Genomic DNA, 57,671 nt, shown 5'->3' on the forward strand with positions numbered 1-57,671 from the left:
ACAAATTTAGAAAATGTTCTAAGTCACGCAGATGAAATCAAGCCTTATGAAACAGATGCTTTAGCAGTTTATACTCAAACACCCTTAGCTGTTGTATTACCTGAGAATACAAATGAGGTGAGTGAAATTTTAAAATATTGTTATCAGGAAAATATAAAAGTTATTCCAAGAGGTGCTGGAACAGGATTGTCAGGTGGTGCACTACCTTTACAAGATGCAATTGTTTTAGGTTTAGGAAAGTTTAATAAAATTTTAAAAATTGATTTTGAAAATAGATGTGTAGTTACTCAACCAGGTGTAACTAATTTAGGAATTACCCATGCAGTTCAGCATAAAGGGTTTTACTATGCTCCAGATCCATCAAGTCAATTAGCGTGTTCAATTGGTGGAAATGTTGCAGAAAATTCAGGTGGAGTTCATTCTTTAAAATACGGAACAACCACGAATAATATCCTAGGTGTTGAAATGGTTATGATGGATGGAACTATAACTAGAATTGGTGGAAAATCATTTGACCAAGAGGGTTATGATTTGATGGGATTAATTTGTGGATCTGAAGGGTTGTTAGGAGTTGTAACAGAAGTAACAGTTAAAATTTTAAAAAAACCAGAAGTAGTTAAAGCAGCCTTGATAGGATTTCCCTCAATCCAAGAAGGAGGAGATGCAGCATCAGAAATAATTTCAAGTGGGATAGTTCCAGCCGGTATGGAAATTATGGACAAAGCATTAATTGAAGCAACAGACAATTTTAGTAAAGCAGGATATCCAAGAGATGCAGAATTATTAGTAATTGTTGAACTTGATGGAACTGAGTCAGAGGTAAACGAATTACTAAAAAAAGTTAGTGAAATTGCAAAGAAGAATAATTGCTCAAGCTTAAAGTTAAGCAAAAATGAAAAAGAAAGATTATCGTTTTGGGCAGGACGTAAAGCTGCATTCCCAGCATGTGGAGCAATGGCACCAGACTACTATTGCATGGATGGTGTTATACCTAGAGGGAAACTTTCACAAACATTACTTGAAATACAAAAATTATCTAAGAAATATAATTTACCTGTTGCAAATTGCTTTCATGCAGGTGATGGAAATTTACATCCACTAATTATGTTCGATGGAAGTGATAAAGAACAGTTACGTAAAACAGAGGAGTTTGGTGCTGAGATTTTAAAAACATGTGTGAGACTTGGAGGTGTAATATCTGGAGAGCATGGTATTGGAATCGAAAAAAGAGAATTAATGTGTGAAATGTTCAATGATAATGACATCCAACAGCAATTAGATATTAAAAAATCTTTAGATGAGAAAAACTTATTAAATCCAGGTAAAGTTTATCCAATTTTAAAGAAATGTGTTGAGGAAGGAAGGGTACGTGTCCACAAAACAGAAAACAAATTCCCAGATCTTCCAAGATTCTAACGATATTTTTTATCCTAAAGATGAACTTGAGGTTTCAGATTTAGTTAAGGATTTTTATAAAAAAAATTCATCTATCGAGTTAACAGGATCTAATTCTAAAAATTTTATTGGTAATAAAACTCAAGCTGCGAATAAAGTTTCATTATCAAAACTATCAGGAATTATAGAATATTTTCCTGAGGAGCTTTATATCAAAGTTATAGCTTGTACGCCTTTGCAAGAAATAGAGGATGCTTTAGAAAAAAATGATCAAGAATTAGCATTTGAACCATTAGATTTTGGTTACATAAAAAACGGCAAACCAAATAAGGGAACAATTGGTGGATATTTGTCTTGTAATTATGCAGGTTCAAGAAGATTTAAAGTCGGAAGTGTTAGAGACCATGTGCTAGGATTTAGAGGAGTAAATGGTAAAGGTGATATCATAAAATCTGGGGGGACTGTTGTTAAAAATGTAACTGGCTATGATCTTTCAAAACTCATATCTGGAGCTTTTGGAACGCTTGTAGCTTTAACAGAAATAACTCTAAAGGTTTTACCCAAAAAACAATTAACAAATACTATTGTCATTAAAGTTGATGATAAGAAAAAAATCTATGATTTATTTGATAAAATTGCTTCATCGAGCAGCGAAATAACTGGAGCAGTTTTTTTACCAGATGAACCAGACGACAGTATGTTTATTAGAAATAAAGAAACTATTTTTAAATTCAATGATTTAGATTTTACAGGACCTTACCTAGCTCTTAGACTTGAGGGAGATAAAGTTTCAATTAATGAAAAAACAAAAAAAATTACAAAAGAACTAGATTTAAAGAAATTCAAAATAGCTACACTTGATAATTATCAATCATCTCCTTTTTGGAAAAAAATAAATAATTTGGAATTGTTTCAAAATACGCAAAACAACTTACTTAGAATTGTAATTGAACCTGCAAATGGTTCTGAAATGATGAGCTATCTAGGAAATAAATTTAAATATTATATTGATTGGTGTGGTTCATTATTTTGGGTCGAAGTTCCTCCTAAAAAGAATAATAAAGTTGGTGAAATTAAAAAGAAATCTATTGAACTTGGTGGATACATGACAATTATTAAAACTTCTGAGGAGTATGATTATGAGGAAACAATATTTACAGTAGACCCTGTACGATTAATGATTTCAGAAAAAATTAAAAAAAGTTTTGACCCAAAAAGAATATTTAACCCTGGTAAAATGTATAGGGGAATTTAATGCAAACTCATTTTTCAGATAAACAATTAGAAAATAGTGATAACAAAGCGACTGAAAAAATTTTTAAAAAATGCGTTCACTGCGGAATGTGTAATGCCACATGCCCAACACACCAAATTCTAGGTGATGAACTTGATGGGCCAAGAGGTAGAATTTATTTGATTAAAGATATGTTGGAAAATAATAAAAAACCAACAGAAAAAGTAGTTAAACATATTGATCGATGCTTATCTTGTTACAGCTGTATGACCACATGCCCATCAGGTGTAAATTATATGCACATCATTGACCACGGAAAAAAATATATCGAAAAAAATTATGAGAGAGGTTTTTTTGATAAACTAATAAGATATTTTTTATCAATTACTCTTCCTAACCCAAAAGTTTTTAAATTTTCAAGTTGGCTTGTAAAATTAGCAAAACCAATAAAATTTTTAATGCCATCAAAAGTAAAAGATATGATGGACCTAATGCCGACTAGTTTTCCAAAAAAATCTTTACCCATTAAAGAGATATATAAAGTAACTGGTAAAAAGAAAATCGCACGAGTGGCACTGTTAACTGGGTGTGTACAAAAAGAAATTTCACCTCAAATTAATGAAGCAACCATTCGATTGTTGAATAGACATGGTGTTGAGGTAGTTGTGCCAAAAAAAATTAGATGTTGTGGTTCTCTTAATCATCATCTTGGTAAAGAAGAGGATGCACATCAAGACTTTAAAAATAATATCAATGTTTGGTATGAAGAACATAAAAAAGGAAATTTAGATGCCATTTTATCTAACACATCTGGTTGTGGAACAACTATGAAAGATTATGGTTTTATATTTAGAGATGATAAGGAACTTAGCAAGAAAGCAAAAGTAATCTCTGAATTAACTAAGGATATTTCAGAATATATATTTGAAAGTTTAAAATTAAATATTAAATCTAAGAATAAAAAATATAAAGTTGCCTATCATTCAGCTTGTTCTATGCAGCATGGTCAAAAAGTTCACAACCAGCCTATCTCATTGCTTGAAAAAACAAAAAATGAAATTTTAGAAATACCAGAAGGCCATATATGCTGTGGCTCTGCTGGAACTTATAATATTCTTCAGTCTAAAATTGCAAAGCAACTTTTAACAAAAAAAGTAAATAATATTGAGAGTTTAGAACCAGATTTTATTTCAACAGGAAATATTGGTTGTATTACCCAAATTTCTCATGGTACTAAGGTGCCGATACTTCATACGATCGAAGTATTAGATTGGTATACAGGTGGACCTAAACCAACTGCGTTAACTTAAAAATTTATGAAAAAAATTTTAATTACTAGAAGATTATTAAAAGAGAGTGAAGACAAAGCATCTAAGATGTTTGATGCTAATTTAAATTCAAATGATGAATTGTATTCTCAATCAAAATTAATTGAATTAACGCAAGGATGTGATGCAGTATTAACTTCTCTTACTGATAAAATGGATGAGGAGACCATTAATAAATTGCCAGACAGCATCAAAGTAATCTCAAATTTTGCAGTTGGTTTTGGAAATATTGATCTTGAGGCTGCAAAAAAAAGGGGAATAGCAGTTACAAATACTCCTGAGGTATTATCTGATGCAACAGCCGAGATTGGAATTTTATTAATATTAGGTGCTTGCAGAAGAGCTTCAGAAGGAATTGAAGCTGCAAGAGAAAGTAATTGGAAATGGTCTGCTGATTATTTAATTGGTAAACAATTAACAGGAACAAGACTTGGAATTTTAGGAATGGGTCGAATAGGTCAAAAAATTGCTAATATAGCAAGGTCACTTGGGATGATAATTCATTATCATAATCGATCAAAACTTTCTGAAGATAAAGAACAAGGTGCTATTTATCATGACAGCTTAAAAAGTCTTTTTTCAGTTTCAGATGTTTTGTCTATTTGTTGTCCTGCAACAAAAGAAACTGAGAACATGATTAATAAAGAAACAGTTGAATATTTTCCAAAAGGAGCAGTAATTACAAATGTTGCAAGAGGAGATATTGTCGACGATGAAGCTTTAATTGATGCTTTGAATAGAAGAAAGATTTATGCAGCAGGATTAGATGTCTATAAAAATGAGCCTAATTTAAATCCTGGATATTTAAAAAATAAATCGGTTTTTATTTTGCCTCATCTTGGTAGTGCAACTAAAGATACCAGAATTGCTATGGCTAACTTAGCGATAGATAATATCAATGAGTTTTTTGAAACTGGTAACTGCAAAAATAAAGTAAATTAATTTTTACAAAAATCTTAATGAACAAACCCATTTTAGCACAATCAAAAGCTGTAAGTATTTTTCTTATTTTTGCTTTAGGTTATTTTATTTCAACATTATTAAGAGCTATTAACGCAACTATATCTCCAGAATTAGTTTCAGAATTTGATCTAAGTGCTGCAGAACTTGGTCTGCTGGGAGGAGGATATTTTTTAGGTTTTGCAACTGTTCAAATTCCCCTTGGATATTTGCTAGACTCTAAAGGACCAAGAAAAATAGTTTCATATTTTTTATCAATAACAATAGTTGGATTAATTTTATTTGCTTACGCACAAAATTTTATAATGCTTTTAGTTTCAAGAATATTAATTGGTATTGGAGTTGGTGCCTGTTTAATGGGTCCATTAACAGCTTATAGAGTCTGGTATCTAGATGAAACTCAACAAAGAGCAAATTCGTGGATGCTTATGGTTGGTGCAATAGGAATGCTGTCTTCTAGTTTACCAGTACAATATTTTATTCCCACTATTGGATGGAGAGGAGTTTTTATTTTTTTAACTGTACTTACATTGATTTGTATAATTTTAATTATTCTTTTTATTCCTAAATGGCAAACTGAAGAAAAATTAAATAAAATAAAATATGCTGAACTGAAAAATGTTTGGCAAAATTCATTTTTTAGAAGCCTAGTGCCTGTGGGCTTTTTTAATTATGGCGGCCTTTTTGCTATCCAAACACTTTGGGCAGGTCCATGGATGACTAGAGTGTCCGGTTATACTGCGGAAGAAAGTGCGAAAGGATTGTTTTTAATTTATTTTTGTTTGCTTTTTTCTTTTTTGTTATGGGGATATTTTGTTCCGAAATTTTCTAAAAATATTAAAGATGCAGTCAAACTATTAAGGTGGGGTGCTCCTTTAAATTTAATAGTGTTACTTTTAATTATTTATTTAGGCTCAAGCGCGGGCGCATCTTACTGGGCCTTATTTGCAGTAAGTTCAATTTTTTTATCATTAACTCAGCCTGCTGTGGGAATGGCTTTCTCTACTTCAAATGCTGGTAAAGCACTAACATCTTTTAATTTATTATTATTTGTTGGTGCATTTTTTATCCAATGGATTATTGGTATAATTATTGATTTTGGAATTAATCTTGGAATGAATGAAATTTATTCATTTAGATTATCGATGTCTTTTGTATTTTTAACATCACTATTTTCTTATTTTTATTTTTTGAAAAAAAGTAATAGTTTTAATTATTAATGTGTTTGTAGATTGTTGTTCTGGATATTCCGAGTTTTCTAGCAGTTGCTGCGATATTTTTTGTTTTTAAAAAAGTCGCTCTAATTAAAGTACATCTCTGTTTTTTTATTTTAGTATCTTTGCAATTATTACATGCATAAGACTTATCTAAATTTAAAAAATCTTTATTTTGATTGAAATTTTTATTTTGAGTTAAGAAAACTGATGAACCCAAATAATCACTAATTTTAATTACCTTCCCATTAAGTAAATCTTGAACAATTAATGAAAATGAATTCGTAAATATGTTGTTAAAATTTTGATTTTTTAAATCTACTAAACCATGCAGCATAATTTTTGCATTAGAGTTAGAGCCCACAATATTTCCATCACCATTGATAGCTAACAAGCCTACACTTGTTGTCGATAAATATTCTTGTCTTGGATGAAAAGATAATATTAATTCATTCGAGAATTGATTAATAAATAGTTTAGTTTCTATACTTCTTGTAGCTAAATTTACTAAAGCAAGGGTGTGTTGTTCTCGAGATCTTGCATCTGTTGATGCATCTATTATTCCAACTGTATTTCCATCGTAATCAATAATTGGGCTTGCAAAACAAGATAATTTTTCATGATTTACAAAAAAATGTTCTTTGCCTGAAACAATAGTTGATTTCTTTAATTTCGTAGCTAACCCTAGACCATTAGTTCCACAAATCTTTTCAGACCAAATAGATCCAGGTATTACAGATTTACCAACATCTTCTTTTAAACAAGACTTATCAAAAATAGTATCCAGCACTAATCCTTCCTCATTAGAAAAAGCTACCATAAAATTAGTACCAGCAACCTGTGAATATAAAAGTTCAAGTTCAGGAATAATTATTCTTCTTAAAGCCTCTTTTTTCTGTCTTGCTTCTTTTAATTCTTGAGATGAGATGACAATTTTTTTTGGATTAGAAAAAGGATTAAGACCAGAGGAGACACATCTTGCCCAACTGTCAGAGACTTCATCACTCATTTTCTCTGATAGCATATCTCTTTTTTTGAGAATAAATTTAATCTCATTATTTACGTTTAGAGGAGTGCTCATAAGAAATTATATTAATTATATAGATATGTGATGACAACCAACCCCAGGTTGAATATGTAAATAAACTGGACAGTTTTGATTTAAAAAGACTCCCAACAAAACTTAGTTTTTAATAAGCTAATTTAATAATTAATGGGAGAATAATAAATGAAAGCACAAGTTTTACATAAATACGATCCTGAAATGAAAGAAAAAGTATGGGTCACAGGCGAAGAGATGCCAAATCCAAAATTAGAAAAATCATCAGATGTAATAGTTAAGATCGGAGCAGCGGGTGTTTGCAGAACTGACCTTCATATCATTGAAGGTGTTTGGAAACATATTCAAGATCCAGATGGAAAGTTATTACCATGTGTTATGGGACATGAAAATGCAGGATGGGTTGAGGAAGTTGGAAAAGATGTAACAACTTTTAAAAAAGGTGATCCTGTAATCTTACACCCTTTAATCTCAGGAACAGATGGAACATGTTTAGATTGTAGAAGGGGAAATGATATGCATGCTGAGGCAGGTGCTTTTCCAGGGCTAAGTATTAAAGAAGGTGGGTATGCAGAGTTATTAAAAACAAGTGTTAGAAATTTAATTAAATTACCAACGGTACTTACACCTAAAGATGTTGCACCGTTCTCAGACGCAGGACTTACAGCTTATAGAGTTGTAAAAAAAGCATCTAGGCATTTATTACCTGGACAAAATTGTGTGATAATTGGCGCTGGAGGTTTGGGTCATATTGCAATTCAATGTTTAAGAGCAATGTGTGCAGCAAATATTATTATTGTTGAAAAATCCAAAACAGCTTTAGATCATGCTATGCCACTTGGTGGTGATGAGGGTGTTCTGATTGATGGTAATGAAGTTGAAAGAGTACTGGAGCTAACAAAAGGTAAAGGTGCTGAGGCTGTAATAGATTTTGTTGGAGAAAAAGGATCAACATCAATGGGATTAAAAATGACTGGAGGCGGAGGAAGTTATTACATCGTCGGTTATGGTGAAGAAATAAAAAGCCTTGCAGTTGATTTAATCATTGCTGAAAAAAGTATAATTGGAAATTTAGTGGGAACGTGGTCTGAACTATATGAGTTAATGGAATTGGCTAACAAAGGTTTAGTCAAATTATCCATGCAAGAATATAAATTAGACGATGCTAATAAAGCACTCCATGATCTTAACGAGGGTAAAGTTAAGGGCCGAGCTGTTTTAGTTCCATAATTAAAAAGAGGAGAGGAAAAAATGCAAATAATAAAAACTTGCTTAACGGCCGTAATATCAAGCATGATGATATTTAGCCCGATGGCATATGCAGATAAGTGGAGTGATCAATTCCCGCATATCAAAGCAACAGGAGATATTCCAGGTGATTGTTCTTATGAAGAAATGTCTAAGAAAAATTATAAAGGAAAAACTCTAAAAATAAATACTCACGCAATTCCAGTAATGGGAGAGCCAACAGCTCTTCATGCTGAACAGTTTGAAAAATTAACTGGAGCTAAAGTTGAAGTAACACATACACCAGCAGGTGATTTGTATTCTAAAGCGATGGTTCCTTTCCAAGCTGGACAAGCACCTTACGATATTGTGTTTGGATTTTCTAACTTTATCAATGACTGGAAAAGATATTTAGCACCAGTTCCTAAGAAGTATATGAACTCAACAGAGATGAAAGACGTAACTAAATCTCATATGGGCGTATCTTCATGGGATGGAACTATGTACCAGTACCCAGTTGATGGTGATAGACATTATCTAAAATATAGAAAAGACGTCATTGATAATCCTGAAATGCAAAAAAAATATAAAGCAGAGACAGGAAAAGATCTAAAAGTTCCAACAACTTGGAAAGAGTATGCTGAAATGGCTAAATTCTTTAATGGTTGGGACTGGGATGGAGACGGTGAGTTAGAATATGGTTCAGCTGAAGTTATGAAAAAAGACGACCTAATGTTCGCAGCTTTTTTCAGCAGATCAGTTGCATATGCTAAAAATCCAAGAACTCCAGGTGGTTTCTTTTTTGATTTAGAAACTATGAAACCAAACATTAATAATCCAGGTTTCGTTGAAGCTTTAACTGATTGGGTTGAGGCTACTAAATATGTTCCTCCAGGAGGAATTAACTTTGGTCTAGGTGATGAAATTGGATCTTTTGGTGGTGGACAAACTTTATTTAGTTTTTCATGGGATGATGCATTTATTGCTGCGATGCAAGATGATAGTCCTATTAAAAACAAAGTAGGTACAGCTCCACTTCCAGGTGCTAATAGAGTTTGGAACAGAGTTACAAATAGCTGGGAAAACCAATACAACCAAGCTCCTTACATTGTTTGGGGTTGGGCAGTTGGTGTTGCTAAGAAAAGTAAAGTAAAAGATATGGCGTTTGATTATCTTTGCTTCTTCTCAAACGGAGCAAACCACCAAGCTGACTTAGCAATAGGTAGATTTGGTGTAAACCCATTCAAAAACTCTGACTTCGACCCTAATATTTATATTAATAGTATGGGTTGGGATCCAGAGATCGCTAACAGTTATACACAAACACTTTTAGATATGGAGAAAAGTCAAAACAGAGTTTTCCCACTAAGAGTTCCAGGTGTATTTGAGTTTACAAGTGCTGTCGCTACAGGAACTTCTAAAGCTTTAGCAGGACAATTATCTCCTCAGGAAGCACTAGATGAAGTTGCTAAAGAGTGGGAAGCAATTGTAAGCAGAGTAGGTAAAAAAGCAGTAAGAGATGCCTACGCTGTTGGTGTCAAAATGGAAGACAACCAACTATAATAATACTTAATTTATGTGGCCATTTATTAAAATGGCCACATATAAAAAAAATAATATAATCCAATTTATAAATGAACTTTAAGCATAAATATTTCTTTTTGTTTCCAGGTCTATTTGTGCTTATTGGAATTTTAATCTTTCCAATTATTTTTGTGGTAAGGTTAAGTTTATCTGGATGGAATAGTTATAATCCGGGCTTAGATTTTATAGGTATAGAAAACTATATACGTCTTTTTACTGACGACCCAAGATTTTGGGAATCTTTTTTTAGATTAAGTTTTTTGTCAGTTACAACAGTAATTCTACAGTATGTGATTGGATTTGCTCTCGCACACATGGTTTGGAAAGACATCAAATTTAAAAGATTTTTTAGAGTTTTGTTTTTAGTACCTATGATGACAACACCGGTTATCATGACGGTTATTTGGCGTACATTTTTTCATGAGTCTTTAGGACCTGTAAATGATATTTTATCTAATTTTGGTTTATCTCCCAAATGGTTAACCGACCCAGCTCTTGCAAAATTTACAGTTATTATAGTCGAGGTTTGGCAGTGGACACCTTTTATGTTTCTACTTTTATTAGCGGGATTATTATCATTACCTAAAGAACCATTTTTGGCAGCTGCAATTGATGGAGCTAGTCCTGTTAGAAAATTTATTTATGTAACTTTTCCACTTATGGCTCCCATATCAATTGGGGCAATAATTATAAGATTAATTGAGGCATCTAAAATTATGGATACGGTGTATGTTTTAACCTCAGGTGGTCCTGGAACTGCAACTGAAACATCAAGTTTTTATATTTTTATTAAAGGATTAAGAGAGTTTCAAATGGGATATGCGGCCTCGATGTCTTTTACTTACTTAATTATCATGATCATAAGTTTAACAATTATTGCAAAAGTTTTAACTAAATTACTTTTAAAAGAATAAATTATGAGCAAACTTTATACATTTTTAAAATATTTTTTTATTATTTTTTGGGCAGTATTTGTTGTTGCTCCTTTTCTTTGGGCTCTAACTACGTCATTTAAAGATTTTCAATCTGTAAATGGAGGGGTTACTTACCTACCATGGGTAGACTTTGAACCTAATTTAGAAGGCTGGAAAGTTTTGATAAAATCTCCTGCTCAAGGTGGAGTTGATATTGTAGAACCTTATTTCAATAGTTTATTTGTTACGTGCACAGCGAGTTTAATCAGTATAATTCTTGGTACACTGTCAGCTTATGCGTTATCCAGATATACATTTAAAGCAGGTTTCGTAAAAAATAATGACATTACATTTTTCTTTATTTCTCAAAGAATTATGCCACCAATTGTTTTATCAATTCCGTTTTTCTTATTTTTAAGTTCAATTAATCTATTGGATAGTCTTTTAGGGTTAATTGTAGTTTATATTGTTTTACTGATGCCTATTGCCGTTTGGATTATGGTTGATTTCTTTAACAAAGTTCCAAGAGAAATTGATGAGACAGCCTTGATTGATGGATGTAATCCTTATCAAGCTTTCTTAAAAGTGGTGCTACCAAATTCTATACCAGGATTAATTGTTGCTGGTATGTTTTGTATTATTTTTGGATGGATAGATTTTTTCTTTGCGTTCATTTTAACTTTTACAGAAGTGCAGTTATTACCAGTTAAAATAGTTGCGCTGAATTCATCAGTTACTCCATGGTGGAGTTTGTCAGCGTCTGCATTAGTTTCAGTTGCACCTTTAATTATAGTAGCGTTCATAGTTGAGAGATATCTATCTAAAGGAAATCTGTCAGGAGCAATTAAATAATGAATTTAATTGCTAACAACTTAACTTTTAAGCCAAGTGAAGAGTATCACTTAAACGAAGTATCATTTAATTTTAAAGAGGGGAATTTGTATACGATCCTTGGACGAACTTTATCAGGCAAAACAACTTTATTAAAAACTATAGCTGGTCTTTTAACACCAGATAGTGGTGCTATTGAATTTGATGGTAAAGATTTTTTAAAAGTCCCAGTTTGGCAAAGAAATGTAGCTATGGTGTATCAACAATTTATTAATTATCCTCACTTAAATGTATTTGAAAATATTGCGTTTCCTTTGAGACAAAGGAAAATTGATAATGAGGAAATCAAAAATAAAGTATTGGATTCTTTAAAATCAGTTGGGTTAGTTGGTTATGAAAACAGAAAAATCCAAGAATTATCTGGTGGCCAACAACAACGTGTTTCTCTAGCAAGATCATTAGTTAAAAATGCTAAAATATTACTGTTAGATGAACCTTTAGTTAATTTAGATTACAAATTAAGAGAACAGCTTAGGGAGGAATTTAAGAGTTTATTTTCAAGGGGTTTGGCTGATGAAACTATTTTAATTTATTCTACTACAGATCCAAGAGAAACCATGGAATTAAATGGAGAAGTAATTGTTTTAGATGAAGGTAAAGTACTACAAGTAGGTCCAGCAAAAGAAATATTTGAGAATCCAAACTCTTTAAAAGTTGCTGAAATTTCTAATGATCCACCAATGAATATCATTGAAGCAGATCTATCTAATAATAAAATTAGATTTGAAGGTATTGAAATAAAAGCACCTAGCCATCTATCAAATCTAAAAGATAGTGGATTAAAGGTTGGTTTAAGATCATCAGATATTGAGCTTAATGAAAATGGCTATGAATTTGAAGTTGAGCTTGCTGAAATTAGTGGTTCTGAAACTTTACTCCATTTAAAAAGAGGAAGTATAAAAATTATTATTTCTATAGAAGAGGTTTTGAATTTTAAAATTCATGACAAGATTAAAATAGATTTTAAAATAGATAGAGCATATGCATTTGGTGCAGATGGCAAATTAGTATCCTCACCATTTGGAGGGAATAATGGCTAAAATTGATTTAAGCAACATCTCACATTCTTATAACCCTAATGATCCAAATCCAGTTTATGCATTAAATCCATTTTCGATGACTTGGGAGAATGGAAATAGATATGCAATCTTAGGTCCCTCTGGATGTGGAAAAACGACAATGTTAAATATTGTATCTGGATTAGTAAGGCCATCAGCTGGAAAAATATTGTTCGATGACAAGGATGTTACAGACTTAAAAACAGAAGAAAGAAATATCGCTCAAGTTTTTCAATTTCCAGTAATTTATAACACCATGACAGTTTTTGAAAATCTTGCTTTTCCATTAAAGTGTAGAGATTTTTCAAACGCAAAAATTGATGAAAGAGTCAACTCTGTTGCAGAAACCTTAAATTTAAAGTCTTTTTTAAATTCTCCTGCAAGAAAATTAACAGCAGATCAAAAACAATTAATATCTTTAGGAAGAGGTTTAGTTAGAGAAGATGTTGCAGCAGTTTTAATGGATGAGCCATTGACAGTTATCGATCCTGATTTGAAATTTAGATTGAGAAGAAATCTGAAAGAAATTAATGAACAATATAAAACAACTTTGGTTTATGTAACGCATGATCAAAATGAAGCCATGACATTTGCAGATAATATAATTGTGATGAGTGAAGGGGAAGTTGTACAGACAGGTTCGCCCAAAGAATTATTTGAAAGACCAAATACGACGTTTGTTGGATATTTTATTGGTTCACCAGCTATGAATTTATTTGAAAGTGAAGTGACCTCTGAAAATAGTGTTAAGATAAATAACTTAACAATTAAGACGAATACAGATTTATCTAATTTAAAAAATAAGAATATTAAATTAGGCATTAGATCTGAATTTATTAAAATTGCAAATGACCAGAAAGAAAATCTTGTTGAAGTAAATGTTCAAAAAGTTGAGGATTTTGGTAATTATAAGTTGATTACTGCTAGTATGGATAATTTTGAAATTAAATCTAAAGTTAATAGAGAAATTGAAATTCCTGGTGAAAAAATCAAACTTCATATACCAGCAGAAAAATGCTGTATTTATGAAAATGATAAGTTGATTTAGTTTATAATTTTTTTTGTTTTTTATATTTATTAAAAAAATTAGATAGTTCTTTCTATAAACCAATATAAACCAACACAAGCTATAACAAGTGACATAGGTTTTGTTATTCTTGTGTCATACCATTTTTGTTTACCAAAAGGTAATGCTAGCAATAGATATGCAATTAGAATTACTGCAATTTGTCCAAGCTCTACACCAACATTAAAGGAAACAAGACTTGTTATAAATAAATCATCTGGGATACCAATCTGGGTTAGAACCCCTGCAAAGCCTAATCCATGAAGAAGACCAAATATAAATATTACAAATGGCCTTGCTCTATTAAGCTTATTTGTGAATAAATTTTCAAAAGCCACATAAGCAATTGAAATAGCAATTATAGGTTCAACAATGTTGGGTGAAATATTTACAATATTTAATACACCAAGAAACAATGTAATTGAGTGAGCGATTGTAAAATAGGTAACCTGAAAGAATAATGGTTTAAATTTTGTAGATAATAAAAACAAAGCTAAAACAAAAAGTATGTGGTCTAAACCTTTTGGTAGAATGTGCTCAAATCCAATAACAATATAGTCAGTTATTGTCTTGAATATGTTTGATTGATCTTCATTAATATTAAAAGTTGATGACAGACTTTCTTTTGTAATTATTTCAGTATGAAGTTCACTTTGATCTTTTGAATTAACACGTAATATTACTGATCCAAAATTTTCATCCCAATAAAATTGGTAAGTGTCCTCTTGTAAATTTTTAAAGCTTAATTCAATGGTACTATCTCGTATAACCTCTATATCTCCGATTTCAGGAATTGTAATTTGTTCTATAATTCCGAAATATTTATTCGAAGAATTAGTTAGATAAATTTTGTCATCTAAACTATCAAATTTTGCATAAAACTTTTTCAATAACTTTTCAGGGCTTAATTTTCTATACTCATCATACAAATCAGACTGATCAGATTCTTTAGTATTTGAGTGATTAGGATCAATTCCAACGATGATGGCTTCTAGATTAATTCTTAAATCAAGTTTTGCATTAGTTTTTTTTTCATTTTTAGTTATATCTAAATTTGCTATGTTTGGTCTAAGTTCATGTGCAAAAACAAAACTTATAAAAGATAAATAAATGATGATTGCTTTTAAAAATATATTTTTGAAAAACCACATAGTATTTTTTTTCTTACTTTTTTTTTTAAATAAAGGTGTATTAGCACATGAATTGTGGCTCGAAAAGAATTCAAATGTAGAAGATAAAACATTGATAGACATTATGATAGGTCAAAACTTTAAAGGCACCCCCTTTGGCTATTCCAATGATGAAAAAGAAAAATTATTTTTAGATAATAATAATATTACAAAAGATATTGAACAACGAGATGGAAATTTCCCAGCGATACAGATAAAACTTAATAATAACTACTTTAATGTAATTAATTATGAGTCAAAATATAGTTTCTTAGAATATGATGACATAAAAGCATTTGAAGATTTTGTTAAAGAACAAAACTTTTTAGATATTTTATTAAGTTACAAACCAAACAAGTTACCAACTGAAAATTATAAAAGATTTTCAAAAATTTTAATTTCAAATTCTGATGATTTTTTTCAACAACAATCAAAATTAAATTTTGAGTTTATTGCTTTGAATTCACCCTTTGATAAAAGAAATGAGTTCTTTGAATTTAAGCTGATGGATAAAGGAAAGCCACTTGGTAATTTTCAGGTAACAATTTTCAGTAAAACTGAGGAAAATTTTATTAAAGAAATTATTGAAACAAAGCCAAATGGAGAGGGAAAAATAAGGGTTTTTGATGATAGAGTTTATTTGTTGAGTGCTGTTAAAATTTTTAAACCAAATTTTATCCAAAATTTAAAATCAAAATCTGATTGGATAAGTCATTGGGCTAGTATGACTTTTTAATTTAATTACAATTAATAGTTGTACGTTTATTCATAAAATTAAAGTATTTATGTGACTTTTTTCTTTCGTATTACTTTAGACTCTTAGGTCTGTTTATGATTATATGCCCGCTGGTTAATTAACTAAATATAAATAGGAGAAATAATGATTAAAGAAAAAAAATCATTGAAGAATACAACTTCTTCAAGACGTAAGTTCTTTAAGACTGCTGCTAAAGCTGGTGCTGTAGCTGCAGCTACAGTTGCAATGCCAAACATCGCAACTGCAGGTTCTCACGCTAAAACATTAAAGATGCAAGCAGCTTGGCCAAGTGGAGCTAACATCTTTTTTGAAATGGCTGGGGACTACTGCAAAATGGTAGAGGAAATGTCTGGTGGTTCACTTAAGATTGACCTTCAACCAGTTGGTGCAGTTGTAAAAACTTCAGAAATCGGACAAGCGGTAAGTTCTGGTGTAGTAGATATGGGTCACTGGGTGACTGCATATTGGTATGGTAAAAACCCTGCTGCATCTTTATTTGGAACTGGTCCTTCATACGGTATGTCATCTCAAGAAGTTATGGGATGGATGGAATACGGCGGAGGTAGAAAACTATATGACGAAACTCTTGCAAAAGTTGGTTTCGATTACATTGGTTTCTTCCATATGCCTATGCCTGCACAGCCTTTTGGTTGGTTCAAAAAGAACGTAACTAAAGTATCTGATGTAAAAGGTATGAAGTACAGAACAGTTGGTCTTGCAACTAACGTTCTTACTGCAATGGGAATGGTCGTTAGACAATTACCAGGTGGTGAAATTCAACCAGCTATGAAAACTGGTTTGATTGAAGCTGCTGAGTTTAACAACCCAACTTCAGACTCTCAGTTTGGTATGCAAGATGTTTCTAAGCATTATCACTTAGGAAGCTTCCACCAATCTCAAGAGATGTTTGAGATTCCAGTTAACAAAAAAACATACAATAGCTTATCACCAGCGCATCAAGCAATTTTGAAAAATGCTGCTTATGCTGCAAACAGTGATAACTACTTTAAAGCTCTAGTAAGATACTCAAACGATCTTGCGAAATTAATGAATGAGCATAAAGTAAATGTATACCAAACTTCAGACGCGATCCTAGCTGAGCAACTAAAAGGTTGGGATAAAGTGATCGGTGACTTCACTAAGAAAGATGCTTTCTTTAAGAAGATCGTAGACTCACAAAAAGCGTATGCTAAGAAAGTAATGAAGTACTTGCTGATGAATCAGCCGAATTACAAATTAGCTTATGAAAATGAGTTTGGACCTATTGGAAAAGTAAAAATCTAATAGATTTTAACGTTTTTTGAAAGGGGGCTTCGGCCCCCTTTTAGTTTGAATATTTTAAGCAATCCACTATTAATTAGAGCCTATGATGAGATCCTTTATTAAATTTGCTGATAATCTCAGTACGTCAATGGGAAAAGCCTTTTCATGGTGCATCGTAATTTTAATGGGTGGAACTTGTTATGAAGTTTTTATGGCTTACGCCCTAAATGCTCCAACACTATGGAATTTTGATTTTAGTTTGCAGATGTATGGAGCTATTTTTATGATGGCTGGTGCATACACTTTATCGACAGAAGCGCATGTTAGAGGAGATGTAATTTACAGATTGTTCAAACCAAGAACACAAGGTTGGATTGATTTAGTATTATATTTTATTTTCTTTTTCCCAGGTGTATTAGCTTTAGCATTTTATGGTTGGGATTATGCAGCTCTAGCGTGGAAGATTAAAGAGACTAGCTGGAACAGCCCAGCGCAAATTCAAATTTATATGGCAAAATCATTAATACCCTTGTCAGGTATTTTATTAACTATCCAGGGTATAAGCGAAGTATTTAGATCAATAATATGTATTCAAACTGGTCAATGGCCAGCGAGAATGGTTGTAGCAGAAGAAACTGAAAAAATTTTAATGAGAGCAGCAGAAGAGGGAGGAGAAACAAAAGATGTTATTTAGTTTAACTAATCCTGAAATAGCCATTTTGATGATGGGTTTATTTTTATTTGCTGTTCTTTTAGGTTTTCCGATTGCATTTACATTGATGGCAATGGGCTTAGGCTTTGGTTACTATGCTTATTTTGATCCAACAAAAATGGAACACCTATTTGATAATAGGATTTTCCAGCTTTTTGTTCAAAACACTTATACGGTAATGGATAATAACGTTCTTACCGCCGTCCCGCTCTTTTTATTTATGGGTTATCTAGTCGAGAGAGCAGGAATAGTAGCTAAATTATTTTTTGCTATAAGATTAGCATCTCACAAATTACCAGCATCAATGGCAGTTGCTGCTTTAATTACATGCACATTGTTTTCTACAGCAACAGGAATTATTGGTGCAGTTGTAACTCTAATGGGTCTTCTAGCTTGGCCAGCAATGGTTAAGGCTGGATATGATAAAAAGTTTGCATCTGGAATTATTTGTGCAGGTGGATGTTTAGGTATTTTAATTCCACCAAGTATCATGTTGATTGTATATTCGGTCATCGCACAACTTTCACCATTAAGGTTATTTGCAGCTGCAATATTTCCCGGATTAATGTTGGCTAGTTTATATATTGGATACGCAATTTTTAGAGCATGGTTAAATCCATCAATTGCTCCAAAACCAAGGGCAGAAGAAATTCCACCAACAGCTGTAATTATGAAAGAAGTGCTAATTTCGTTTTTACCATTGTTCTCACTTATAATACTTGTACTTGGAACAATTTTAGCTGGTATCGCAACTCCTGCGGAAGCTGCTGCAGTGGGTGCTTTTGGAGCACTGGTACTATCTTATTTTTATAAAACATTAAAATGGAAGAATTTTAAAGAATCTGTTTTCTTAACTGCAAAGACAACAGCGATGATAATGTGGTTATTCATCGGCTCATGGACATTTGCATCAGTATTCTCATATCTTGGAGGTCATGAAGTTTTTGAACATTTCTTTAAGTCACTTGATCTAGAGCCTTGGCAGTTCCTAATTATAACTCAAATAATTATATTTTTACTTGGATGGCCTTTAGAGTGGACGGAGATACTTATTATTTTTGTTCCTATATTTTTACCTTTAGTTGAATTTTTTGGAGTAAACCCATATTTTTTTGCAATGTTAATTGCATTAAATTTACAAACTTCTTTTTTAACTCCACCAATGGCAATGTCTGCATATTATTTAAAAGGTGTTCAATCTAAAAATGTTGAACTAATGGAGATCTTTAAAGGAATTATGCCATTCTTAGGAATAGTCATATTAGCGATGGTATTAATGTATTTATTCCCTGGAATAGCTTTATGGTTACCAGAGACATTATTCGCAAATTAAATTTATTTATTAAATGAGTGATATCTTTTCTTTAAGTGTTGAAGAATTAGCTGCAAAAATAAAAGATGCACAGATTACATCAGTTGAGGTTTGTGAACAGTACATAGACAGAATTAAAAAGTTTGACAAAGATATAAAAGCTTGGGCTCACTTTGATAAAAAACTTTTATTAGAAAAAGCAGTAGAGGCCGACAACCATAGAAGAGCGGGAAAATCTTTAGGACCGTTACATGGAATTCCGGTTGCTGTGAAAGATATTGTTGGAACAATAGATATGCCAACTGAATGTGGAACTACAATTAGAAAAGGTAAATCGTACTCTCAAAATGCGGAGATTGTTGATTTATTACACTCAGCTGGTGCTATCGTGATGGGAAAAACCACTACTTCAGAACTTGCTTTTTTAGGTCCTTCAAAAACGACTAATCCACATGATAACTCTAGAACCCCCGGTGGATCTTCAAGTGGTTCAGCTGCGGCTGTTGCTTCTTTTATGGCTCCAGTTTCAATTGGATCTCAAACTGGAGGCTCAGTAATTAGACCAGCTTCTTATTGTGGTGTAGTTGGCTACAAACCTTCTTATGGATTAATTTCAAGAAATGGCGTTCTTAAAACTTCTTATCTTTTAGATCACATGGGCGTGTTTGGAAGAAAAGTAGAAGATGTTGCATTATTAGCAAAAGTTTTAATCAAAAAAGATCCTTACGATCCCGCGACCATATATTATTCTGCTGAAAACATCTTATCTGAAACAAAAAAAGGACCATTGTTTGAACCAAAGTTCATCTTTTATAAAACTGATCATTGGAAAATGATTGAAAAAAAATCAAGAGAGGCTTTTGAGTATTTTATTAAATCTTTTAAAAATGTTGAAACATTTGATACCCCATCTTATTTTAAGGATATTCATAAATACCACCAAATCATCCATGAGACAGACTTAGCAAATAATTTTTCTGTCTATTATAAAAAGTATAAAAGAAAATTATCGAGCTATATGCAAAAAGCCATTGCAAATGGAAATAAGTATTCAGCAAAAGAATATGCGGAGGCAATAGATTTTATGAAAAGAAGCTATGAATCTTATCAAGAAGTCTTTGAAGATTATCATGGTGTTTTATCTCCATCTAGTCCTGGTGTTGCTCCTAAAGGGCTGAAGAGCACGGGAACAGCAGAATTCAATAAAGTGTGGTCTTATCTTGGAACCCCTTGTATTTCTCTGCCTTTACTTGAAGGTGAAAATAAATTACCATTAGGAGTACAACTAATTGGAGATCGTTATGACGATCACAGATTTTTAGGTGTAGCAAGATGGCTAGAAAAGGAGTGTGAGGAATAAATGAATAAAATTACAACAATAATAGGTTTATCTTTTGCAATATTTTTTCTTGTTGGGTTAGCTACAACTTTAACAAAATCTATGATGATTGGATTTCTTGATGTATTACCTGTTTATTTATTAATGGGTATAGCAATCATCATGATGGTTTATGAGGCTTTTTTCGATAAAAGCTAAATCTACTAAAATTGATCGATTATAAAAAAAACTCCTGGTCTTTTTTATTATTATTTATTCAGCCAATTTTTATGGCTAGTAATCTAGTTGTTGCAAGAGGTGGTGTAGAATTTGTTCCTCCGATATCTTTAGCATTCTGGAGATGGACAATTGTGTTTATTATTTTGCTTCCGTTTACATACTTTTCGTTAAAAAAAAATTTTAAAATTATTCAAAAAGAGTATAAAAAATTATTTTTCTTAGGGGCAATGGGCTGTGGAGTTTGTGGAGCTTTCCCTTTTTTAGCCGGACAAACAACAACAGTTGCTAACATGGGTATAATTTATACTTCTTCGCCAATATTTATCATTTTAATTTCTACTTTATTTTTTAGTGAAAAAATAACTCTAACTAAAGTAATTGGATTAATTGCTTGTTTGATTGGAGTTTTTGCAATTATTATTAAAGGAGATTTGGAACTGCTGATCAATCTGAGATTTACTATAGGTGATTTATGGATGCTAGCAGCAGCAATAGGGTGGGCTTTGTATTCTATTTATTTATTTTATTGGAAAACAGAATTAGAAATTTTCCAAAGATTTACTTTGATCGCTCTATTTGGAGCGGTAAGTTTATTGCCATTTTATATTGCTGAAGAATTATATTTTCAAAAAACAGTATTTAATAATGAGTTTCTCTTTTGGACAATATTTGCTGCTATTTCACCAGGAATAATCGCATTTACTTTATACACCTTAGCTCAAAAACAATTAGGTGCATCATTGACTGGATTTACACTTTATATTTTCACAGTTTATGCAGCAATTTATGGTTATATACTCTTTGATGAACAATTGGAAAGTTATCACTATCTGGGAACAGTACTTGTATTTTTTGGAGTATATTTAGCCAAAAAAAAAAATGATAAAAAAACTTAAAAAAAATATCTTGCAGTTATTAATAGCAATAGCACTAGTTTATTTAGCAGTAGTAATTTCAATTTACTTTTATCAAAGAAAACTTTTGTATCATCCAAATGAAAATAATTATTTTGGAGATAAATTAGCAGTTGATGTTGAAAATGTTAAAATACAAACTTCAGATGGTTTGAGTTTAAATGGATGGTTTCATGAAAAAGACTTACAAAATTTAAAAACTTTAGTTTTTTTTCATGGAAATGCAGGAACATTAGATAACAGAATATACAAGCTCAATCATTTCAAAGATATTGATATTAATTTTCTAATAATTGCTTGGCGAGGTTTCTCTGGAAATGAAGGTAAACCCACAGAAGAAGGCCTTTATATTGATGCTCGTAGCGCAGTTAACTGGATTATTAATAAAGGAGTAAAAGAAGAAAATATAATATTATATGGAGAGTCTTTGGGCACAGGTATTGCAACTGAAATTGCACAAAATAAAAAATATGGTGGATTAATTTTAGAAACGCCGTTTACTTCAATGGTAGCTGCTGCAAAAAATTTTTATCCATACTTACCTGTAAGTATTTTGTTAAAAGATAGATATGAAAATGATAAAAAAATAGAAAACATAAATATGCCAATAATGGTTTTACATGGAAAAAAAGATACAATTGTTCCATTTGCAATGGGTCAAAAAATTTTTGAAATATCCAAAGAACCTAAATATTCCTACTTTACAGAATATGACAATCATATGATGGAATATGATGAACAGCTTATAACTGCTTTAAAAAGATTTTTTACAAGTTTAAATTAAGCCACAATCTAAACAAATATAATTCTAAATTTCGTTTTATATCTTTAAGATGAAAAAATTTTTTATTTTAATCATTTTAATATTGAATACTTTTAACGTTGTATTTGCAAAAGATTATGAATTTAAAGCTGAAGATCTATTTTATTTAGATCAAATGAATTCACACAATCAAGATTTTGCATTGTATTTTAAATCTAGAGAAAAATCAGTTTTAGCAAGAGGTGAAACTGCTAATTATATTAATGATTATCCCAAAGATCTTTATATTTATGATTATAAATCAAAAAAATCATCTCCTCTAATTTCATATGAATGGTTTCCTGCTCAGGCAAGATATTATTTAGAAGAGTACGATTTTCCAGTTTTTCCAGATGATTTTGCTTATTATTTACTTAAAGATAATCAAACTCTAATAATGATAAGTGCTGTTAAAAGTTTAAGAGCTAATTTTAAATTTGATATAAATAAAAAAAAATTAGAGCTTTATCCATCTAATGGAAAATTTGACTTTATCATTTCTTCGTTTGCAAAAAATTGTGGTCACTCAAATTTAGAGGATAACTATAAGTGCAGTCTACACAAGCCACTAATTTCTAGTAATTTAATTAACTAGTTTGAATAAAAGTATTCGCAAATATTTCAGCATTAAATATTTGTAGGTCATCCTCTTTTTCACCTAAACCAAGTGCAATAATTGGAAGTTTATATTTTTTTGCAACAGCCAATAAAATCCCACCTTTTGCAGTGCCATCTAATTTGGTCATAACAATCCCAGTAATTGGAATTATTTTATTAAATTCTTCTACTTGATTGATTACATTTTGACCTGAAGTTGCATCTAAAACTAAAATAACATCATGAGGAGCCTCAGGATCAATTTTTTTTGTAACATTTGCAATTTTTTTATACTCTTCCATCAAATTTTTTTTGTTTTGTAATCTTCCAGCAGTATCAATTAAGACTTGGTCAAAATTATTTTTTAAAGCCTCATCAATTGCTTTGTAGGCAACAGAAGCTGGATCAGAACCTTGAGAAGATTTTGTAATATTAACATCAATTTTTTTTGCCCACATTTCTAATTGTTCAATTGCTGCTGCCCTAAATGTATCTGAGGCAGCAAGCATAATTTTGTTACCATTTGATTTTAAAATTTTACTTATTTTTCCAATAGTTGTTGTTTTGCCAACCCCATTAACACCAGAAACCAAAGTTGCATTCAATTTTTCTTTTTTATTAAAAAAATTTTCATTTTCTAATGGTTTCATTAATGTCACAATATATTCTTTAAGTATTAAATTTATTTCATCTTTTAAATCTTTGCTGGGGTTAATTTTTTTTTCAGAAATTATAGATTTTATTTCTGCTGAAGCTGCAACACCTACATCTGACTGAATTAAAAAATCTTCAATATCATTTAGACTTTTGTCATCTAGTTCTTTTTTGACAATTATTTCTTTTAGACCACTTGTAAAAGCAGCTGCACTTTTTTGAAAACCAGTTTTAAATTTATCAAATATTCCCATTACAACTTAATATCTATTTTTTTTATATCAGAGACAGGGCCTTTCATTTTGATAAAATTATTTTGATCTATTGAAATAGATAAATTTCCTGTTTTAAACACTATATCAACTTGGTTAGATGAAAGGTTATGTATCAATCCTGCAAACGCAGTAGCACAAGCAGCCGTTCCACAGGCCTTAGTTAATCCAGCTCCACGCTCCCATACTTTAACTTTTATTGATTGTTTATTCATTACCTGTGCAATAGTTACATTGCATCTTTCAGGAAATAATTCATGCTTTTCTATAATTGGCCCAATTTTTTCAATATTAAAATTTTCTAAATTATTTACAAAAAAAACTACATGTGGATTGCCAACACTGATTGCTGTTCCACCGATATGTGATTTGTTATCATTATCAAGAATCTCTATTTGTAAATTTTTTGTATTTACATTTTTTGAAAGTGGTATTTCATTCCAGTTAGTTTTTCCAAATCCAATACCAGTTTCAACTAGATTTTTTCCTAGTATATCTGATTTAAGTTCTCCAGTAGATGTAACTAAAGAAATATTATTTTTACCATTTTCTTTTGATAAAAGATCAGCAACACATCTTGTGCCATTTCCACATGCACCAGATACACTTCCATCTGAATTAAAAAAATCTATTTTTGCATCAGACTTGTCATGATTATTTATAATTATGAGCTGATCACAACCTATGAATTTTCTGTCACAAATTTTTAAAATTTGCCCTTTGTTTAGATTAATTGGATTTGATCTATTATCTATGATTACAAAATCATTACCTAAACCATCCATTTTGTACGCACTAAATTCCATATTTAGTTATTTAACTTATTTATTGACTTTTTGTAGCTCTATTATAGTTTGCAGCAGTTTCCGCAAAAACATTAAATTTGCGGTGTCTTTGGAAACAAAGAGATCGACACTAGTCAGCGAGGGTTCGCCCACTAGTGCGATTACTGCTGTGTGTAATAAATATGTTTGAAAATTTAACAAATAAATTTGAAGAAATATTTTCTTCTTTAAAAAAGGCTCCATCTCTTGATGAAAAGCAAGTTGATGAAGGTTTAAGAGGAATTAGACAAGCTTTATTAGAAGCAGATGTTTCGCTTGATGTAGCCAAAGCATTTATTGAGAAAGTAAAACCAAAAGCCTTAGGTCAAGAAATCATAAGATCTACTTCACCTGGTGATATGGTTGTTAAAATTGTTTATGATGAGCTTGTAAGCTTACTAGGCGATAGTAATGCAGATATAAATTTAAATGCAGTTCCGCCAGTTCCAATGATGCTTGTTGGACTTCAAGGGTCTGGAAAAACCACAACTACAGCAAAATTAGCTAAATTTTTAGAGTCTAATAAAAAGAAAAAAGTGATGATGGTAAGTTTGGACATTTATAGACCAGCAGCACAAGAACAATTAAGATCTTTAGGTGAACAAAATAATATTTTAACACTACCCATCATAGAGGGCCAACAGCCTGCAGATATTTGTCAAAGAGCTATCAGTGCCGCAAGCCTTAATGGAGCAGATGTAATTCTATTTGATACTGCTGGAAGAACTCAAATTGACTTACAAATGATGAGCGAAATTAAACAAATTGAAAATATAATTAATCCTGCTGAAACAATTCTAGTCGCTGACTCACTAACAGGTCAAGTCGCAGCCTCAGTTGCAAAAGAATTTAAAAGTACAGTCAACCTATCAGGAATTATCCTAACTAGAGCAGACGGTGATGCAAGAGGTGGTGCTGCGGTAAGTATGAAATATATATCTGAAGTACCAATAAAGTTTTTAGGAATTGGTGAAAAAATCGATAATTTTGAGGCGTTCCATCCAGAAAGGATTGCTAACAGAATTCTTGGAATGGGAGATATTGTTTCTCTTGTAGAAAAAGCCGCTCAAGACTTAGGAGAAGAGAAAATTAAACAAGCAGAGGAAAACCTTAAAAAAGGTCAATTCTCTATGGAAGATTATTTAACTCAATTAAGACAAATGAAAAAAATGGGAGGCATTGAGGGAATAATGTCTTTTATGCCTGGTGTATCAAAAATAAAATCTCAAATGGATTCAGCTGGAATTGATGAAAGCATCATTACAAAAAATGAAGCTATAATTTTATCAATGACAAAAAAAGAAAGAGAGAACCCAAAGATAATTGATGGTTCGAGAAAAAAAAGAATTGCTAATGGCTCTGGCACAGATCCAGCCACTATCAATAAATTGTTAAAGCAATTTAAAATGATGTCTGAAATGATGAAAAAGATGTCTAAAGGAAATCTGAAAGGTATGTCTGACAAAGGAATACCACCAGAGCTATTTAATCAATTAAAATAAGGAGAGACAATGTTAAAACTAAGACTATCAAGAGGAGGAACTAAAAAAAGACCAGTCTATAAAGTGGTTGTTGCAGATAGTAGATTTGCAAGAGATGGAAGATTTATTGAAAAGGTTGGTTTTTTTAATCCTTTATTACCTAAAGAAAAAAAAGAAAGAGTTGGACTTGAGGCTGAAAGAATTAAGTATTGGTTAGGCCAAGGTGCACAACCCACAACAAGAGTTGCAAGAATTTTAGGTGAAAATGATTTAATGCCTATGCCTGCTAATGGAAATAATCCTAAAAAAGCTGTTCCAAAAAAAGATAGAAAAAAAGAAGGTGAAGAAGCAGCACCAGCAGCAGAAGCTCCAAAAGAAGAAGCTCCTAAAGCAGAGGCAGCACCAGCAGTAGAAGCTCCAAAAGAAGAAGCTCCTAAAGCAGAGGCAGCGCCAGCAGCAGAAGCTCCAAAAGAAGAAGCTCCTAAAGCAGAGGCAGCACCAGCAGCAGAAGCTCCAAAAGAAGAGGGAAAATAGTTTTATAATTTGTTATGTGGCAATCTCAAATTTTTACACTTTATCCTGAATTTTTTCCGGGTCCTTTAAATAAAGGTTTGTATGGCAAGGCTCTAGAAAAAAAAATATGGAGTATAAAAGTTAATAACATTCGAGATGCTGCAAACGATAAACATAAAACTGTAGATGATACTCCCTACGGAGGCGGTTCTGGCATGGTCTTAAAACCAGATGTTTTGGCAAACTCTTTAGATTTAAATAAAGTAGAAGGTGAAAGGATTTTTTATTTGTCTCCAAGAGGAAGAAAATTTGATCAAGCTTTTGCACAAGAATTATCTAAAGAAAAGTCAATAGCATTAATTTGTGGTCATTTTGAAGGTGTAGATGAAAGAATATTATCTACTAGAAATATAGAAGAGATAAGTATTGGAGATTATGTATTATCTGGAGGTGAAACAGCTGCATTTGTTGTGTTGGAGAGTATTCTAAGGTTGTTGCCTGGAGTATTAGGGAATGAAAAATCTGTTGATGATGAAAGCTTTCAAAATGGATTATTGGAATATCCTCAATACACAAAACCTCAAATTTGGGAGGAAAAATCAGTGCCAGACGTGCTTTTATCGGGTGATCACAACAAAATTAAAGACTGGCGTTTATCACAATCTGAGGCTATAACACGCGTCCGAAGACCAGATTTATGGCAAAAATATAAGAACAATTAATTGATAAATATTAAAATGAAAACAATTGAAGAGATAAATAAACATAACGTAACAAAGATTTTATCTGAAAAGAAAATCCCACAATTTTACCCAGGTGATGTTGTTAAGGTTGGAGTAAGAATTACAGAGGGAAAAAAAGAGAGAATTCAGTACTTCGAAGGAGTTTGTATTGCAAAAAAAAATAGAGATATAAATTCTTCTTTTACTGTAAGAAAAATTTCATTTGGTGAAGGTGTTGAGAGAACATTCCCGTTATATGGTCCAGTAATTGACTCAATTAAAGTTATAAGATCTGGAAAAGTAAGAAGAGCTAAACTTTACTATTTAAGAGACAGAACTGGTAAATCAGCAAGAATTGCAGAGAAAATTAGAAAAAAAATTGGAATTGATGTTGATGTGAAACCAGAAACGGTAACAGAGGAAAATGTTGCTCCAGCAGCAGAAGCTCCTAAAGCAGAGGCAGCACCAGCAGCAGAAGCCCCAAAAGAGGAAGCTGTTAAAAACGAGCAAGCTAAAGAAAGTACTCCAGAAAAAAAATAATTTTTTTTTCAATGCCTACAACTCTTTACGATAAAATTTGGAACGATCATCTAGTTGATCAACAAGATGATGGCACTTCGTTATTATTTGTTGATAGACATTTAGTTCATGAAGTAACTAGTCCTCAAGCATTTGAAGGTTTAAGAAATTCTAAAAGAAAAGTAAGACATCCAGAATTAACATTAGCTGTAGCTGATCATAATGTACCAACAACAGATCGTTCAAAAGGAATTGAAGACGAAGAATCAAAAATTCAAGTAGATACGCTAGAGGCGAATTGTAAGGAATTTGGAGTCCAACTATTTGGTATGGATGATAAAAGACAGGGTATTGTACATATAATAGGTCCTGAGCAAGGTTTTACTCAACCTGGCACAGTAATAGTTTGTGGAGATAGTCATACAGCAACACATGGTGCCTTTGGCTCGCTTGCATTTGGAATTGGAACATCAGAAGTAGAGCACGTTCTTGCCACTCAAACACTAGTTCAAAAAAAAGCAAAAAATTTTAGAATTAATGTGAATGGAAAACTACCTATAGGAGTAACATCAAAAGATGTCATTTTACAAATAATTGGAAAAATAGGTACTGCTGGTGGAACTGGATGTGTTATCGAGTATGCTGGTGATCTAATCACATCTTTGAGTGTTGAACAAAGAATGACTATTTGCAATATGACTATTGAAGGTGGTGCTAGAGCAGGTCTTATAGCACCAGATCAAAAAATTTTTGATTATTTAAAAGGAAAACCAATGTCACCTAAAGGTGATAAATGGGATAAAGCAGTAGAATATTGGAAAACATTAAAAACTGATGAAGGTGCAGTTTTTGATAAAGAAATTAATCTTGACGCAAGTGAAATATCTCCAATGATTACATGGGGAACATCACCACAAGATGTAATAACTATTGATGAAAAAGTTCCAAATCCAGATGATGAGAAGGACGAAGATAGAAAGAATTCGATTGAGAGATCATTAAATTATATGGGACTAAAGCCTAATATGTCTGCCAAGGATATTAAAATTGATAAAGTTTTTATAGGAAGTTGTACAAACGGAAGAATAGAGGATCTAAGAGAAGCTGCAAAGATTCTTAAAGATAAAAAGATATCCTCAAATGTGCATGCAATGGTAGTACCTGGTTCAGGTCTTGTAAAAGAACAAGCAGAACAAGAAGGCCTAGATAAAATTTTTGTTGAGTCAGGCTTTGAATGGAGAGAGCCTGGTTGTTCAATGTGTCTTGCAATGAATGCAGATAAATTAAAGCCAGAAGAAAGATGTGCTTCGACTTCAAATAGAAATTTTGAAGGTAGACAAGGTAGAGGTGGCAGAACGCATTTGGTAAGTCCAGGAATGGCTGCAGCTGCAGCAATATCTGGAAGTTTAGATGATGTTAGAAAGTATCAAAATTAAATGCAAAAATTTACAACATTAAAAAGTATACCAGCATATCTTCCTATAGTTAATATAGACACTGATATGATCATCCCAAAACAGTTTCTGAAAACAATTAAAAGAACTGGTTTAGGAAAAAATTTATTTTTTGAAATGAGGTATGATGATCAAGGAAAAGTTATTGATAATTTTGTCTTAAATCAAGAACCTTTTAATCAATCTAAGATTTTAATTGCAGGAAAAAATTTTGGATGTGGATCTTCAAGAGAGCACGCTCCATGGGCATTACTAGATTTTGGTATTACCTGTGTGATTAGTTCAAGTTTTGCCGATATTTTTTATAGCAACTGTTTCAAAAATGGAATTTTACCAATCATTCTTCCTGAAGATAAAATTAAAGAAATCTCTGAGTATGCGAATAGAAAAGAAGAAATTTCTGTAGATCTAAATGATGAAAAAATTATTTATGGAAATAATGAGGTTCAATTTAAAATAGATTCATTTAAAAAGAAATGTTTATTAGAGGGTTTAGATGACATCGCTTTATCATTAAAAAAATCAGATAAAATTGAAAGTTTTGAGAAAAACTTGAAAGAAAAAAAACCCTGGATTTTTAATGATTAAAGTTAGAAAAAGAAAAATCCTTTTACTACCAGGTGATGGTATTGGCCCAGAAGTAATTGGAGAAGTAAAAAAAATCATTAAATGGTTTAATGAAAAAAAATCTTTAGACTTTGAAATTGATGAAGATTTAGCAGGTGGATGCTCTTACGATAAGCATGGAACGCCAATTACTGATGAAGTTTTTTATAAAGCATTGGAAAGCGCAGTTGTTATGCTTGGTGCGGTTGGTGGTCCAAAATGGGATGATGTTGAATTCTCAAAAAAACCTGAAAGAGCTTTGTTAAAATTAAGAAAAGAGTTAAAGCTTTTCGCAAACTTAAGACCAGCAATTTGTTTTGAACAATTGGTTGATGCATCTACTCTTAAGCCAGAAGTAGTCTCTGGTCTTGATATTATGATCGTAAGAGAGCTTACAGGTGGAATTTATTTTGGAGAACCAAGAGGTATAAAACCAATTGAAAATGGTGAAAGAAAAGGAATTAATACACATACATACACAACAAGTGAAATCACAAGAGTTGCAAGAGTAGCTTTTGATCTTGCAAAAAAAAGATCAAACAAAGTTACTTCTTGTGAAAAATCTAATGTAATGGAAGCAGGACTATTATGGAAAGAAGAAGTTCAGGCGCTACATGATAGTGAATATAAAGATGTGGAGTTAAGCCATATGTTAGCTGACAATTGTGCAATGCAACTTTTAAGAAATCCAAAACAATTTGATGTAATAGTCACAGACAATTTGTTTGGCGACATGTTGTCAGACCAAGCTTCAATGTTAACTGGTTCTCTAGGTCTTTTACCATCAGCATCTTTAGGTGCAAAAAATAAGGATGGTGAAATGAGAGCAATGTATGAACCAATTCATGGTTCAGCTCCAGATATAGCAGGCAAAGGTCTTGCTAATCCAATTGCAACTATTTTAAGTTTTGCAATGGCACTTAGATACTCACTTGATTTAGATAAAGAAGCAGATTTATTAGAAAATGCAGTACAAAAAGTTCTTAATGATGGTCTTAGAACAAAAGATATTATGTCTGAGGGTAAAAAAGAAGTTTCAACTTCTCAAATGGGTGATGCAATTATTTCAAAATTGCAATAATTAACTAATTCAACTAAACTAATTTAATGCCGATCTACAATGCACCAGTAGAAGATATGATGTTTCTCTTTGAAAAATTAAGAGATAACAAAAATTATAATGAAATTGAGAGATATAAAGAAGTTACTCCCGATCTTGTAAAAGATATTTTAGAGGAAGCAGCTAAGATAAATCAAAACTTAATATTGCCTCTAGCAAAAGCAGGAGATGAAAATCCTGCAGTTTTAGAAAATGGAGTTGTAAGAACTCCCCCAGGATATAAAGATGCCTACAAAAAGTATATTGAAGACGGTTGGACATCTTTATCATGCGATCCAAAGTATGGGGGTCAGGGCATGCCTAAAACTGTAAGTGCTTTTTTTGATGAAATGTTATCGTCTGCAAGTTTATCTTTTAAGCTTTATAGCGAATTAAGTATTGGCGCATATAACTGTATTAATCATCATGCAACTGACGAAATAAAAGATAAGTATTTACCAAAAATAGTAGAAGGCAAATGGAGTGGCACAATGTGTTTAACAGAGCCTGTATGTGGTACAGATTTGGGTCTACTTAAAACAAAAGCAGTTTCTCAAGCAGATGGCACTTATAAAATAAGTGGTCAAAAAATTTTTATTACTTCAGGAGATCATGATCTGACTGAAAACATTATTCATTTAGTTTTAGCAAGAGCATCAGACTCACCAGCTGGCACTAAAGGAATAAGTTTATTTTTAGTTCCAAAATTTTTGGTTAAAGAAGATGGAGTAATTGGCCCAAGAAATGGAATTTCAACAGGATCAATAGAAAACAAGATGGGAATTAAAGGTTCTGCAACTTGTGTTTTAAACTTTGATGAGGCTACGGGATATATGATTGGTCAAAAGGATAAAGGTCTTAATGCAATGTTTACTATGATGAATCTAGAGAGAATAGTTGTTGGAATTCAAGGATTAGGAATTTCTGAAATTGCTTATCAAAACTCTTTAGCTTATGCAAAGGAGCGTAAGCAGGGAAAAACTAACAACACTAAATCAACAAATGGCGCTGATTTCATTATAGAACATGCCGATATACGAAGATCTTTATTAAATATGAAATCTATTATTGAGGGAGAGAGAGCACTTTGTTTTTGGTTATCTCAACAAACAGAAGTAAGTCTTCATCATACAGATGAAAAAATAAAGCAAGAAGCATCCGATTATGTTTCGCTAATGACTCCTGTAGTAAAATCTCTTTTTACAGATTTGGCAGTTGAAATTACCAATGATGCTATGCAAATTCATGGTGGATATGGATATACAAAAGATCAGGGGATTGAACAGTTTTACAGGGATAATAGAATAACCCCTATTTATGAGGGAACAAATTCTGTTCAAGCGGCAGATTTAGTCTTTAGAAAACTATCTAATAGAAATGGCAATATCATCAACAGGTTTTTAGAGATGATTAAATTAGATTGTAAGAGTGAAAATGAAAAAATTAAACCATTTACTAAAGAATTTAATTATTACCACGAACTCTTAAGCAAATTTAGCAACTGGATTGAAGATAAGAATAAATCAGAAAAAGATGATGTTAGTGCTGCTGCTAATGATTATTTAAGAACCCTAGGTTACGTTTCAGTTGCATACGCTTGGATAAAAGTTTTAGAGGCTAGTTTTAAAAATTTTGATGAAAATAAAGAATTTTATGAAGACAAAATAAATACTGCTAAATTTTATTTTGAAAAAGTTTTACCAAGATCTGAACAACATTATAAAACAGCGATCTCCGGAAGTTCTAACATAATGAAATTTAAATTTAACTAATCATGAACAATTACGAAATAAATTTAGATAAAAATAAAGCTAATTATGTTCCTTTAACACCACTTACCTTTTTGCAAAGAGCTAAAGATATCTATCCAAATTATGAGGCAATTGTTTATGAGGATAGAAAATATACTTGGAGTGAAGTTTATAAAAGAGCCACAAAATTTGCTAGTGCATTAGAGAAAATAGGTGTTGGCAAGGGAGATACGGTTTCATTTTTAGCCTTTAATACGCCAGAAATTTTTGAGGCTCATTATTCTGTTCCTATGACAGGAGGTGTTCTGAACACAATCAATATTAGATTAGATGCAAATACAATAAGTTATATTTTAAACCACAGTGAAGCAAAAGTTTTGGTTGTTGATAGACAACTTCATCATGAGGTTAAAAAAGCATTAACCAAAGTTGATAAAAAAATTACAATCATAGACATTCACGATAAATTTGCAGATCAGTCTAAGTTAGAAAAAATTGGAGAGTTAGAATATGAAAGCTTTTTGGCAACGGGAGAAGACGATTATCAATTAAAAATGCCTGAAGATGAATGGCAATCCATTTCTTTAAGCTATACTTCTGGAACTACTGGAAACCCTAAAGGTGTTGTATATCATCATAGAGGATCATACTTGATGGCTACTGGGAGTGCAGTGGCATGGAACATGCCAAATAGACTTAACTTCTTAACTGTTGTCCCAATGTTTCATTGTAATGGATGGTGTTATCCTTGGACAGTACCAATGTTAAATGGCAGAACAATTTGTCTTAGAAATATAGACGTAAAAAAAATTTTTGAGTTAATTGATAAATATAAAGTTACTCATTTTGGAGGAGCTCCAATAGTTTTAAATATGATAACTGGAGCACCAGAAGCTGATAGAAAAAAACTTAATCACAAAGTTCATGTTTTAACTGCAGGTGCTCCGCCACCTAGTATAATTTTTAAAAAAATGAAAGATTTAGGTTTTGAAGTAATGCATGTTTATGGATTAACAGAAACCTATGGACATGTAACTCAATGTGCATGGAATGATGAATGGAATGATTTTGATGAAGACAAGCAGAACGAAATTAAAGCAAGACAAGGTGTAAGATATCCAAATCTTGAAGGAGCAACTATTATGGATCCTGAAACCATGAAAGAAGTACCTAAAGATGGAAAAACTATTGGTGAAATTATGCTTAGAGGTAATGTGGTAATGAAAGGATATTTTAAAGATAAAGAGGCAACAGAAAAAGCTATGGCAGGAGGGTGGTTTCACTCTGGAGATCTAGCAGTGATGCATCCTGATGGATACATTAAGATACAAGATAGATCAAAAGATATCATCATTTCAGGTGGAGAAAATATTTCTTCTATTGAAATTGAAAATACTTTGTCAAAACATCCTTCAGTTTCAATAGCAGCAGTTGTTGCAAAACCTGATGAAAAATGGGGTGAAGTACCTTGTGCATTTATTGAAATGGTTAAAGACAAACCTGTCACAGAAAAAGAATTGATAGATTTTTGTAGAGAAACTTTAGCAGGCTTTAAAGTTCCAAAAGAAGTGGTTTTTTGTGAATTACCTAAAACGTCTACTGGCAAAATTCAAAAATTTGAATTGAGAAAAAAATTTTAGGTGAAAATTGATAATCAAAATAGACAATAAAACAGTTTATGCATCTGATGCTGGTCAGGGAGTTGATTTAGATAAAAAGACAATAGTTTTTTTACACGGAAGTGGGTTATCCCATATAGTTTGGTCTCTTGTAGAGCAATACTTTTCAAATAAAAATTTTAATGTACTTTCAATTGATTTGCCAGGACATGGAAACTCGGAAGGACCATGTCTTAAAAGTATCGAATTAATTGCTGATTGGTTAGAAAAAGTTTTTGATCAATTAAATTTGGGTCAAATAATACTAATTGGACATTCTCAAGGATGCTTAGAGGCACTAGAATACTCACACAGATATAAAAAAAGATTAGAAAAAATAATTTTTATTGGAGGCTCTTATAAAATGCCAGTCCATCAAGATTTAATTAGCTTAGCTGAAAGTGGAGATTCTGATGCGGTAAAATTAATGATGAAATGGGGTTATGAAGGTTCAAAAAAGTTTATTGGAGGAAATCCAATTGAAAGAATTATTCAATCTCCAAGAGATATAAAAGAAATGTTAGCAGTAGATTTAATTGCATGTAATAACTATCAGAATGGTAAGGTTGCAGCAGAAGATATTAGCTGTCCTAGTTTATTCATATTTGGTCAATTAGATAAAATGGTAAACATAGAAAAGGGAAAAAAATTTTCTCATATGGTAAAAAATTCAACACAACACATCATAAATTGTGGTCATATGATTATGATTGAAAATGCTTTTGAAATGAGAGACAAGATTTCTGAATTTTTAAAATGACAAAAAATTATTCAATCGCAAAATCAAGACGTTTAAGAAGCACTCCATATACTTCAAGAATTGAAAAGCAAGGTGTTACTGCCTACACAGTTTATAACCACATGTTATTACCAGCTGCTTTTGGTTCTGTTGAGGACTCTTATCATCATCTAAAAAAAGATGTTCAAGTTTGGGATGTTGCAGCAGAAAGACAAGTTGAAATATCAGGAAAAGACTCAGCCAAACTTGTTCAACTAATGACCTGTAGAGATTTATCAAAATCTAAAGTTGGCAGGTGTTATTATTGCCCAATTATTGATGAAAATGGAAATCTAGTTAATGATCCAGTAATTTTGAAATTAAATGATGATCGTTGGTGGATATCTATTGCAGATTCTGATGTAATATTTTTTGCCAAAGGTTTGGCCTCAGGGAATAATTTTGATGTTAAAATTACAGAGCCTAATGTTGATATTATTGCAATCCAAGGTCCAAAGTCATTTAGTTTGATGGAAAAAGTTTTTGGAAAAAAGATTTTAGATTTAAAATTTTTTGGTTTTGAGTACTTTGATTTTAAAGGCATAAGACATCTTATTGCAAGATCTGGTTGGTCAAAACAAGGTGGATTCGAAGTTTATGTTGAAAACACTCAGTCAGGTTTAAATTTGTATGATCACCTATTTGAAGTTGGTGAAGAGTTTAATGTTAAACCAGGATGTCCAAATTTAATTGAAAGAATTGAAAGTGGGTTGCTCTCTTATGGAAATGATTTTGATAATAATGATAATCCATTTGAGTGTGGATTTGAAAAATATGTAAATTTAGAATCTGACATAACTTTTTTAGGTAAAGATAAATTAAAAATGATAAAGTCTAATGGAATTTCAAAAAGATTAATGGGTGTGCAGATAGATAAAGAAAATATTAGCCTTTCTTCATCTGTTGAAATTAAGAATCATAATAATGATATAATTGGAGATCTTAGATCTGCTTGTTATTCTCCGCACTTTAAAAAGGTTATAGGCATCGCAATGATTAATGAACCAAATTGTAAGACTTCTACTAAAGGTACAATCAAAATTGATGATAAATCTTACAGTGTAAGCGTTTGCGAATTACCCTTCATTTAGTATAAGACTAGAATGAATATAGCTATAGTAGGTGCAACCGGTAATGTAGGAAGAAAAATTCTAGAAGTTTTAGAGAAAAAAAATCTTTCTTTTGATGATTTATATCTAGTTGCATCATCTAAAAGTGCTGGAAGTAAAATTAAATTTAAAGATAAAGAATTAGAAGTTTATGATCTTGAAAAATTCGATTTTTCTAAAGCTAAAATAACTTTTTTTGCTGCAGGTGGAAAAATATCACAAAATTTTGCAACTAAAGCAGCTCAAAATTCAATTGTAATTGATAATTCAAGTTTTTACAGGATGGATCCCGATGTTCCATTAATTGTTCCTCAAGTTAATGCAGAAGATTTAAAGGACATAAAAAAAAATATAATCGCTAATCCAAATTGTTCAACAGCGCAATTGGTTATAGCATTAAAACCTCTACACGATGCTTTTGTTATAAAAAGAGTAGTAACTTCAACTTATCAATCCGTTTCAGGGGGTGGAAAAGCACCAATGGACGAATTAATTGAACAAACAAAATTGTTTTTAAATAATCAAGAAATAAGATCTAAAAATTTTACAAAACAAATAGCATTTAATGCTATCCCACATATCGATGTATTTGCAGATGATGGTTACACAAAAGAAGAGCTTAAAATGACAAATGAAACAAAAAAAATTTTAGATAAGAATATTGAATTAACTGCAACTTGTGTTCGTCTTCCTGTTTTAGTTTCTCATTCAGAGTCGGTTAATATAGAATTTGAAAAGGCTTTTACACTGGATAAGGTTAGACAGCTATTAGATAATGCAGATGGCTGTAAAGTTATTGATGAGAGAAAAGATGGAGGTTATTCAACTCCATTAGAAGCAGCTGGCAAAAATGAGACTTTTATTTCAAGAATTCGAGAGGACAAAACAATTAATAATGGTCTAAATTTGTGGATTGTTTCAGATAATTTATTGAGAGGCGCGGCTTTGAATGCAGTAGAAATAGCTGAGACTTTAATTAAAAACAATTTCTATGGAAAATAATAATCCACTATCTCCTCATCTTCAGATCTATAGATGGCATATTTCATCATTAGTTTCTATTTCACATAGAATAACTGGAATAATAAATTTTGTAGCTTTTGTATTAATATGTTTGTGGGCATCTATGCTTTTATTGGGTGAGGCCAATTATGATTCAATAGAGTTTTTACTAAATTCAATAATTGGAAAATTTATTATTCTGGGATTAACTTGGTCTTTTAGTTTTCAAATTTTAAGTGAGATAAGACATTTGATTATGGATATGGGTTACGGATTTGAACTTAAAACCACAAGAATAACAGGACTGCTTGTTATTTTTGGTTCAATTTTTTTAACAATTATAATTTTTGTTTTAGGAAAAAATTTTATTTAATGAATACTTCTACTAAAAAATGGTTATTCATCAAAATTAGCTCTCTAATTTTAATTCCATTAATGATTTGGTTTATTTTAAATTTTGTATCAATTTACGATAAAAGTTTTAATGAAATCGTTGAATTTTTTTCGAATTCTACTTCAAAATTTTTATTCAGTTTATTTATAGTTTTTGGCTTCTTTTTTTCAGCTTTAACTATTAGCGAAGTTTTTGAAGATTATATTAGTCAAAAAAATCTCAAAAATGTCGCAAATAGACTGTTATATTTATCTGCTATAATAATCCCTTTAATAACAATAATATTATTATTTAACTTAAACTGATGAGTTCATACAAAATTATAGAACATGAATATGATGTAGTTGTGCTTGGTGCAGGTGGATCAGGACTTAGAGCGGCTGTTGGTTTGAGTGAAGCTGGTTTAAAAACAGCCTGTATATCAAAAGTATTTCCAACAAGAAGTCACACATCAGCTGCACAAGGTGGAATTTCAGCTGCGCTTGGTAACATGGGGGAAGATGATTGGCGTTGGCATATGTATGACACTGTTAAAGGAGCTGACTGGCTTGGGGATCAGGACAGCATTGAATATTTATGTAAAGAAGCGCCAAAAGCTGTAATTGAATTAGAAAAGTATGGTGTTCCATTTAGTAGAACTGATGATGGAAAAATTTATCAAAGACCATTTGGTGGAATGACTAAAAATTATGGTAATGGAATTGTTCAAAGAACTTGTGCTGCTGCGGATAGAACAGGTCATGCAATTTTACATACGCTTTATGGTCAAGCGCTTAAACATAATACAGAATTTTTCATTGAGTATTTTGCCTTAGATTTATTAATGAAGAATGGAGAATGCAAAGGATTGATAGCGTGGAATTTAAATGACGGAACTATTCATAGATTTAGAGCACACACCGTAATTATTGCTACCGGAGGATATGGAAAAGTTTATTATTCAGCAACGTCTGCTCACACATGTACAGGAGATGGAAATGCAATGGTGCTCAGAGCTGGTCTACCATTACAAGATATGGAATTTGTTCAATTTCATCCAACAGGAATATATGGGCATGGCACATTAATTACAGAGGGTGCTAGAGGTGAAGGTGGTTATTTAACAAATTCTAAAGGCGAAAGATTTATGGAAAGATATGCTCCAAAAGCAAAAGATCTTGCCTCTAGAGATGTAGTAAGTAGATCAATGTCGATTGAAATCAATGAAGGTAGAGGTGTAGGTAAAGATGCAGATCATGTTCATTTAAATTTAAGTCATTTAGATAAAGATATTATAGAAAGTAGATTGCCAGGAATTACAGATGCAGCAAGATTATTTGCAGATGTAGATGTAACTAAAGAACCAATTCCAGTTGTACCTACAGTTCATTATAATATGGGAGGTATACCTACAAATTATAAAGCAGAAGTATTAACTGTTAATGGATCGGAAAAAACTGTTCCAGGTCTAATGGCAATTGGTGAAGCCGCATGTGTATCAGTACACGGAGCTAATAGGTTAGGCTCAAATTCATTAATTGATTTAGTTGTTTTTGGAAGAGCAGCTGCAAAAAGAGCTAGTGAATTAGTCAAACCAGGAGCTCCTCATGAGGAAATAGGAGAGTCTGAAACTCAAAAATGTTTAGATAGATTTGATAAATTAAGAAATGCAAATGGAGAAAATAGTACTGCTGATTTAAGATTATCAATGCAAAAAACTATGCAATCAAAATGTGCAGTTTTTAGAACAGAAAAAACTTTAAAAGAAGGTGTTGAAGAAATTAAAAAAACCTATGATGGTATGGACTCTATTTCTGTTAAGGATAAATCTTTAATCTTCAATACTGATTTAGTAGAGACTTTAGAATTTGATAATTTGATTAGACAAGCTGTTGCAACAGTAGACTCTGCTTACAATAGAAAAGAGAGCAGAGGAGCTCATGCGAGAGAGGATTTTCCTAAAAGAGATGATGAGAAGTTTATGCAACATACACTTTCATGGTGTGATGGAAAAAATACTAAGATTACCTATAGACCAGTTCACAAATCTACTCTTACAAACGAAGTTCAGTATTTTCCACCTCAGGAAAGAGTTTACTAATGGTTCAATTAAATTTACCTGAAAATTCAAAAATAAAAAAAGGTAAATATTTCAAAGACAAGACTGGTTCAAAAAACATAAAAAAAGTAAATGTTTATAGATGGGATCCTTCAACTGGAGAAAATCCAAGAGTAGATACTTATGAGGTTGATATAGATAATTGTCCCTCAAAAGTTTTAGATGTTTTAAATAAGATTAAAAACGAAATAGATCCAACTTTAGCATACAGGCGATCATGTGCCCATGGTGTTTGTGGATCTTGTGCAATGAATATGGGTGGAAAAAATGGTTTAGCTTGCACTACACCTCATGCCGAAATAAATGGAGATCTGGATATTTATCCTCTGCCGCATTTAAAAGTTAAAAGAGATTTAATCGGTGATTTAGACGGGCTTTACAAACAATATGAGTCAATCGAACCATGGCTAAAATCTAATTCAAAATCTGAAACAACAGAAATTTATCAATCTAAAGAAGATAGAGCTAAATTAGATGGTGCTTACGAATGTATAATGTGTGCATGCTGTTCAACATCATGCCCAAGTTATTGGTGGAATGGAGATAAATATTTAGGGCCAGCAGTTTTGCTTCAAGCATATAGATGGATTGTAGACAGCAGAGATGAAGAAAGAAAAGCAAGATTAAAAAAAGTTGCAGATGAGCTGAAGCTTTATAGATGTCATACTATATTGAACTGCACTAACGCTTGTCCAAAAGGTTTAAATCCAGCAAAAGCCATCGCTGAAATAAAAAAAATGTTAGCAACTGCTAATTTTTAACCAAAGCTTTTTTTAAATTTTTAGCTACGGAATTCATAATAGGATAAATTTTTTTTAAATCATCAATATTCTTTCTACTTTTAGCAGTATGAGTGGATAGACAAAAACAAAGCTCCCCTTTAGAATTTGTTATGGGCAAAGATATGCCTACCATACCATTAAACCACTCTTCATCATCAAAAGCATACCCTTGTTTTTTAATTTTTAATAACTCTTTTGTAAATTTTTTAATATCAGTAATTGTATTTTTGGCATTTTTTATTGGCTTGATGTTCTTAAAAATTTCTATTGCTTTATTTTTGTCTAAAAAAGATAAGTAAAGTTTTCCAGATGCAGATGCATGAAGAGGTAAATGATCACCAGCTTCAAAATTTAATTGCATTGGCCAATGGAACTCTATTCTATCAAAATATATTAACTTCGTACCTATTGGAACAGAAAGGCTAACTGTTTCTTTAATTTCGTTTGTCAGTTTTCTTAGATAAGACCTCCTGAGAGTAAAGTTGGGCTCATAAGGCAAACTATTAAGAATTATATCTCTGATTTTTGGTCCCGGAATATAATTTTTATTGTTTCTTGCAACTAAAAATCGTTCTTTACATAATGTTTCTAAATGCCTGTATACAGTTGGAAGTGGTATATCTAATTTGTGTGAAACTTTTTTAGCAGTAAAATTATCTGGATCTAAAATAACTTCCTCTAAAATATTTAATATTCTTTTAGATGAAGTCCTAGTATTTATGTCTTTCATAAATATTCAACATAAGTTAAAACTTAAAACTTATTTAAGACAGAACAGGAATAGTAAACTCTGGACCACTATTATCTTCCGACCAAGTAACTGTTGCAGTTTTAAGTTTTGTGTAAAACCTAACACCTTCTGGACCATGCATAGAGTGATCTCCAAATAGAGATCGTTTCCATCCACCAAAGCTATGATAAGCAACTGGCACAGGAATAGGAACATTTACTCCAATCATCCCAATTTTAGCATTTTCGGTAAAATGTTTTGCAATCATTCCACTTTTTGTAAATACAGCTGCTCCATTACCAAGCTCATGATCATTAACAAGCTTTAAAGCGTCTTCATATGTATCAGTGGTTATCATGCTGAGTACTGGACCAAAAATTTCTTCTTTGTAGATCTTCATATCTGGTTTTACATCTTCAAATATAGTTGGGCCTACAAAATATCCATTTTCATATCCTTGTAATTTCATGTTCCTACCATCGGCAATAAGTTTAGCTCCTTCTTTTTCACCAATATCTATGTAACTCAGAACCTTTTCATAATGAGCTTTATTATTAAGAGGACCAAAGTCACTTTCTTTATCTGTGTATGGGCCAACTTTAAGTTTTGAAGTTTCTTCTAATAATTTTGTTTTTAAATTTTCGGCTGTTTTTTTTCCAACACATACTGCTACAGAGATAGCCATACATCTTTCACCAGCTGATCCAAATGCTGAACCGATTAATGCATCTGTTGTTTTATCAACATCAGCATCTGGCATGACTACCATATGATTTTTTGCTCCTCCAAGTGCCTGAACTCTTTTGTTATTTTTTGTACCAGTGTGATACACATATTCTGCTATTGGAGTTGATCCAACAAAGCTAATTGCTTGAACATCTTTACTCTCCAATAAAGTATCAACAGCCTCTTTATCTCCATTTACAACATTTAACACACCTGGAGGCAATCCAGCTTCAATAGCTAACTCTGCAAGTCTTATAGGACAACTTGGATCTTTTTCAGATGGTTTAAGTACAAAAGTATTTCCACATGCAATTGCAACAGGATACATCCACATAGGCACCATTGCAGGAAAGTTGAAAGGTGTAATTCCTGCACAAACACCCAAAGGCTGTCTCATTGAATATGAGTCAACATTAGTACCAACGCTTGAAGAATGATCTCCCTTTAATGAGTCTGTAATACCAGTTGCATATTCAACAACCTCTATTCCTCTTTGAACAGAACCTTTTGCATCAGGGATTGTTTTTCCATGCTCTTCAGAAACTATTGCAGCCAATTCTTCCATATTTTTCATTAATAAATCTTTGTATTTGGATAAGATCCTTGACCTATTAATAGGTGTCGTCTTAGACCATTTTATAAAAGCATTTTTTGAGCTTTGTATTGCCAACTCAACTGTAGATTTGCTACCTAGTTCAACTTCACCAATTTTTTCTCCAATAGCTGGATTAAAAATTGGTCCAGTTCTTGCTGTTTTGTCTGAATATAGTTTTCCATTGATAAAATGACTTATTTTTTTCATGCTTGATCCTTAATTAAAAAAAATAAATTAATACTACAAGAAATTTACTTATGCAATTATTAAATAATTTAAATTATAGGTCAAAAAACTAACCTTCTTAAATGAGAAAAAAATTATCAATTTAATACTATATCGTTATTGACTCTTAATTACACTTAAGCTTAGATTGAGTTAAAATAATATTAAAAAGGACATTGTTTGAAAAAAAGAGAAAATGTTCGTGTTTGTGTGCCAAGATATTTGCAAATTGGCAGAGGTAGTTTAAGTGAACTACCAGAGATAATTAAAATCTTAGGATCTATTAAATCAGTATTAATTGTTACTGATAAACAGATGGTATCATTTGGTTATGTAAAAAAACTTCAAGAAGTTTTGAATAAATCAGGTTTTAAATCAGATGTGTTTGATGAAACAGTGCCTGATCCAACAGACACAGTAGTTTTAAAAGGTATCAAGTTTTTAGAGAACTGTAAAAGTGATGCTGTAATAGGTTTTGGAGGAGGTAGTCCGATCGATACAGCTAAAGCAATTGCCGCTATGTCAATGCACAGTAAAAACATCCAGGATTACAAGCCACCTACAATGTTTGATAAAAAGGGTTTGCCTATCATTGCAATTCCAACAACAGCTGGAACAGGTTCTGAAGTAACTCATCATGCAGTAATTATTGATACAAATAATAATGAAAAAATTTCTTGCAGAGGTGAGGGTTTTGTACCTTCAGTTGCTATAGTGGACTATGATTTAACATTATCCAAACCAAGAAGACTAACAATTGACAGTGCTATAGATACATTAACCCATGGAATAGAAGCTTATGTAAGTAAAAAAGCAACACTTTTTTCTGATAGGATGGCACTTGATACAATAAGATTAGTAAGTGAAAATATTTACCAAGTAGATAAAAATCCAAAAGATCTTAAAGCAAGAGAAGGATTGATGTTGGCAGCAACATTAGGTGGGCTAGCTTTTTCTAATGCATCAATTTGTTTAGTTCATGGGATGAGTAGACCACTAGGAAGTAATTTTAAAGTTCCACATGGATTGAGTAATGCAATGTTGCTACCAACTATTACCGAGTTTTCAATTAATGATGCAACATCAAGATATGCTGATTGTAGTCGAGCTGGTAATTTTGCACTTTCATCTGATAGCGATGAAGAGGCTTGCAAAAAATTAATTAAAGGTTTGTATAAAATTAACAAAGATTTTGAGGTACCATCAATATCAAGTTTTGGAATAGATAAAAAAAATTTTGAGGAAGAGTTGGAGAATATGGCTTCTGATGCAGAAAATTCAGGCGCACCAAGCCTCAATCCAAAAGTGCCTTCTGTAAGTGAAATGATAGATCTTTACGGAAAAGCATGGAGTGCATTTTAATGAGCTGTAAAATGTACTTTTATAATCGCATCAGCTTAAACTTAAATCAAAAAGAGAGGGTATAATGAAACAACTAATAAAAAAATCTATTAGTATTTTTGCTGTATTTTCATTGATGTTAACTTTCTCAGTACATCAAGTAAATGCTGCAGATAAAATTAGATGGAAAGTTCAATCTACTTTCAATACTGGATGGCCTGCGTTAGGAGATCCTGTTGCTAGATTGTCTGATACATTAAATAGAGCTACCGATGGAAGGATTCAGCTTAAAGTTTATGAGCCTGGAAAGATACTTCCACCTTTAGAAATTTCACCATCAATTAGCAAAGGTGATTTACCTGCTGCCTATAATTATATGGCTTATGACCAAGGTAGAATTCCAGCAGCTGTATTGTTTGCTGCTGTACCATTTGGAATGGAACCCTGGGAATATGCAGCTTGGTGGTTTGAAGGAGAAGGTTCAAAATTAGCTAACGAAATTTATAATAAACAAAATATTCAAGTTTTATTATGTAGCACAATTGGACCAGAAACTGCTGGTTGGTATAGAAACCCTATTACAAGCTTAGATGACCTTAAGGGTTTAAAAATACGTTTCTCAGGTTTGGGAGGCATGGTTTTAAATGAAATTGGTGCATCTGCTACGTTAATGGCTGGTGGAGAAATTTTTGCAGCTCTTGAGAAAGGTACTCTTGATGCAACAGAATATTCTATGCCTGCTATTGATGAAGTACTAGGATTTCATAAAATTACTAAATATAACTTGTTTCCTGGATGGCACCAAGTTTCAACATCAACTCATTTTATGATTAATTTAGATTTATGGAAAAAAATGGGAGCAGCTGATCAGGCTCTATTCGAAATGGCTTGTACAGCAGCAGCTATGAGAGCAATTACTACTGGAGAATATTTGCAAGGTAAACAAATTGAAAGTTTCCCTTCAAAAGGAGTAACAGCAGCAAGATTGCCTGATAGTGTGTTAAGAGAACTTCAAAAAGTTAGTGCGAGAGTTATGGACGAACAATCTGCAAAAGATGCTGACTTTAAAAAAGTATGGGAGTCACAACAAGCTTTCATGAAAGAATATGATGTTTGGCAAAAATGGGGATATTTACCCAGAAACTTTTAGTATTTAATACTTAAAAAGTTGATTATAATAAAAGCGGTCGGTTATGCCGGCTGCTTTTATTCTTTAAAAAATACTTATGTCCAAAAATTTTATTTCATCCGAAAGCTCTCTAAATAAAAAATTACAGCTTAGGCACACTCCAATTACAAAAAAAATTGATAATATAGTTTTACAGATAGGAGAAATCTTTAATTGGTTGTGGGTTATATTAATTGCAGTCATCATTCTTAATGTAGTGTTAAGATATGTGTTTAAAAATGGCATGATTGAACTTGAAGAGCTTCAATGGCATCTTTATTGTATTGGATGGTTGGTTGGCTTGTCTTCAACATATATAGTAGACTCTCATGTAAGAGTTGATGTTTTAAGTGATAAATTAAATTATAGAAAAAAATTATGGTTTGAATTGTTTGGTATTTTGTTTTTATTTTTGCCTTTTGTAATACTTGTTCTTTATTATGCTGTTCCTTTTTTTGAATTGTCGTGGGTATCAAGTGAAAGATCAACATCTGCAAATGGTTTGCCTGCAAGATGGTTTGTAAAAGGTTTTTTGGTAATCAGTTTCTTCTTATTATTAATTTCTGGTTTTTCTAGAATCATAAGAATAATAGAAACACTTCGGTTTGGATTAGGAGACAGAAGATGATTTCATTAGTTTCAGAATACTTTTTAGCAATTGCCTTATTTTTTAGTTTTATAACGTTAATATTTTATGGATTTCCTGTTGCCTGGACTATGGGTGGATTAGGAGTTTTATTTATTTTTGTCTCAATGATTTCTGACAATCTTTTTGACACTTTTTATGGTGTCGATTTTGGATTTGCATCGATGGTTGTTTATAGACTTTACGGTGTTATGGCTAACTGGGTTTTGGTAGCCTTGCCAATGTTTATTTTTATGGGGATAATGATGGATAAATCTGGAATAGCAGAAGACTTGATGACTGATCTTTCCAAGTTATTTGGTAAAACAAGAGGTGGACTTGCAATCTCAATTGTATTTATTGGAGTTTTACTGGCTGCCTCTACAGGGATTATTGGTGCAGCTGTAGTATTACTAACAATTTTAGGTGTCCCTTTGATGTTAAAAAATAATTACAATCCAAATTTAGCTTGTGGAGTAGTTTGTGCTACAGGAACACTTGGGATTCTTATCCCTCCCAGCATTATGTTAGTGATTATGGGGGATCAAGTAAGAATATCAGTTGGTGATTTATTTATGGGGGCTGTATTTCCAGGGTTGTTATTAGGATTATTATATACAATCTTTATTTTTGCTTATGCTTATGTAAATCCAAAAGCTGCTCCATTACCTAAAGATGCCGAACCAGTAGATTTAAAAATAATTTTAAGAGTTTTAAAATCTATTATACCGCCAGCTTTATTAATTTTTGCTGTTTTAGGAAGTATATTTATGGGAATTGCTACACCAACAGAGGCCTCAGGCGTTGGAGCTTTGGGCGCATCCTTATTAGCAATAATTAGAGGCAGATTATCATTTTCAGATTTAAAAATTGTAATTAGAAAAACAACCCATACAACCGCTTATATTTTTGCACTTTTTGTTGGAGCTACAATGTTTGCATTGATCTTAAGAGGTTTAGGTGGCGATGAGTTAATAGAGGGAGCTCTAAAAGCATTACCTTTTGGAACAAGTGGAGTAGTAATTGTAGTTTTGTTTGTTGCGTTTTTGCTAGGTTTTTTTTTAGATTGGATTGAGATTACATTAATAATCTTGCCATTTTTAGCACCTGTGATGGTGGATCTAGGAGTAGATATGGTTTGGTTTATTGTAATGTTTGCAGTGGTTTTGCAAACATCATTTATAACGCCACCTGTAGGATTTGCATTATTTTATATGAAAGGGGTTGCACCTCAAGGAATTACAATTTCAAATATTTATAAAGGAATAATTCCATTTGTTATTCTACAAGTGATAGCTGTTGCAATCGTATTTAATTTTCCAGAAATAGTTACTTGGTTACCAAAAGTTGCATATGGACCGTAAAAGACATGAAGGCTTTTAATTATTTCTTATCAATACTCTTTACTTTTTTAGCAATAAAGAATTTTGCATATGCAAGTAATGAAATTTCATTAAAAGAATTTTTAGATGAAAAAAATATTGAAAGTGAAAAAACCCAAATTTACTTATTACAAAGATGCAGTTCTATATATGCTTTTGCGTCTGGCGTTTTAATGAAATCAGACTCATTACAATCTAAAAAATTAATTGAAATTTCAAACAATCTATTATTCAAATCTGTTGAACTAATGGTTATTGAGGAACAAAAAAGTCTTGAAGTAAGTCAAAAATACTCAGAAGATATTAGAAAGAGACTGTTTAACAATTATATTGCTGATGGTAAGCAAAACTGGGAAAGAAACAAATCATATTTTAAAGGATCTTATATAGAAAATGATATGATTATATGTTCAAAATTAACAGAAGATAAGTAAAGAACTCACTTTTTTAATTGAATAATTTTAAAGTATCAATAAAAGATATCTTCATTCATGAAAAAAAAAATATCTTTAATAGGTGCTGGTCAAATAGGTGGAACTTTAGCTCATTTAATTGGGCTTAAAGAACTGGCAGATGAGGTAGTTTTATTTGATGTTGCAAGTGGAATAGCAAAAGGAAAAGCACTTGATATAGCTCAATCTTCTCCAGTTGACGGTTTCCATGTAAGATTTTCAGGCACTGACTATTATAAAGATATCAAAGACTCAGATGTTGTAATTATTACAGCAGGTGTTCCAAGAAAACCTGGAATGAGCAGAGATGATTTATTAGGAATAAATTTAAAAATTATTAAGCAAGTTGCTGAGGGAATAAAACAACATGCTCCTAATGCATTCGTAGTTTGTATTACAAATCCATTAGACGTAATGGTTATGGCTTTTCAAAAATATTCTGGTTTACCAACGAATAAGGTTGTTGGTATGGCTGGTATATTAGATAGCTCAAGATTTAAATTATTTTTATCATTAGAGTTTAATGTTCCGGTAAGAGATATTGAAGCTATGGTAATGGGTGGTCATGGTGATACGATGGTTCCACTTCCTGGGTTTACTAAAATTTCAGGCAAACCGTTACTAGATTTAGTAAAAGACGGAAAAATAACAGCAGAACGTGTTGAAGAAATCAACCAAAGAACCAGAGATGGTGGCGCTGAAATCGTAAAATATTTAGAAAAAGGTTCAGCTTTTTATGCACCAGCTGCAGCGGGTGTGGAAATGGCAGCAGCATACTTAAAAGATGAAAAGAAAATGGTTCCTTGTGCTGCTTATTTAAATGGAGAATATGGCATTAAGGATATTTATGCAGGTGTTCCAATTATAATTGGAAAAGGTGGAGTAGAAAAAATTGAAGAAATTAATTTGAATGACAAAGAAAAATCTGAATTTTTAAAGTCAGTTGATGCAGTAAAAAAACTTTGGGAAGCAGCATCCAATATTGATCCTGATCTTGCTAAATAATGAATATTCATGAACATCAGGCAAAAGATATATTAAAACAATTTGGAGCTTCAGTTCCTCAAGGCGTTTACGCATTGACTGTTGAAGATTTGTTAGAAAAAGTCAAAACTTTAAATACAAGTAAGTATGTCTTAAAAGCACAAATTCATGCTGGTGGTAGAGGTAAGGCTGGTGGCGTAAAGATTTTAGATAACCTAGAAGATCTTGAAAAAGCAGCTAAAGAATTGTTAGGAAAGACACTGGTTACACATCAAACTGGCCTTGAAGGAAGAGAAGTTAAGAGACTTTATGTTGAGGAGCCCTCAAATATAGATAAAGAGTTCTATCTTTCATGTTTAGTAGATCGAGCTAGTTCAAAAATAGCTTTTATATCAAGTGATCAAGGTGGAATGGATATCGAAGAGGTGGCTGCCAAAACTCCTGAAAAAATTATAACTACAAAGGTAGATCTAAAAGATGAAATTTCAAATGAAGACTGTGAAAGTATAATTAAGATCTTTAATCTAAACGATGACGCTCAAAAAGATGCAATTAGCTTGATAAAATCTATTTATAAGATGTTTATAAGCACTGACGCTAACATGGTTGAGGTAAACCCACTGATTTTAACTAAAGAAAATAAAATTATGTGTTTAGATGCTAAAGTTAATTTTGATGGCAATGCATTATTCAGACATCCAGAGATAACTGAGCTAAGAGATTTAAATGAAGAGGATCCATCAGAAATAGAAGCAAGTAAACATGATTTAGCATATATAAAATTAGATGGAAGTATTGGTTGCATGGTTAATGGTGCTGGTTTGGCGATGGCAACAATGGATATCATAAAATTATATGGTTCAGAACCTGCTAATTTTTTAGATGTTGGTGGTGGTGCATCAAAGGAAAAAGTTTCAGCAGCATTTAAAATTATTTTGTCAGATAAAAATGTTAAGGGAATTTTAATTAATATCTTTGGCGGCATAATGAGATGTGATGTCCTTGCACAAGGAGTAGTTGATGCAGCTAAAGAAATGAAAATTAGTGTACCTTTGGTTGTTAGACTTGCAGGAACTAACTTTAAAGAAGGAAAAGAAATTTTAGATAATTCAGGATTAAAATTGATTTCAGCAGAGAATTTAGATGATGCAGCAAAAAAAATAGTTGAGGCAATTAAATAATGTCTGTTTTAGTAAATAAAAATACAAAAGTCATTTGCCAAGGGTTTACAGGAGCTCATGGAACTTTTCATTCTGAACAAGCCATAAAATATGGAACTAATTTAGTTGGCGGTGTAACGCCAAAAAAAGGTGGTCAAGAACATTTAGGGAAGCCTGTTTTCAATACTGTAAAAGAAGCTAAAGATAAAGTTGGTGCAGACGCAACAATGATTTATGTTCCTGCTAAATTTGCAGCTGCTGCAATTATAGAAGCTATTGATGCTGATTTAGAACTAATCGTTTGTATTACTGAAGGAATACCAGTTCAAGATATGTTGAAGGTTAAACAAAAATTACTTAAATCAAAAAGTAGATTGATTGGCCCTAACTGTCCTGGGATTATTACACCAGATGAATGTAAGATAGGTATCATGCCAGGCAGTATTCATAAAAAAGGTTCTGTGGGAATTGTTTCAAGATCAGGAACTTTGACTTATGAGGCTGTTGCTCAAACGACTGAAAATGGATTAGGACAATCTACATGTATAGGAATAGGCGGTGATCCTATTAATGGTACAAATTTTATAGATTGTTTAGATCTTTTTTTAAATGATGAAGAAACTAAATCTATTTTAATGATAGGTGAAATAGGAGGAACAGCAGAAGAAGAGGCTGCAGAATTTGTAAAAAATCATCAAATTAAAAAACCAATGGTTGGCTTCATTGCTGGTATTACTGCACCCCCAGGCAGAAGAATGGGTCATGCAGGTGCAATTATATCAGGCGGTAAAGGTGGAGCAGAAGATAAGATAAAAAAGATGGAAGACTGCGGTATAACAATGGCTAATTCACCATCTAAAATTGGTAAGACACTTTTTGATAAATTGTCTAATTGAAAATTAGCTTTTCAGTAATATACTAATCCAAATAAATGTCTCTGACAAAAAATCTTGAATTTGAAAAAACTTCTTTTTTAACAAAAACTAATAGTGCATTTCTTGAGCAGATGTACTTAAAGTATATCAATCAAGATTCAGATTTACCCTCCAGTTGGAAAATATATTTTGATGAGTTAGGCGATGAGCTAGATTTAGTTGCTAATGAAATCAAAGGACCATCTTGGGCACCAATTAAAAAAAATATTAATATTATTGAAAAGAAACCAAAGAATGGTTCTTCATCAAGTGAAGTTTTAAAAAAAACTAGTTCTAAAGATCAAATTCAGAACAATATAGACTCTATTAAAGCAGTAGAGTTGATTAGAGCTTATAGACTTAGAGGACATTTGTTAGCTAAGTTAGATCCTTTAGGACTTAAAGAAACTGAGTATTTGGAAGAGCTACATCCTGAATTTTATGGTTTTAAAAAAAGTGATTATAAAAGAGAAATATTTTTAAACGGAGTTACAAATAAAAAATACTCAAATATATCTGAAATCTTAAACTTTTTAGATAAAACCTACTGTGGTTCAATCGGATATGAGTATATGCATATTTCAAATCATGAAGAGAGGGTTTGGCTTAGAAAAAGAATTGAAGAGAATGAAAATGAAATTCAATTTACAAAAAATGGAAAAGAAGCGATTTTAAATAAATTAATACAAGCTGAAGGATTTGAAAAATTTTTAGCTACAAAATACGTTGGAACTAAAAGATTTGGTTTAGATGGAGCTGAAAGTTTAATCCCAGCCTTAGAGCAAATCATTAAAATTGGTGGCCAATCTCAAATTAAAGAAGTTAAGATTGGTATGTCTCACAGAGGAAGATTGAATGTATTGGCAAATGTTCTTCAAAAATCTTATAAAAGAATCTTCAATGAATTTGCAGGTGAGTTTCATTCAAGTTCTAATGAAGGAGCAGGTGATGTAAAATATCACTTAGGAGCTTCATCAAATAGAGAGTTTGATGGCAACCCTGTTCATGTTAGTTTGACTGACAATCCATCTCACTTGGAGGCAGTTAACCCAGTTGTTTTAGGTCAAACAAGAGCAAAACAGTTTTTCCATAAAGATATAGAGAGAAATAAAGTTATACCAATTTTAATCCATGGAGATGCAGCTTTTGCTGGCCAAGGAATTGTTGCAGAATGTTTTGCAATGTCAGGATTGCCCGGACATAATACAGGTGGAACCATTCATATAATAGTGAATAATCAAATTGGTTTTACAACAAGCCCAAGATTTGCAAGATCTTCACCATATCCTTCGGATGCTGCCAAAATGGTAGAAGCACCAATATTACATGTAAATGGTGATGATCCAGAAGCAGTTGTGTATGCAACAAGGATTGCTACAGAATTTAGACTAAAATTTAATAGAGATGTTGTCGTAGATTTGATTTGTTACAGAAGATTTGGACATAATGAGGGAGATGAACCATCTTTTACTCAACCATTAATGTATAAAAAAATTAGATCCCATCCAACAACTGCAAAACTATATGGAGAAAAACTTACACAAGAACAAATATTTAGCGAAGAGACTTTAAAAGAAAAAATAAAATCTTTTAAAGATTTACTTGATGATCAATTCAAAAATGCAAAAGATTATAAACCTAAAATTGAATGGTTTGAAGGCACATGGTCAAGATATAAACCCGAGAAAGGTAAAGATAAAAGAGGTGTAACCGGTGTTGATAAGGTTGTGATCAAAAATATTTCAGATAAAATTAATATAATACCATCTGAAATAAATCCTCATAAAACAATTTTAAAAGTTTTCGATCAAAGAAAAAAATCAATAGATGCCGAGAAAAATATTGATTGGGCTACAGCAGAATCCCTTGCTTTTGGTACGTTGCTGGAAGAAGGCTACCCAGTAAGATTGGTTGGACAAGATTCAGGAAGAGGTACATTTAGTCAAAGACACTCGGTATTAAGAAATCAATTAGATAACAGTAGATACATTCCATTAAATAATATTTCAGAAAATCAAAAAAATTATGAAATTGTAGATAGTTTTTTATCTGAATTAGCAGTTCTTGGATTTGAGTATGGTTATAGTTTAGTTGAACCTAATACCTTAACTTTATGGGAAGCACAGTTCGGAGATTTTGCTAATGGTGCTCAGGTGATTATTGATCAATTTATATCATCAGGTGAAAGAAAATGGTCTAGAGCATCAGGGATAGTTATGCTTTTACCTCATGGTTATGAAGGTCAAGGTCCCGAACATTCATCAGCAAGATTAGAGAGGTTTTTACAATTATGCTCAAATGATAACATGCAAGTTATGAACTGCACTACACCTGCAAACTATTTTCATGCTCTAAGAAGACAGATGAAAAGAGATTTCAGAAAACCATTAATAATGATGACACCAAAATCATTATTAAGAAATAAATATTGTGTTTCTAATCTTGATGACTTTAGTAAAGATAATTCTTTTCATAGAGTGCTTTGGGACCATGCAATGGATCCTAAAGCTGATGGTTTTATTAAATTACAAAATAGTTCAAAAATAAGAAAAGTTATTTTATGCTCAGGTAAAGTTTATTTTGATTTATTAGAGGCTCGAGAAAAATTAAAAGTTGATGATGTAATTTTGTATAGAATTGAACAATTATATCCATTTCCTGCAAAAACATTAGTAAGTGAACTAAAGCCATACGCTCAATCAGCAACATTTCATTGGTGTCAAGAAGAACCAAAAAATATGGGTGCATGGTTCTCTGTTCGGGATTATATACAATGGACATTGGATAATATTAAGGCTAATAATAACCAAATTTCTTATATAGGAAGAAGTCCAGACGCATCACCAGCAACTGGTTATGCAAAGAGACATATTTCTCAACAACAAGAAATTATTAAAAAAGTATTTGAATAAAAAATAATGAGTGAAAAAATTGTAGTTCCTGTCTTAGGTGAAAGTATTACAGAAGCAACAGTCTCTAAATGGTTAAAAAGTGAAGGTGAAACAGTTGAAGCCGATGAACCAATTGTTGAATTAGAGACTGATAAGGTAAATTTAGAAGTTCCATCACCAATTAGTGGTGTCTTGTCAGAAATAAATTCTAAAGATGGGACAGTTGTTGAAGTTGGAGCGTTACTTGGATCAGTATCTGAAAATGGATCTGGAACAGTGAAAAAAGAAGTAATTAAAAAAATAGAACCAACAGCAACACCAGAAAATAATGTTGTAAATTTAGAAGTTCCAAAAAAAGAACCAGAAATTTTTGAGGAAAAAAAAGATCAAGAGAGTTCTGATGAAGCACCATTAATTTTAACAAAAGAAGTAAAAGAAAAAGAAGAAGTAAAGCTTGAATCTGACTCAGAAAATCAAACTTTATCTCCAGCAGTAAGAAAAATTGTTGCTGAAAAGAAAATCGACATTAATTCAGTTAAAGGTACAGGTAAAGATGGAAGAATTTTAAAAGGCGATTTAATTAGTCTTATGGGAGCACAACCACAACCTTCTGAAAGAAAAGCTCAATACGGTCCTGAGGAAAAAATTAGGATGACTAGATTGAGACAAACGATTGCTAAAAGACTAAAACAAGCTCAAGAAAATGCAGCCTTGTTAACAACGTTTAATGAAGTTGACATGTCAAGCATTATGGAAATGAGAAAAGAAAACCAAGAGGATTTTCAAAGTAGATATGGAATAAAATTAGGCTTTATGTCTTTCTTTGTAAAAGCTTGCATAGTTGCACTTAAATCTTTTCCAGCTGTAAATGCGGAAATTGATGGAGAGGACATAATTTATAAAAATTATTATAATATTAGTTTTGCAGTTGGTACTGAAAAAGGTTTAGTTGTCCCAGTATTAAAAAATGCTGATGAACTATCATTTGCAGATATTGAAAAAAATATTAAAGAAATTTCAGAGAAAGCTAGAGACGGAAAATTAACAATCGAGGATCTTCAGGGTGGAACTTTTACAATCAGTAACGGCGGTGTTTATGGATCGATGTTATCGACACCAATTTTAAATCTTCCTCAATCTGGAGTTCTTGGGATGCATAATATTGTTGAAAGACCAGTGGTGGTTGATGGAGAAATTAAGATAAGACCAATTATGTATTTAGCTTTATCCTATGATCATAGAATAATAGATGGAAAAGAGTCTGTTTCATTTTTAAAAATGATTAAGGAAAATCTAGAAGACCCAAGAAGATTATTTTTAGATATTTAAATGTCAGAAAAATTTCAAGCAGTTGTAATTGGTGGTGGTCCGGGTGGTTATGTTTGTGCAATTAGATTGGCTCAATTAGGATTGAAAACTGCATGTATTGAATCGAGAGGTTCATTAGGTGGTACTTGCCTGAATGTTGGATGTATACCCTCAAAGAGTTTATTAAACTTATCTGAAGAATTCCATAAAGTTAAAAATCTATCAAATAAAGGAATAGAAGTTGGTGAAGTAAAGCTAAATCTTAATAAAATGATGAAAAGTAAGGATAAAGCAGTAACTGTTTTGACAAAGGGAGTTGAGTTTTTATTAAAGAAAAACAAAGTTACATATTTCAAAGGTCATGGAAGCTTTAAATCAAAGAATGAAATCAATATAAAAGATGCAGATAACAAAGAGACAGTAATTGGTGCAGATAACATTATAATTGCTACAGGATCAGTACCTGTATCACTCCCAGGAATAGATTTTGACGAGAAAACAATTTTATCTTCTACCGGAGCTTTAAAGATAGAGCAGGTGCCAAAAAAAATGGTTGTAGTAGGTGGAGGATACATTGGGTTAGAAATGGGATCAGTTTGGTCAAGATTAGGAGCTGAAGTTCATGTAGTAGAATTCTTAGAACACATCACGCCTGGCATGGATAGAGAGATTTCCCAAGAATTTATGAAAATTTTAAAAAAACAGGGAATAAAATTTCATATGCAGCATAAAGTTGAAGAGATTAAAAAAGATAGTGAGGGAGCAATTGTTTCAACTAGTGATAAAGATGGAAATAAAAAAGATTTTGATTGTGATGTAGTTTTAATTTCAGTTGGAAGAAAACCTAATACGGAAGGATTAAACATTGAAGCAGCTGGAGTTGAACTTGATGAAAAACATAGAGTTAAGACAGACAAAAATTTTAAGACTAATCAAAATAATATTTATGCTATTGGAGACGTAATCACTGGTCCTATGCTTGCACATAAAGCTGAGGATGAAGGAATAGCAGTTGCTGAAAATATTGCAGGACAATCAGGCCATGTTAATTATGATACTATTCCTGGTGTTGTCTATACAACCCCAGAAGTTGCTTCAATTGGAAAAACAGAAGAACAGTTAAAAGAAAAAAATGTTGATTATAAAATTGGAAAATTTTCATTTATGGCAAACTCAAGAGCAAAAGCAATTGATGATGCAGAAGGATTTGTTAAAATTCTAGCTGATGCTAAAACAGATAAAGTTTTAGGGGCTCATTTAATAGGGCCTCACGCAGGAGAATTAATAGCTGAAATTGGAGTAGCTATGGAATTTGGAGCAAGTTCTGAAGATATTGCAAGAACATGTCATGCACATCCTACATTTTCTGAAGCAGTTAAAGAAGCAGCTCTTTCAGTTGATAAAAGGGCAATACACTCTTAAAATTTTTAGCATCTTATATTAAAGTTAACTGATGCCCCAAGAAGATAAATTGATATTAGAAAAACTTTTTATACAAGCTCTGGAAAATCATAAAAAGAAAAATTTTCATAATGCAAAAAATATTTACAAAGAGGTTTTAAAAAAAGATCCATTTCATTTAAAGGCATGTTTTAATCTTGCAATTTTATATAACAATTTAGGTAATTTTCAAAAATCAATTATTTATTATGAAAAGGTTTTAGAGATTAAACCCCATGAATTTAATGCCTGCTACAATCTAGGTAATATCTATAAAAAATTAAAAAAAAATGATAAAGCAAAAAAACTTTATAAAAAAGTAATCGAGTTACAACCTAAAAACATTGCAGCATTAAATAATCTTGGAAATTTATCTAGAGAACTAGGAGAGTATCAAAATGCAATTAGATATTTTAAAGAATTAATAAAAATTAAACCTAATTTTGCTATCGGTTATTATAATCTTGGGCATCTACTCAAAGAAATAGGTGAATATCATGAGGCAATAGAATATTTTGATAAAGCCGTTAAGATAGAGCCAAAAAATCTTATATTTCAATGGCAGTCTATGATTACATTTCCAGTAATTTATAAAAATTTTGAAGAAATTGAACTCTCAAGAACTAAATTTAAAAAAAAAATTAAAGTTATAGATCAGTTATTAAATAGTGAGAATAAATATACCAAGTATGATCTAGAAAACACTATTAATTCAGGTACAAATTTTTTTTTACATTATCAGGGAAAGGATGATTTAAGTTTACAAAAGCAGTTTGCAAATTTAATAGAACAGATAACACAAAAAGTTTACCCTCAATTTAATATTAAAATAAAAAAAAAAAAATTAGATAAGAAAATATCAGTTGGTTTTATTTCATCTTTTTTCAGGGATCATACGGTATCAAAATTATTTAAAAATTGGATACTAAAATTGGATGATAAAAAGTTTGATAAATTTACATACTATGTTTCTAACAATATTGATCATGTTACTCAAAA

The 57,671-nt window shown here is 31.7% G+C and carries 54 protein-coding genes (2 of these 54 cut by a window edge); 48 read left to right on the top strand and 6 right to left on the bottom strand.

Annotated elements, in window-relative coordinates:
- The 5 genes in view from B9N70_RS06505 to B9N70_RS06525 are tightly spaced (at most 17 nt apart) and all read left to right on the top strand, a layout consistent with a single transcriptional unit that may run on beyond the window.
- A protein-coding gene (locus B9N70_RS06505; protein ID WP_085114985.1) for an FAD-linked oxidase C-terminal domain-containing protein crosses the window boundary here: on the top strand, positions 1-1,416 show its 3' portion. The gene continues 81 nt to the left of window position 1, outside the view; only the last 1,416 of its 1,497 coding nucleotides appear in the window; the start codon falls outside the window, past its left edge; the stop codon is at positions 1,414-1,416.
- Positions 1,370-2,650 carry an FAD-binding protein gene (locus B9N70_RS06510; RefSeq protein ID WP_085114986.1) on the top strand — a complete coding sequence of 427 codons (1,281 nt, stop codon included), beginning with the start codon at positions 1,370-1,372 and terminating at the stop codon, positions 2,648-2,650. Before B9N70_RS06505 ends, B9N70_RS06510 begins: the two co-directional genes overlap by 47 nt.
- Positions 2,650-3,939 carry a glycolate oxidase subunit GlcF gene (gene glcF / locus B9N70_RS06515; protein ID WP_085114987.1) on the top strand — a complete coding sequence of 430 codons (1,290 nt, stop codon included), beginning with the start codon at positions 2,650-2,652 and terminating at the stop codon, positions 3,937-3,939. Before B9N70_RS06510 ends, glcF begins: the two co-directional genes overlap by 1 nt.
- Positions 3,940-3,945: 6 nt before the next feature.
- Positions 3,946-4,899 carry a 2-hydroxyacid dehydrogenase gene (locus B9N70_RS06520; RefSeq protein WP_085114988.1) on the top strand — a complete coding sequence of 318 codons (954 nt, stop codon included), beginning with the start codon at positions 3,946-3,948 and terminating at the stop codon, positions 4,897-4,899.
- 17 nt (positions 4,900-4,916) lie between these two features.
- Positions 4,917-6,137, top strand: coding sequence for an MFS transporter (locus B9N70_RS06525; protein WP_085114989.1), 1,221 nt, complete (start codon positions 4,917-4,919; stop codon positions 6,135-6,137).
- On the opposite strand, the gene B9N70_RS06530 is transcribed toward B9N70_RS06525, so the two are convergent.
- Positions 6,127-7,155 carry a sigma-54-dependent Fis family transcriptional regulator gene (locus tag B9N70_RS06530; protein ID WP_231909389.1) on the bottom strand — a complete coding sequence of 343 codons (1,029 nt, stop codon included), beginning with the start codon at positions 7,153-7,155 and terminating at the stop codon, positions 6,127-6,129. The two genes, B9N70_RS06525 and B9N70_RS06530, sit on opposite strands and share 11 nt — an antisense overlap.
- Positions 7,156-7,359: 204 nt before the next feature.
- On the opposite strand from B9N70_RS06530, the gene B9N70_RS06535 reads away from it, so the two are divergent.
- The 6 genes from B9N70_RS06535 to B9N70_RS06560 all read left to right on the top strand — a co-directional run bounded on the left by B9N70_RS06535 (position 7,360) and on the right by B9N70_RS06560 (position 13,913).
- A complete protein-coding gene (locus B9N70_RS06535; RefSeq protein ID WP_085114991.1) occupies positions 7,360-8,421 on the top strand; it encodes an NAD(P)-dependent alcohol dehydrogenase in 1,062 nt (353 codons plus the stop codon).
- Positions 8,422-8,502: 81 nt separating this feature from the next.
- Complete coding sequence (locus B9N70_RS06540; protein WP_231909390.1) at positions 8,503-9,981, top strand: extracellular solute-binding protein; 1,479 nt, start codon at positions 8,503-8,505, stop codon at positions 9,979-9,981.
- Between the two features lie 71 nt (positions 9,982-10,052).
- Positions 10,053-10,916 (top strand): carbohydrate ABC transporter permease, encoded by an 864-nt coding sequence (locus B9N70_RS06545; protein WP_085114993.1) that lies wholly within the window; start codon positions 10,053-10,055, stop codon positions 10,914-10,916.
- 3 nt (positions 10,917-10,919) lie between these two features.
- Positions 10,920-11,768 (top strand): carbohydrate ABC transporter permease, encoded by an 849-nt coding sequence (locus B9N70_RS06550; RefSeq protein WP_085114994.1) that lies wholly within the window; start codon positions 10,920-10,922, stop codon positions 11,766-11,768.
- Positions 11,768-12,847, top strand: coding sequence for an ABC transporter ATP-binding protein (locus B9N70_RS06555; protein WP_085114995.1), 1,080 nt, complete (start codon positions 11,768-11,770; stop codon positions 12,845-12,847). Before B9N70_RS06550 ends, B9N70_RS06555 begins: the two co-directional genes overlap by 1 nt.
- Entirely contained in the window at positions 12,840-13,913 is a 1,074-nt protein-coding gene (locus B9N70_RS06560) for an ABC transporter ATP-binding protein (RefSeq protein ID WP_085114996.1), read from the top strand. The genes B9N70_RS06555 and B9N70_RS06560 overlap by 8 nt, the downstream gene beginning before the upstream one ends.
- Before the next feature lie 38 nt (positions 13,914-13,951).
- On the opposite strand, the gene B9N70_RS06565 is transcribed toward B9N70_RS06560, so the two are convergent.
- Positions 13,952-15,184: a HupE/UreJ family protein gene (locus B9N70_RS06565; protein ID WP_231909391.1), complete on the bottom strand. Its 1,233-nt coding sequence runs from the start codon at positions 15,182-15,184 to the stop codon at positions 13,952-13,954.
- On the opposite strand from B9N70_RS06565, the gene B9N70_RS06570 reads away from it, so the two are divergent.
- The 9 genes from B9N70_RS06570 to B9N70_RS06605 all read left to right on the top strand — a co-directional run bounded on the left by B9N70_RS06570 (position 15,069) and on the right by B9N70_RS06605 (position 23,013).
- Positions 15,069-15,836: a DUF4198 domain-containing protein gene (locus B9N70_RS06570; protein ID WP_231909392.1), complete on the top strand. Its 768-nt coding sequence runs from the start codon at positions 15,069-15,071 to the stop codon at positions 15,834-15,836. The two genes, B9N70_RS06565 and B9N70_RS06570, sit on opposite strands and share 116 nt — an antisense overlap.
- Before the next feature lie 144 nt (positions 15,837-15,980).
- On the top strand, positions 15,981-17,141 hold the full coding sequence (locus B9N70_RS06575) for a TRAP transporter substrate-binding protein (protein WP_085114998.1): 1,161 nt from the start codon (positions 15,981-15,983) through the stop codon (positions 17,139-17,141).
- A gap of 85 nt (positions 17,142-17,226) precedes the next feature.
- Complete coding sequence (locus B9N70_RS06580; protein WP_172819959.1) at positions 17,227-17,814, top strand: TRAP transporter small permease subunit; 588 nt, start codon at positions 17,227-17,229, stop codon at positions 17,812-17,814.
- A complete protein-coding gene (locus B9N70_RS06585; RefSeq protein ID WP_085115000.1) occupies positions 17,804-19,165 on the top strand; it encodes a TRAP transporter large permease in 1,362 nt (453 codons plus the stop codon). Before B9N70_RS06580 ends, B9N70_RS06585 begins: the two co-directional genes overlap by 11 nt.
- A 13-nt stretch (positions 19,166-19,178) precedes the next feature.
- Positions 19,179-20,504 carry an amidase gene (locus B9N70_RS06590; RefSeq protein WP_085115001.1) on the top strand — a complete coding sequence of 442 codons (1,326 nt, stop codon included), beginning with the start codon at positions 19,179-19,181 and terminating at the stop codon, positions 20,502-20,504.
- A complete protein-coding gene (locus tag B9N70_RS07110) occupies positions 20,505-20,681 on the top strand; it encodes a hypothetical protein (RefSeq protein WP_172819960.1) in 177 nt (58 codons plus the stop codon).
- A 71-nt stretch (positions 20,682-20,752) separates the two neighbouring features.
- Complete coding sequence (locus B9N70_RS06595; protein WP_231909393.1) at positions 20,753-21,598, top strand: DMT family transporter; 846 nt, start codon at positions 20,753-20,755, stop codon at positions 21,596-21,598.
- A complete protein-coding gene (locus B9N70_RS06600; protein ID WP_085115002.1) occupies positions 21,582-22,400 on the top strand; it encodes an alpha/beta hydrolase in 819 nt (272 codons plus the stop codon). The genes B9N70_RS06595 and B9N70_RS06600 overlap by 17 nt, the downstream gene beginning before the upstream one ends.
- A gap of 49 nt (positions 22,401-22,449) precedes the next feature.
- Positions 22,450-23,013 carry a hypothetical protein gene (locus tag B9N70_RS06605; protein ID WP_085115003.1) on the top strand — a complete coding sequence of 188 codons (564 nt, stop codon included), beginning with the start codon at positions 22,450-22,452 and terminating at the stop codon, positions 23,011-23,013.
- Here B9N70_RS06605 and ftsY read toward each other — a convergent pair.
- A complete protein-coding gene (gene ftsY, locus B9N70_RS06610; RefSeq protein ID WP_085115004.1) occupies positions 23,006-23,923 on the bottom strand; it encodes a signal recognition particle-docking protein FtsY in 918 nt (305 codons plus the stop codon). The genes B9N70_RS06605 and ftsY overlap by 8 nt on opposite strands.
- Positions 23,923-24,726 (bottom strand): diaminopimelate epimerase, encoded by an 804-nt coding sequence (gene dapF, locus B9N70_RS06615; RefSeq protein WP_231909394.1) that lies wholly within the window; start codon positions 24,724-24,726, stop codon positions 23,923-23,925. Before dapF ends, ftsY begins: the two co-directional genes overlap by 1 nt.
- A 182-nt stretch (positions 24,727-24,908) precedes the next feature.
- Between dapF and ffh the strand changes: the two genes are divergently transcribed.
- From ffh to B9N70_RS06695, 16 genes are read left to right on the top strand one after another with little or no spacing between them, the layout of a single operon-like run.
- Positions 24,909-26,267: a signal recognition particle protein gene (gene ffh, locus B9N70_RS06620; protein WP_085115006.1), complete on the top strand. Its 1,359-nt coding sequence runs from the start codon at positions 24,909-24,911 to the stop codon at positions 26,265-26,267.
- 9 nt (positions 26,268-26,276) lie between these two features.
- Positions 26,277-26,780 (top strand): 30S ribosomal protein S16, encoded by a 504-nt coding sequence (gene rpsP / locus B9N70_RS06625; RefSeq protein WP_085115007.1) that lies wholly within the window; start codon positions 26,277-26,279, stop codon positions 26,778-26,780.
- A 14-nt stretch (positions 26,781-26,794) separates the two neighbouring features.
- Positions 26,795-27,481 carry a tRNA (guanosine(37)-N1)-methyltransferase TrmD gene (gene trmD, locus B9N70_RS06630; protein WP_085115008.1) on the top strand — a complete coding sequence of 229 codons (687 nt, stop codon included), beginning with the start codon at positions 26,795-26,797 and terminating at the stop codon, positions 27,479-27,481.
- Positions 27,482-27,496: 15 nt separating this feature from the next.
- Positions 27,497-28,021, top strand: coding sequence for a 50S ribosomal protein L19 (rplS, locus tag B9N70_RS06635; protein WP_085115009.1), 525 nt, complete (start codon positions 27,497-27,499; stop codon positions 28,019-28,021).
- Positions 28,022-28,032: 11 nt separating this feature from the next.
- Positions 28,033-29,436 (top strand): 3-isopropylmalate dehydratase large subunit, encoded by a 1,404-nt coding sequence (gene leuC, locus B9N70_RS06640; protein WP_085115010.1) that lies wholly within the window; start codon positions 28,033-28,035, stop codon positions 29,434-29,436.
- Complete coding sequence (leuD, locus tag B9N70_RS06645; RefSeq protein WP_085115011.1) at positions 29,437-30,042, top strand: 3-isopropylmalate dehydratase small subunit; 606 nt, start codon at positions 29,437-29,439, stop codon at positions 30,040-30,042.
- Positions 30,035-31,141: a 3-isopropylmalate dehydrogenase gene (gene leuB, locus B9N70_RS06650; RefSeq protein ID WP_085115012.1), complete on the top strand. Its 1,107-nt coding sequence runs from the start codon at positions 30,035-30,037 to the stop codon at positions 31,139-31,141. The genes leuD and leuB overlap by 8 nt, the downstream gene beginning before the upstream one ends.
- Before the next feature lie 26 nt (positions 31,142-31,167).
- Positions 31,168-32,931 carry an acyl-CoA dehydrogenase family protein gene (locus B9N70_RS06655; RefSeq protein WP_085115013.1) on the top strand — a complete coding sequence of 588 codons (1,764 nt, stop codon included), beginning with the start codon at positions 31,168-31,170 and terminating at the stop codon, positions 32,929-32,931.
- A 2-nt stretch (positions 32,932-32,933) separates the two neighbouring features.
- Positions 32,934-34,550, top strand: coding sequence for an acyl-CoA synthetase (locus B9N70_RS06660; RefSeq protein ID WP_085115014.1), 1,617 nt, complete (start codon positions 32,934-32,936; stop codon positions 34,548-34,550).
- 7 nt (positions 34,551-34,557) lie between these two features.
- Entirely contained in the window at positions 34,558-35,328 is a 771-nt protein-coding gene (locus B9N70_RS06665; protein WP_085115015.1) for an alpha/beta fold hydrolase, read from the top strand.
- On the top strand, positions 35,325-36,437 hold the full coding sequence (locus tag B9N70_RS06670; RefSeq protein ID WP_085115016.1) for a dimethylsulfoniopropionate demethylase: 1,113 nt from the start codon (positions 35,325-35,327) through the stop codon (positions 36,435-36,437). The genes B9N70_RS06665 and B9N70_RS06670 overlap by 4 nt, the downstream gene beginning before the upstream one ends.
- Positions 36,438-36,449: 12 nt before the next feature.
- Positions 36,450-37,457: an aspartate-semialdehyde dehydrogenase gene (locus B9N70_RS06675; protein ID WP_085115017.1), complete on the top strand. Its 1,008-nt coding sequence runs from the start codon at positions 36,450-36,452 to the stop codon at positions 37,455-37,457.
- Positions 37,447-37,830: a succinate dehydrogenase, cytochrome b556 subunit gene (gene sdhC / locus B9N70_RS06680; protein WP_085115018.1), complete on the top strand. Its 384-nt coding sequence runs from the start codon at positions 37,447-37,449 to the stop codon at positions 37,828-37,830. The genes B9N70_RS06675 and sdhC overlap by 11 nt, the downstream gene beginning before the upstream one ends.
- A complete protein-coding gene (gene sdhD, locus B9N70_RS06685) occupies positions 37,830-38,156 on the top strand; it encodes a succinate dehydrogenase, hydrophobic membrane anchor protein (protein ID WP_085115019.1) in 327 nt (108 codons plus the stop codon). Before sdhC ends, sdhD begins: the two co-directional genes overlap by 1 nt.
- Entirely contained in the window at positions 38,156-39,931 is a 1,776-nt protein-coding gene (gene sdhA / locus B9N70_RS06690; RefSeq protein WP_085115020.1) for a succinate dehydrogenase flavoprotein subunit, read from the top strand. Before sdhD ends, sdhA begins: the two co-directional genes overlap by 1 nt.
- A complete protein-coding gene (locus tag B9N70_RS06695; RefSeq protein ID WP_085115021.1) occupies positions 39,931-40,710 on the top strand; it encodes a succinate dehydrogenase iron-sulfur subunit in 780 nt (259 codons plus the stop codon). Before sdhA ends, B9N70_RS06695 begins: the two co-directional genes overlap by 1 nt.
- Here B9N70_RS06695 and B9N70_RS06700 read toward each other — a convergent pair.
- The gene (locus B9N70_RS06700) at positions 40,700-41,461 is read right to left on the bottom strand and encodes an IclR family transcriptional regulator (RefSeq protein ID WP_085115022.1); all 762 of its coding nucleotides are present in this window, start codon (positions 41,459-41,461) and stop codon (positions 40,700-40,702) included. The two genes, B9N70_RS06695 and B9N70_RS06700, sit on opposite strands and share 11 nt — an antisense overlap.
- A gap of 34 nt (positions 41,462-41,495) precedes the next feature.
- Positions 41,496-42,989, bottom strand: a complete 1,494-nt coding sequence (locus tag B9N70_RS06705) for a CoA-acylating methylmalonate-semialdehyde dehydrogenase (RefSeq protein ID WP_085115023.1) — start codon at positions 42,987-42,989, stop codon at positions 41,496-41,498.
- 198 nt (positions 42,990-43,187) lie between these two features.
- Here B9N70_RS06705 and B9N70_RS06710 point away from each other — a divergent pair, with 198 nt between their 5' ends.
- The 12 genes from B9N70_RS06710 to B9N70_RS06765 all read left to right on the top strand — a co-directional run.
- Positions 43,188-44,369, top strand: a complete 1,182-nt coding sequence (locus tag B9N70_RS06710) for an iron-containing alcohol dehydrogenase (RefSeq protein WP_197684940.1) — start codon at positions 43,188-43,190, stop codon at positions 44,367-44,369.
- Positions 44,370-44,433: 64 nt separating this feature from the next.
- Positions 44,434-45,498, top strand: a complete 1,065-nt coding sequence (locus B9N70_RS06715) for a TRAP transporter substrate-binding protein (protein WP_085115024.1) — start codon at positions 44,434-44,436, stop codon at positions 45,496-45,498.
- A gap of 76 nt (positions 45,499-45,574) precedes the next feature.
- Positions 45,575-46,144: a TRAP transporter small permease subunit gene (locus B9N70_RS06720; RefSeq protein WP_085115025.1), complete on the top strand. Its 570-nt coding sequence runs from the start codon at positions 45,575-45,577 to the stop codon at positions 46,142-46,144.
- Positions 46,141-47,505: a TRAP transporter large permease gene (locus B9N70_RS06725; RefSeq protein ID WP_085115026.1), complete on the top strand. Its 1,365-nt coding sequence runs from the start codon at positions 46,141-46,143 to the stop codon at positions 47,503-47,505. The genes B9N70_RS06720 and B9N70_RS06725 overlap by 4 nt, the downstream gene beginning before the upstream one ends.
- 5 nt (positions 47,506-47,510) lie before the next feature.
- On the top strand, positions 47,511-47,957 hold the full coding sequence (locus tag B9N70_RS06730; protein WP_085115027.1) for a hypothetical protein: 447 nt from the start codon (positions 47,511-47,513) through the stop codon (positions 47,955-47,957).
- 57 nt (positions 47,958-48,014) lie between these two features.
- Positions 48,015-48,980 carry a malate dehydrogenase gene (gene mdh / locus B9N70_RS06735; protein WP_085115028.1) on the top strand — a complete coding sequence of 322 codons (966 nt, stop codon included), beginning with the start codon at positions 48,015-48,017 and terminating at the stop codon, positions 48,978-48,980.
- Complete coding sequence (gene sucC / locus B9N70_RS06740) at positions 48,980-50,140, top strand: ADP-forming succinate--CoA ligase subunit beta (protein ID WP_085115029.1); 1,161 nt, start codon at positions 48,980-48,982, stop codon at positions 50,138-50,140. The genes mdh and sucC overlap by 1 nt, the downstream gene beginning before the upstream one ends.
- Entirely contained in the window at positions 50,140-51,015 is an 876-nt protein-coding gene (sucD, locus tag B9N70_RS06745; protein ID WP_085115030.1) for a succinate--CoA ligase subunit alpha, read from the top strand. Before sucC ends, sucD begins: the two co-directional genes overlap by 1 nt.
- 35 nt (positions 51,016-51,050) lie before the next feature.
- Complete coding sequence (locus B9N70_RS06750) at positions 51,051-53,945, top strand: 2-oxoglutarate dehydrogenase E1 component (protein WP_085115031.1); 2,895 nt, start codon at positions 51,051-51,053, stop codon at positions 53,943-53,945.
- Between the two features lie 6 nt (positions 53,946-53,951).
- On the top strand, positions 53,952-55,253 hold the full coding sequence (gene odhB / locus B9N70_RS06755) for a 2-oxoglutarate dehydrogenase complex dihydrolipoyllysine-residue succinyltransferase (RefSeq protein WP_085115032.1): 1,302 nt from the start codon (positions 53,952-53,954) through the stop codon (positions 55,251-55,253).
- A complete protein-coding gene (lpdA, locus tag B9N70_RS06760) occupies positions 55,254-56,654 on the top strand; it encodes a dihydrolipoyl dehydrogenase (protein ID WP_085115033.1) in 1,401 nt (466 codons plus the stop codon). It abuts the gene before it with no gap.
- 31 nt (positions 56,655-56,685) lie between these two features.
- On the top strand, positions 56,686-57,671 hold the 5' portion of the coding sequence (locus B9N70_RS06765; RefSeq protein ID WP_085115034.1) for an O-linked N-acetylglucosamine transferase, SPINDLY family protein. Its footprint extends 946 nt past the window's final position; the window shows 986 of its 1,932 coding nt (coding positions 1-986); it begins with the start codon at positions 56,686-56,688; the stop codon falls past the right edge of the window.

Source organism: Candidatus Pelagibacter sp. HIMB1321 (assembly GCF_900177485.1).
Classification (GTDB): Bacteria; Pseudomonadota; Alphaproteobacteria; order Pelagibacterales; family Pelagibacteraceae; genus Pelagibacter.

Bases quoted from the DNA above. Each gene is read 5' to 3' on its own strand.
- glcF (WP_085114987.1), top strand. From the start codon at position 2,650: ATGCAAACTCATTTTTCAGATAAACAATTAGAAAATAGTGATAACAAA.
- B9N70_RS06520 (WP_085114988.1), top strand. From the start codon at position 3,946: ATGAAAAAAATTTTAATTACTAGAAGATTATTAAAAGAGAGTGAAGAC.
- B9N70_RS06525 (WP_085114989.1), top strand. From the start codon at position 4,917: ATGAACAAACCCATTTTAGCACAATCAAAAGCTGTAAGTATTTTTCTT.
- B9N70_RS06530 (WP_231909389.1), bottom strand. From the start codon at position 7,155: ATGCTATCAGAGAAAATGAGTGATGAAGTCTCTGACAGTTGGGCAAGA.
- B9N70_RS06535 (WP_085114991.1), top strand. From the start codon at position 7,360: ATGAAAGCACAAGTTTTACATAAATACGATCCTGAAATGAAAGAAAAA.
- B9N70_RS06540 (WP_231909390.1), top strand. From the start codon at position 8,503: ATGGCATATGCAGATAAGTGGAGTGATCAATTCCCGCATATCAAAGCA.
- B9N70_RS06545 (WP_085114993.1), top strand. From the start codon at position 10,053: ATGAACTTTAAGCATAAATATTTCTTTTTGTTTCCAGGTCTATTTGTG.
- B9N70_RS06550 (WP_085114994.1), top strand. From the start codon at position 10,920: ATGAGCAAACTTTATACATTTTTAAAATATTTTTTTATTATTTTTTGG.
- B9N70_RS06555 (WP_085114995.1), top strand. From the start codon at position 11,768: ATGAATTTAATTGCTAACAACTTAACTTTTAAGCCAAGTGAAGAGTAT.
- B9N70_RS06560 (WP_085114996.1), top strand. From the start codon at position 12,840: ATGGCTAAAATTGATTTAAGCAACATCTCACATTCTTATAACCCTAAT.
- B9N70_RS06565 (WP_231909391.1), bottom strand. From the start codon at position 15,184: ATGTCTATCAATGTTTTATCTTCTACATTTGAATTCTTTTCGAGCCAC.
- B9N70_RS06575 (WP_085114998.1), top strand. From the start codon at position 15,981: ATGATTAAAGAAAAAAAATCATTGAAGAATACAACTTCTTCAAGACGT.
- B9N70_RS06580 (WP_172819959.1), top strand. From the start codon at position 17,227: ATGAGATCCTTTATTAAATTTGCTGATAATCTCAGTACGTCAATGGGA.
- B9N70_RS06585 (WP_085115000.1), top strand. From the start codon at position 17,804: ATGTTATTTAGTTTAACTAATCCTGAAATAGCCATTTTGATGATGGGT.
- B9N70_RS06590 (WP_085115001.1), top strand. From the start codon at position 19,179: ATGAGTGATATCTTTTCTTTAAGTGTTGAAGAATTAGCTGCAAAAATA.
- B9N70_RS07110 (WP_172819960.1), top strand. From the start codon at position 20,505: ATGAATAAAATTACAACAATAATAGGTTTATCTTTTGCAATATTTTTT.
- B9N70_RS06595 (WP_231909393.1), top strand. From the start codon at position 20,753: ATGGCTAGTAATCTAGTTGTTGCAAGAGGTGGTGTAGAATTTGTTCCT.
- B9N70_RS06600 (WP_085115002.1), top strand. From the start codon at position 21,582: ATGATAAAAAAACTTAAAAAAAATATCTTGCAGTTATTAATAGCAATA.
- B9N70_RS06605 (WP_085115003.1), top strand. From the start codon at position 22,450: ATGAAAAAATTTTTTATTTTAATCATTTTAATATTGAATACTTTTAAC.
- ftsY (WP_085115004.1), bottom strand. From the start codon at position 23,923: ATGGGAATATTTGATAAATTTAAAACTGGTTTTCAAAAAAGTGCAGCT.
- dapF (WP_231909394.1), bottom strand. From the start codon at position 24,726: ATGGATGGTTTAGGTAATGATTTTGTAATCATAGATAATAGATCAAAT.
- ffh (WP_085115006.1), top strand. From the start codon at position 24,909: ATGTTTGAAAATTTAACAAATAAATTTGAAGAAATATTTTCTTCTTTA.
- rpsP (WP_085115007.1), top strand. From the start codon at position 26,277: ATGTTAAAACTAAGACTATCAAGAGGAGGAACTAAAAAAAGACCAGTC.
- trmD (WP_085115008.1), top strand. From the start codon at position 26,795: ATGTGGCAATCTCAAATTTTTACACTTTATCCTGAATTTTTTCCGGGT.
- rplS (WP_085115009.1), top strand. From the start codon at position 27,497: ATGAAAACAATTGAAGAGATAAATAAACATAACGTAACAAAGATTTTA.
- leuC (WP_085115010.1), top strand. From the start codon at position 28,033: ATGCCTACAACTCTTTACGATAAAATTTGGAACGATCATCTAGTTGAT.
- leuD (WP_085115011.1), top strand. From the start codon at position 29,437: ATGCAAAAATTTACAACATTAAAAAGTATACCAGCATATCTTCCTATA.
- leuB (WP_085115012.1), top strand. From the start codon at position 30,035: ATGATTAAAGTTAGAAAAAGAAAAATCCTTTTACTACCAGGTGATGGT.
- B9N70_RS06655 (WP_085115013.1), top strand. From the start codon at position 31,168: ATGCCGATCTACAATGCACCAGTAGAAGATATGATGTTTCTCTTTGAA.
- B9N70_RS06660 (WP_085115014.1), top strand. From the start codon at position 32,934: ATGAACAATTACGAAATAAATTTAGATAAAAATAAAGCTAATTATGTT.
- B9N70_RS06670 (WP_085115016.1), top strand. From the start codon at position 35,325: ATGACAAAAAATTATTCAATCGCAAAATCAAGACGTTTAAGAAGCACT.
- B9N70_RS06675 (WP_085115017.1), top strand. From the start codon at position 36,450: ATGAATATAGCTATAGTAGGTGCAACCGGTAATGTAGGAAGAAAAATT.
- sdhC (WP_085115018.1), top strand. From the start codon at position 37,447: ATGGAAAATAATAATCCACTATCTCCTCATCTTCAGATCTATAGATGG.
- sdhD (WP_085115019.1), top strand. From the start codon at position 37,830: ATGAATACTTCTACTAAAAAATGGTTATTCATCAAAATTAGCTCTCTA.
- sdhA (WP_085115020.1), top strand. From the start codon at position 38,156: ATGAGTTCATACAAAATTATAGAACATGAATATGATGTAGTTGTGCTT.
- B9N70_RS06695 (WP_085115021.1), top strand. From the start codon at position 39,931: ATGGTTCAATTAAATTTACCTGAAAATTCAAAAATAAAAAAAGGTAAA.
- B9N70_RS06700 (WP_085115022.1), bottom strand. From the start codon at position 41,461: ATGAAAGACATAAATACTAGGACTTCATCTAAAAGAATATTAAATATT.
- B9N70_RS06705 (WP_085115023.1), bottom strand. From the start codon at position 42,989: ATGAAAAAAATAAGTCATTTTATCAATGGAAAACTATATTCAGACAAA.
- B9N70_RS06715 (WP_085115024.1), top strand. From the start codon at position 44,434: ATGAAACAACTAATAAAAAAATCTATTAGTATTTTTGCTGTATTTTCA.
- B9N70_RS06720 (WP_085115025.1), top strand. From the start codon at position 45,575: ATGTCCAAAAATTTTATTTCATCCGAAAGCTCTCTAAATAAAAAATTA.
- B9N70_RS06725 (WP_085115026.1), top strand. From the start codon at position 46,141: ATGATTTCATTAGTTTCAGAATACTTTTTAGCAATTGCCTTATTTTTT.
- B9N70_RS06730 (WP_085115027.1), top strand. From the start codon at position 47,511: ATGAAGGCTTTTAATTATTTCTTATCAATACTCTTTACTTTTTTAGCA.
- mdh (WP_085115028.1), top strand. From the start codon at position 48,015: ATGAAAAAAAAAATATCTTTAATAGGTGCTGGTCAAATAGGTGGAACT.
- sucC (WP_085115029.1), top strand. From the start codon at position 48,980: ATGAATATTCATGAACATCAGGCAAAAGATATATTAAAACAATTTGGA.
- sucD (WP_085115030.1), top strand. From the start codon at position 50,140: ATGTCTGTTTTAGTAAATAAAAATACAAAAGTCATTTGCCAAGGGTTT.
- B9N70_RS06750 (WP_085115031.1), top strand. From the start codon at position 51,051: ATGTCTCTGACAAAAAATCTTGAATTTGAAAAAACTTCTTTTTTAACA.
- odhB (WP_085115032.1), top strand. From the start codon at position 53,952: ATGAGTGAAAAAATTGTAGTTCCTGTCTTAGGTGAAAGTATTACAGAA.
- lpdA (WP_085115033.1), top strand. From the start codon at position 55,254: ATGTCAGAAAAATTTCAAGCAGTTGTAATTGGTGGTGGTCCGGGTGGT.